Annotated in this window: 50 protein-coding genes, 2 tRNA genes and 1 pseudogene (1 of these 53 only partly in view); 32 read left to right on the forward strand and 21 right to left on the reverse strand. The window is 63.5% G+C overall.

Annotation, left to right across the window (positions count from 1 at the left end):
• Positions 1-386 precede the first annotated feature (386 nt).
• Positions 387-767 (forward strand): hypothetical protein, encoded by a 381-nt coding sequence (locus tag DYZ14_RS18390; RefSeq protein ID WP_154722038.1) that lies wholly within the window; start codon positions 387-389, stop codon positions 765-767.
• Between the two features lie 28 nt (positions 768-795).
• On the opposite strand, the gene DYZ14_RS18395 is transcribed toward DYZ14_RS18390, so the two are convergent.
• On the reverse strand, positions 796-1,842 hold the full coding sequence (locus tag DYZ14_RS18395) for a glycerophosphodiester phosphodiesterase family protein (protein WP_154722039.1): 1,047 nt from the start codon (positions 1,840-1,842) through the stop codon (positions 796-798).
• A 347-nt stretch (positions 1,843-2,189) separates the two neighbouring features.
• On the opposite strand from DYZ14_RS18395, the gene DYZ14_RS18400 reads away from it, so the two are divergent.
• Both DYZ14_RS18400 and DYZ14_RS18405 read left to right on the forward strand, forming a co-directional pair.
• The gene (locus tag DYZ14_RS18400; RefSeq protein ID WP_195950018.1) at positions 2,190-3,284 is read left to right on the forward strand and encodes an MBL fold metallo-hydrolase; all 1,095 of its coding nucleotides are present in this window, start codon (positions 2,190-2,192) and stop codon (positions 3,282-3,284) included.
• Between the two features lie 118 nt (positions 3,285-3,402).
• Positions 3,403-5,118, forward strand: coding sequence for a GH32 C-terminal domain-containing protein (locus tag DYZ14_RS18405; protein ID WP_154722087.1), 1,716 nt, complete (start codon positions 3,403-3,405; stop codon positions 5,116-5,118).
• Positions 5,119-5,127: 9 nt separating this feature from the next.
• Here the strand turns inward: DYZ14_RS18405 and DYZ14_RS18410 are convergent, their stop codons facing one another.
• Both DYZ14_RS18410 and DYZ14_RS18415 read right to left on the reverse strand, forming a co-directional pair.
• Positions 5,128-6,540 (reverse strand): serine/threonine protein kinase, encoded by a 1,413-nt coding sequence (locus tag DYZ14_RS18410; RefSeq protein WP_154722041.1) that lies wholly within the window; start codon positions 6,538-6,540, stop codon positions 5,128-5,130.
• Positions 6,541-6,556: 16 nt separating this feature from the next.
• Positions 6,557-7,297, reverse strand: a complete 741-nt coding sequence (locus DYZ14_RS18415; RefSeq protein WP_154722042.1) for a metallophosphoesterase family protein — start codon at positions 7,295-7,297, stop codon at positions 6,557-6,559.
• Between the two features lie 246 nt (positions 7,298-7,543).
• Here DYZ14_RS18415 and DYZ14_RS18420 point away from each other — a divergent pair, with 246 nt between their 5' ends.
• Entirely contained in the window at positions 7,544-9,034 is a 1,491-nt protein-coding gene (locus DYZ14_RS18420) for a pyruvate kinase (RefSeq protein WP_154722043.1), read from the forward strand.
• 213 nt (positions 9,035-9,247) lie between these two features.
• A complete protein-coding gene (locus DYZ14_RS18425; RefSeq protein WP_154722044.1) occupies positions 9,248-10,162 on the forward strand; it encodes a YiiX/YebB-like N1pC/P60 family cysteine hydrolase in 915 nt (304 codons plus the stop codon).
• Positions 10,163-10,281: 119 nt separating this feature from the next.
• Here the strand turns inward: DYZ14_RS18425 and DYZ14_RS18430 are convergent, their stop codons facing one another.
• Positions 10,282-13,791: a hybrid sensor histidine kinase/response regulator gene (locus DYZ14_RS18430; protein ID WP_154722045.1), complete on the reverse strand. Its 3,510-nt coding sequence runs from the start codon at positions 13,789-13,791 to the stop codon at positions 10,282-10,284.
• A 213-nt stretch (positions 13,792-14,004) separates the two neighbouring features.
• Between DYZ14_RS18430 and mscL the strand changes: the two genes are divergently transcribed.
• The 8 genes from mscL to DYZ14_RS18470 all read left to right on the forward strand — a co-directional run bounded on the left by mscL (position 14,005) and on the right by DYZ14_RS18470 (position 22,240).
• Entirely contained in the window at positions 14,005-14,430 is a 426-nt protein-coding gene (gene mscL / locus DYZ14_RS18435) for a large conductance mechanosensitive channel protein MscL (protein ID WP_154722046.1), read from the forward strand.
• A gap of 160 nt (positions 14,431-14,590) precedes the next feature.
• Positions 14,591-15,760, forward strand: coding sequence for a pyridoxal phosphate-dependent aminotransferase (locus tag DYZ14_RS18440; protein WP_154722047.1), 1,170 nt, complete (start codon positions 14,591-14,593; stop codon positions 15,758-15,760).
• A 189-nt stretch (positions 15,761-15,949) separates the two neighbouring features.
• Positions 15,950-16,984, forward strand: a complete 1,035-nt coding sequence (galE, locus tag DYZ14_RS18445) for a UDP-glucose 4-epimerase GalE (protein WP_154722048.1) — start codon at positions 15,950-15,952, stop codon at positions 16,982-16,984.
• A 194-nt stretch (positions 16,985-17,178) separates the two neighbouring features.
• A complete protein-coding gene (gene rfbF, locus DYZ14_RS18450; RefSeq protein ID WP_154722049.1) occupies positions 17,179-17,949 on the forward strand; it encodes a glucose-1-phosphate cytidylyltransferase in 771 nt (256 codons plus the stop codon).
• Positions 17,913-19,028, forward strand: a complete 1,116-nt coding sequence (gene rfbG, locus DYZ14_RS18455) for a CDP-glucose 4,6-dehydratase (RefSeq protein ID WP_232365584.1) — start codon at positions 17,913-17,915, stop codon at positions 19,026-19,028. Before rfbF ends, rfbG begins: the two co-directional genes overlap by 37 nt.
• Entirely contained in the window at positions 19,025-19,588 is a 564-nt protein-coding gene (locus tag DYZ14_RS18460; protein WP_154722050.1) for a dTDP-4-dehydrorhamnose 3,5-epimerase family protein, read from the forward strand. The genes rfbG and DYZ14_RS18460 overlap by 4 nt, the downstream gene beginning before the upstream one ends.
• Complete coding sequence (locus DYZ14_RS18465) at positions 19,585-20,814, forward strand: class I SAM-dependent methyltransferase (RefSeq protein WP_154722051.1); 1,230 nt, start codon at positions 19,585-19,587, stop codon at positions 20,812-20,814. The genes DYZ14_RS18460 and DYZ14_RS18465 overlap by 4 nt, the downstream gene beginning before the upstream one ends.
• Positions 20,815-20,962: 148 nt before the next feature.
• Positions 20,963-22,240 carry a glycosyltransferase family 2 protein gene (locus DYZ14_RS18470; protein WP_154722052.1) on the forward strand — a complete coding sequence of 426 codons (1,278 nt, stop codon included), beginning with the start codon at positions 20,963-20,965 and terminating at the stop codon, positions 22,238-22,240.
• Positions 22,241-22,328: 88 nt separating this feature from the next.
• On the opposite strand, the gene DYZ14_RS18475 is transcribed toward DYZ14_RS18470, so the two are convergent.
• Genes DYZ14_RS18475 through DYZ14_RS18485 form a run of 3 tightly spaced genes read right to left on the reverse strand, consistent with a single transcriptional unit; the run spans position 22,329 to position 25,493 of the window.
• Complete coding sequence (locus DYZ14_RS18475) at positions 22,329-23,141, reverse strand: cephalosporin hydroxylase family protein (protein ID WP_154722053.1); 813 nt, start codon at positions 23,139-23,141, stop codon at positions 22,329-22,331.
• 25 nt (positions 23,142-23,166) lie between these two features.
• Entirely contained in the window at positions 23,167-24,261 is a 1,095-nt protein-coding gene (locus tag DYZ14_RS18480) for an FkbM family methyltransferase (RefSeq protein ID WP_154722054.1), read from the reverse strand.
• Positions 24,258-25,493: an FkbM family methyltransferase gene (locus DYZ14_RS18485; RefSeq protein WP_154722055.1), complete on the reverse strand. Its 1,236-nt coding sequence runs from the start codon at positions 25,491-25,493 to the stop codon at positions 24,258-24,260. Before DYZ14_RS18485 ends, DYZ14_RS18480 begins: the two co-directional genes overlap by 4 nt.
• 117 nt (positions 25,494-25,610) lie before the next feature.
• On the opposite strand from DYZ14_RS18485, the gene DYZ14_RS18490 reads away from it, so the two are divergent.
• The 3 genes from DYZ14_RS18490 to DYZ14_RS18500 are packed head-to-tail and all read left to right on the forward strand — an operon-like array spanning position 25,611 to position 28,799.
• Positions 25,611-26,507 (forward strand): NAD-dependent epimerase/dehydratase family protein, encoded by an 897-nt coding sequence (locus DYZ14_RS18490; RefSeq protein WP_154722056.1) that lies wholly within the window; start codon positions 25,611-25,613, stop codon positions 26,505-26,507.
• Positions 26,470-27,549, forward strand: coding sequence for a radical SAM protein (locus tag DYZ14_RS18495; RefSeq protein ID WP_154722057.1), 1,080 nt, complete (start codon positions 26,470-26,472; stop codon positions 27,547-27,549). The genes DYZ14_RS18490 and DYZ14_RS18495 overlap by 38 nt, the downstream gene beginning before the upstream one ends.
• Complete coding sequence (locus DYZ14_RS18500; RefSeq protein ID WP_154722058.1) at positions 27,546-28,799, forward strand: glycosyltransferase; 1,254 nt, start codon at positions 27,546-27,548, stop codon at positions 28,797-28,799. Before DYZ14_RS18495 ends, DYZ14_RS18500 begins: the two co-directional genes overlap by 4 nt.
• A gap of 23 nt (positions 28,800-28,822) precedes the next feature.
• On the opposite strand, the gene DYZ14_RS18505 is transcribed toward DYZ14_RS18500, so the two are convergent.
• From DYZ14_RS18505 to DYZ14_RS18515, 3 genes are all read right to left on the reverse strand, one after another.
• A complete protein-coding gene (locus DYZ14_RS18505; protein WP_154722059.1) occupies positions 28,823-29,950 on the reverse strand; it encodes a glycosyltransferase family 2 protein in 1,128 nt (375 codons plus the stop codon).
• 164 nt (positions 29,951-30,114) lie between these two features.
• Positions 30,115-30,453 carry a beta-lactamase hydrolase domain-containing protein gene (locus DYZ14_RS18510; protein WP_154722060.1) on the reverse strand — a complete coding sequence of 113 codons (339 nt, stop codon included), beginning with the start codon at positions 30,451-30,453 and terminating at the stop codon, positions 30,115-30,117.
• A 124-nt stretch (positions 30,454-30,577) separates the two neighbouring features.
• Positions 30,578-31,402, reverse strand: coding sequence for a DUF6030 family protein (locus DYZ14_RS18515; RefSeq protein WP_154722061.1), 825 nt, complete (start codon positions 31,400-31,402; stop codon positions 30,578-30,580).
• A 334-nt stretch (positions 31,403-31,736) separates the two neighbouring features.
• On the opposite strand from DYZ14_RS18515, the gene DYZ14_RS18520 reads away from it, so the two are divergent.
• Positions 31,737-32,429, forward strand: coding sequence for an SH3 domain-containing protein (locus DYZ14_RS18520; protein ID WP_154722062.1), 693 nt, complete (start codon positions 31,737-31,739; stop codon positions 32,427-32,429).
• Between the two features lie 133 nt (positions 32,430-32,562).
• Here DYZ14_RS18520 and DYZ14_RS18525 read toward each other — a convergent pair.
• Positions 32,563-32,637: transfer RNA gene (locus DYZ14_RS18525), tRNA-Thr, on the reverse strand.
• 84 nt (positions 32,638-32,721) lie between these two features.
• Here DYZ14_RS18525 and DYZ14_RS24445 point away from each other — a divergent pair.
• The 10 genes from DYZ14_RS24445 to DYZ14_RS18575 all read left to right on the forward strand — a co-directional run bounded on the left by DYZ14_RS24445 (position 32,722) and on the right by DYZ14_RS18575 (position 38,849).
• Complete coding sequence (locus DYZ14_RS24445; RefSeq protein WP_232365585.1) at positions 32,722-33,042, forward strand: hypothetical protein; 321 nt, start codon at positions 32,722-32,724, stop codon at positions 33,040-33,042.
• 123 nt (positions 33,043-33,165) lie between these two features.
• Positions 33,166-34,458, forward strand: coding sequence for a UDP-N-acetylglucosamine 1-carboxyvinyltransferase (murA, locus tag DYZ14_RS18535; RefSeq protein ID WP_154722063.1), 1,293 nt, complete (start codon positions 33,166-33,168; stop codon positions 34,456-34,458).
• Positions 34,459-34,609: 151 nt separating this feature from the next.
• Positions 34,610-35,047 carry a DUF2948 family protein gene (locus DYZ14_RS18540; RefSeq protein WP_154722064.1) on the forward strand — a complete coding sequence of 146 codons (438 nt, stop codon included), beginning with the start codon at positions 34,610-34,612 and terminating at the stop codon, positions 35,045-35,047.
• 52 nt (positions 35,048-35,099) lie between these two features.
• Positions 35,100-36,398 (forward strand): histidinol dehydrogenase, encoded by a 1,299-nt coding sequence (gene hisD, locus DYZ14_RS18545; RefSeq protein WP_154722065.1) that lies wholly within the window; start codon positions 35,100-35,102, stop codon positions 36,396-36,398.
• A 3-nt stretch (positions 36,399-36,401) separates the two neighbouring features.
• The gene (locus DYZ14_RS18550; protein WP_115668487.1) at positions 36,402-36,875 is read left to right on the forward strand and encodes a UPF0262 family protein; all 474 of its coding nucleotides are present in this window, start codon (positions 36,402-36,404) and stop codon (positions 36,873-36,875) included.
• A gap of 4 nt (positions 36,876-36,879) precedes the next feature.
• Positions 36,880-37,359 (forward strand): arsenate-mycothiol transferase ArsC, encoded by a 480-nt coding sequence (locus DYZ14_RS18555; protein WP_154722066.1) that lies wholly within the window; start codon positions 36,880-36,882, stop codon positions 37,357-37,359.
• 121 nt (positions 37,360-37,480) lie between these two features.
• The gene (gene infA / locus DYZ14_RS18560) at positions 37,481-37,699 is read left to right on the forward strand and encodes a translation initiation factor IF-1 (protein ID WP_004435948.1); all 219 of its coding nucleotides are present in this window, start codon (positions 37,481-37,483) and stop codon (positions 37,697-37,699) included.
• A gap of 34 nt (positions 37,700-37,733) precedes the next feature.
• On the forward strand, positions 37,734-38,354 hold the full coding sequence (locus DYZ14_RS18565) for a Maf-like protein (RefSeq protein WP_154722067.1): 621 nt from the start codon (positions 37,734-37,736) through the stop codon (positions 38,352-38,354).
• 3 nt (positions 38,355-38,357) lie between these two features.
• Positions 38,358-38,573 (forward strand): DNA gyrase inhibitor YacG, encoded by a 216-nt coding sequence (gene yacG / locus DYZ14_RS18570; RefSeq protein WP_154722068.1) that lies wholly within the window; start codon positions 38,358-38,360, stop codon positions 38,571-38,573.
• Positions 38,574-38,773: 200 nt separating this feature from the next.
• A tRNA-Phe gene (locus DYZ14_RS18575) sits at positions 38,774-38,849 on the forward strand.
• A 70-nt stretch (positions 38,850-38,919) separates the two neighbouring features.
• On the opposite strand, the gene DYZ14_RS18580 is transcribed toward DYZ14_RS18575, so the two are convergent.
• The 8 genes from DYZ14_RS18580 to DYZ14_RS18615 form a co-directional block, all read right to left on the reverse strand.
• Complete coding sequence (locus DYZ14_RS18580; RefSeq protein WP_154722069.1) at positions 38,920-40,011, reverse strand: tyrosine-type recombinase/integrase; 1,092 nt, start codon at positions 40,009-40,011, stop codon at positions 38,920-38,922.
• The gene (locus DYZ14_RS18585; protein ID WP_232365586.1) at positions 40,008-40,244 is read right to left on the reverse strand and encodes a hypothetical protein; all 237 of its coding nucleotides are present in this window, start codon (positions 40,242-40,244) and stop codon (positions 40,008-40,010) included. The genes DYZ14_RS18580 and DYZ14_RS18585 overlap by 4 nt, the downstream gene beginning before the upstream one ends.
• A 356-nt stretch (positions 40,245-40,600) precedes the next feature.
• Positions 40,601-40,759, reverse strand: coding sequence for a hypothetical protein (locus DYZ14_RS18590; RefSeq protein WP_154722070.1), 159 nt, complete (start codon positions 40,757-40,759; stop codon positions 40,601-40,603).
• 71 nt (positions 40,760-40,830) lie between these two features.
• A complete protein-coding gene (gene tnpB / locus DYZ14_RS18595) occupies positions 40,831-41,187 on the reverse strand; it encodes an IS66 family insertion sequence element accessory protein TnpB (protein WP_154722071.1) in 357 nt (118 codons plus the stop codon).
• Entirely contained in the window at positions 41,184-41,669 is a 486-nt protein-coding gene (tnpA, locus tag DYZ14_RS18600) for an IS66-like element accessory protein TnpA (protein WP_210209306.1), read from the reverse strand. The genes tnpB and tnpA overlap by 4 nt, the downstream gene beginning before the upstream one ends.
• A 216-nt stretch (positions 41,670-41,885) precedes the next feature.
• A complete protein-coding gene (locus DYZ14_RS18605) occupies positions 41,886-43,172 on the reverse strand; it encodes an McrC family protein (RefSeq protein ID WP_154722072.1) in 1,287 nt (428 codons plus the stop codon).
• Positions 43,172-46,066, reverse strand: coding sequence for an AAA family ATPase (locus DYZ14_RS18610; protein WP_332308687.1), 2,895 nt, complete (start codon positions 46,064-46,066; stop codon positions 43,172-43,174). The genes DYZ14_RS18605 and DYZ14_RS18610 overlap by 1 nt, the downstream gene beginning before the upstream one ends.
• A 339-nt stretch (positions 46,067-46,405) precedes the next feature.
• Positions 46,406-49,669: a TM0106 family RecB-like putative nuclease gene (locus tag DYZ14_RS18615; protein WP_232365587.1), complete on the reverse strand. Its 3,264-nt coding sequence runs from the start codon at positions 49,667-49,669 to the stop codon at positions 46,406-46,408.
• Positions 49,670-49,817: 148 nt separating this feature from the next.
• Between DYZ14_RS18615 and DYZ14_RS18620 the strand changes: the two genes are divergently transcribed.
• From DYZ14_RS18620 to DYZ14_RS18640, 5 genes and pseudogenes are all read left to right on the forward strand, one after another.
• The gene (locus DYZ14_RS18620) at positions 49,818-50,801 is read left to right on the forward strand and encodes a helix-turn-helix transcriptional regulator (RefSeq protein ID WP_154722074.1); all 984 of its coding nucleotides are present in this window, start codon (positions 49,818-49,820) and stop codon (positions 50,799-50,801) included.
• 372 nt (positions 50,802-51,173) lie between these two features.
• The gene (locus DYZ14_RS18625; protein WP_154722075.1) at positions 51,174-51,884 is read left to right on the forward strand and encodes a toll/interleukin-1 receptor domain-containing protein; all 711 of its coding nucleotides are present in this window, start codon (positions 51,174-51,176) and stop codon (positions 51,882-51,884) included.
• 19 nt (positions 51,885-51,903) lie between these two features.
• Positions 51,904-52,164, forward strand: coding sequence for a hypothetical protein (locus DYZ14_RS24450; RefSeq protein ID WP_154722076.1), 261 nt, complete (start codon positions 51,904-51,906; stop codon positions 52,162-52,164).
• A gap of 100 nt (positions 52,165-52,264) precedes the next feature.
• Positions 52,265-53,244 (forward strand): annotated as a pseudogene (locus DYZ14_RS18635) (3'-5' exonuclease).
• A gap of 14 nt (positions 53,245-53,258) precedes the next feature.
• A complete protein-coding gene (locus DYZ14_RS18640; protein WP_154722077.1) occupies positions 53,259-54,080 on the forward strand; it encodes a DUF429 domain-containing protein in 822 nt (273 codons plus the stop codon).
• 384 nt (positions 54,081-54,464) lie between these two features.
• Here the strand turns inward: DYZ14_RS18640 and DYZ14_RS18645 are convergent, their stop codons facing one another.
• Together DYZ14_RS18645 and DYZ14_RS18650 are read right to left on the reverse strand one after the other, a co-directional pair.
• The gene (locus DYZ14_RS18645; protein WP_154722078.1) at positions 54,465-54,845 is read right to left on the reverse strand and encodes a DUF6883 domain-containing protein; all 381 of its coding nucleotides are present in this window, start codon (positions 54,843-54,845) and stop codon (positions 54,465-54,467) included.
• Positions 54,838-57,468 carry the 3' portion of a BPTD_3080 family restriction endonuclease gene (locus DYZ14_RS18650; RefSeq protein WP_154722079.1) on the reverse strand. It continues 336 nt past the right edge of the window, so the window shows 2,631 of its 2,967 coding nt (coding positions 337-2,967); the start codon falls outside the window, past its right edge; it ends in the stop codon at positions 54,838-54,840. Before DYZ14_RS18650 ends, DYZ14_RS18645 begins: the two co-directional genes overlap by 8 nt.

Genomic DNA, 57,468 nt, shown 5'->3' on the forward strand with positions numbered 1-57,468 from the left:
GCATAATCCGTCCTGCCTCCGTCGTCGGATGTGTCGCGAGACGTTGCGGCGCAGGCGGGGGCCGGCGCTTCGGGGTCGGTTGTAACGTGCAGCCGGCGTCGGAGAGGCGGTGAAGCGGGGCGGGCGCAAGCCCGCGCCTCAAGCTCCCCCCGGGCGAAAACCCGGTTTGGGTCGTCCATGCAAGGCCTTGAGCGAAAGTTTTCGGCCGCAGCGGAGCGAGCACGCCGTCTGAAAGGGGCGAAATCCCCTCGAGAACGCCGAAGGCCACGCAAGGGCGGTGCCTTATTCTAACTTATTGTGCGGTGCTGCCCTTGCGTGGGCCTCCGGACTGAAACGCAAACCCCGGGCGGAAACCGCGCCGGGCCGATGATCTGTGGGAAAAAGTCATGGCGGGACGAAAGACCAGGAAGAAGCGGCGCAAGGCGCGCCACGTTCAGACGCTCGAAGGCCTGCCACCCGACGAGTGGCGGCGTTATCATGAGGGCGATCTTCGCCATCTGTCGCTGATGGAGGCATCGATCCAGATCCGCTCCGAGGCCTTGCGCTGGATCTGGCTTGCCAGGAGTGCCGACCAGCTCGGCTATTGGCGGACCTGTCCCTTCCCGATCTGCCGTCGCCATCGCCGGTGCCGCGCCGAATATTGGCCGAAGGGCGAGCCGGTCCAGGCTCTTGTTCAGCGCCCGCCCTGCTGCCACCGCGACGAGAGCAAATATGAGCGCCTGACGGCGTTGATACGGCAAAAGGCGGCCGAGAAAGGACAAGGATGACGGCGCGACCCCGCCGTCGCCCGGACCCTCAGCTGTCGCCGCCGCCATAGTGCCGGCGATAGCCCTGCCGGTCGAGCCAGTCGATCAGCGCCTCCGGTTCGTCGGTCTGGATGATGGTCGCGCCGCGCTCGATCCAGAAGCCGTAGACCGCCTCGGGCTGCCCTTGCGCAAAGGCCAGCCCGTCCCCGCGCCCGCCGGCCACCATGCCCTCCGGCCGGTCGGTGATCGGATAGGTGTTGATCCACATGTGGAAATTGCCGCGCACCGAAACGGCACGGGCGCGCGGCGAAAACAGCGGCCCCCCGGCCTCGGTCAGCGGCTCGGCGGCGCTGCGGCGCCAGTGGATCATCTCGGCGGCCTGCGGCGAGAATGCCTGCGCCACCCTGTCGACAAAGGCGGCGTCCCGCACCGCGTCGTCGGCGAGGATCGGCATGAAGGCGACGTCCGGGCCGATCGTGTCGATCACGGCGCGGGCGCGGTCCAGCCGCTCGTCGTTCCAGATCGCCGTCTTGATCAGGATGCCGTCGGCCATGTCGAGCCCTCGTGCCGTCTCGACGATCTCGGCGAGGTCCTCCGGCTCGAGCTTGTTGTCGATGTTGACGAGGATCCGGCCGCGGGCATGGATCAGCATGTCGGCAAGCGTCGGCACCGCCTCGTCGGTGACGATCCCTGTCCCCTCGACGATCAGCCGGCAGGCCTTGAGCGCCGCAAGGGTCAGATCCGCAACCTTGCCGCGGCAGGTCGTGGTCCGATTGAGCGTTTCGTCGTGCATGACGACCAGCACGCCGTCCCTCGAGCGGCGCACGTCGAGCTCGACCATTTCAACCCCGATCGCCGCCGCATGGTCGATCGCCGCCTTCGAATTCTCCGCCCGCACCACCTGGCCGCTTTCCTTCCACCCGGCCCGATGCGCCACCACCATGACATGATCGCGAAAGCGGTTGGCATTGGCCAGCCGCTCGCGGATCAAGCCGGCATGATCGCGCTGCGGAATGGACGCATCGGAAGGCAAAAGCGGAAACAGAGCGAGAAACGTGGCCAGAAACACGGCAGGGATCGGGGCGGTCAGGCGCATGGCGGCTCCAGGTCCGGGATTGATGTCCTGAGCGTCGCGATAGAGTGCGTCGGTCACAGGCCGATGAAGAAACGGTGACGGTTCGGTGACGAACGGCAGACGGAGGACGGGGACGGGGACGTGAGAAGGGAGACGAAAGGGGAGGAGGCCGATCGGTGATGCCGCTTGCAAAGCTTCGACCGATGCGGCTCAATGGCCACGGGGCATACCCTGGCAAAAAACCGGGTTTTTTTGGGGGTTGAATGGGCAAGGGGCCGGAGCGTGCAGACGCGGACGAGGGGGCGGACGCCCGGCCGGGCGCCGTCGCGTGGCGTCCGTGGCTTCGTTCGTTTCATTGGCGGATGCAGGTGCGGACCTGGCCCCGCCTGCAGTCACGGCTTGGTCGCGCGCCGCCGTCGGTTTCGGGCCGCGTCGCCCGGCGCCCTTGGTGCGTCCTGCGCCGCCTGATGACGGCCGCACTGTTCGGCCCGGCGCTCGCCGGCTGCCACGCGGTGACGACGGACGGCCCGCATCACCCCGCCCTTCTGCCGCCCGGCCTGCGCTCGGCCGGCCTGGCGCTGCACCATCTGAACATTGCCTCCGGCCTCTATGTCCGCCGGGCGGAGGCGGGCGACGGCCTGGTCATGTCGCGGCAAGAGGCGCTGGCCGGCCTCACCACCCGCGGCGACAGCCTCACCTGGCTCGGCCATTCCACCGTGCTGCTGCGGCTTGGCGGCGTCACCATCCTGACCGACCCGGTCTTCCCCGTCGGCTTCTCGCTCGAAAGCCCGCTGCCGCACCGCCATGCCTTGGCCCCGATTGGCCTGGATGACCTGCCGCCGATCGATGTCGTTCTCCTGTCGCATGGCGATTACGACCATCTGCACAGCCCGACGCTGAAGGCGCTGGCGACCCGCTTCCCCAAGGCCCGGATCGTCCTGCCGGACGGCCTCGAAAGCCATGGCGAAAAGGCTGGCTTCACGACCGTCGAGCATCCGCCGGTCGGCGAAACGGTCGTCGCCGGCGGCGCCCGGATCACCGCCTTTCCGGCGGTCCACGGCACGCGCCGCAACCTCTTGGCCAAGCTCGACGGCGAGGCCTATGTCTGGGATATCCGGACGGCCGCTCGTGCGGCGCTGTTCGTCGGCGACAGTGCCCATGGCCCGATCTTCGGCGAGATCGGCAGGAGGGGCGGTCCCTATGATCTGGCGCTGGTGCCGATCGGCGCCTTCGAGCCCTCGCCGCTGGTGGCCGATATGCATTCGACGCCGGAAGACGCCGCCCTTATTCTCGCCGAATTGCGCGCTACGCTCGGCATCGGCATTCACTGGGGCACCTTTGCGCTGTCGCCGGAACCGCTGCGGGATCCGGCCGACCGCTTCCTCGCCGCAAGCGACGGCAACCGCCGGGCGCGGGTCTTGAAGATCGGCGAGACTCTGAGGCTCGAACCTCGGGGGAACTGACCCAGTGGTCCCCCCGTTGTCGAAGGGAAAAATGAGGACGGAAGGACGACAGCCCATGGCGGCGGACAAGGGCGATGCCCCGGAACGGAGCGAAAACGCGGCGCCGGACAGCGGGCCGATGCCGCAGGGGCGGTCGGAAAGGCAAGGTGTCAGTGAAACCCTGCGCATCATTTCCGCCGACCTCCCGGTCAACACCACCCTGCATCTGTGGCTGAAGGCCGTTCATCCGGACCGGCCCGGATCGGTCTCGCTTCACAGCGCCAACGGCAAGTTCGGCGAGGTCCAGGCGGTCAATGCCGAGGAAAATTCCTTCCGCATCTACCACGTGTTCGGCGGCGGCCGCATCGAGCTTCGCTATGACAGTGCAGACACCTCGGTGTCGGTCGCCTACTGGTTCACCGCCGCCGACGTGCTGGAAACCGGGATAACCGTGTTGCACACCAATCCCGTCAATGCCCCGCCGGACCTTCCCGCCTCCTACCATTTCCGCCCGCCCTTCGGCTGGATGAACGACCCGAACGGTTTCGGCCGTTTTGGCGGCCGGCCGCACCTGTTCTACCAGCATTATTCGCATGGCCGGATGTGGAACAACATGCACTGGGGCCATGCCGTCTCGTCCGACTATCTGCGCTGGCGTCATCTGCCGGTGTTCCTGTTTCCCTCGGAGGAACTCTCGGCCCGTCCCGACAAGCGCGGCGGCGCCTTTTCCGGCTCGGCCATTCCGCTGCCGAACGGTCCGGGCATCCGGGTGTTCTTCACCGAGAAGGTCAGCGACCGCCAGCCGGAACAGGAGATCCAGATGTCGGCCGTCTCGGCCGATCTGTTCTCCGCCGGCGAGGCCACCGTCATCCTGCCGCATCGCCCGGAAGGTGAGGGCTTGACCCTCGATTTCCGCGATCCTTACGTCTTCAAGGGGCCGGACGGTCGCTGGAAGATGCTGCTCGGCAGTCAGAGCGACGAAGGCGGCGTGATCCTGCTCTACGAGACGGAGGATGTTCAGGCGGCCGGCGGCTGGACCTATCTCGGCAAGCTGCTGGTCGAGACCCGTCACCGGACGACGGCGATCGAATGTCCGTGCCTGCTGCCGCTCGACGGCGAGGCGACCGACCCCGCGACGCGCTGGGCCCTGATCTACGGCCTGATGAACGGCAAGGACGAGCGGACCGGGCGCCGCAACCTGACCATGGTCGATGTCGGCTGGTTCGACGGCCGGACCTTTTCCCGCGAGTTCAGCCGCGAGCTCGATTTCATCACCGACAACTATGCCTTCCAGGCCTTCATGGACGGCGCGACGCCGGTCGGGATCGGCTGGCTCGGCAATTGGGCCGATACCGGCCCGACTATCGACTTTCCCTCGGCCATGACCCTGCCGCGCACGCTGAGGCTGGAGGACGGGCAGCTGCTCACGCCACCGATCGGTGCGGCGGAGAGCCTGCGCAGCCACATCATCGACCGCACCCGCCTGGCGGCCGGCGAGACGGTTTTGTTCCCCAACGGCGCGGTCGAGTTCCTGCTCGAGCTTGCCGAAGCCGGGCTGCCGTTCGACCTCGCCTTCGATCATCCGGGCGTCACCTTGGGCCTGGTCCAGGACGAAACGGGATTGTGGCTGCGTCATGAGAACGGGGGCGGGGAGAGCCCTCGCTACATCGTCGAGGGCGCGCGGGTGCGCCGGCTGCGCATCTTCCTCGACTATGGGTCGATCGAGGTTTTCGCCGATGACGGCCGGATCGCCGGCACCAAGCGGATCGCCGGCTTCGAGCCGGTGCGCTCGGCACGCCTCCGGGCGCCGGCCGACGGCGTGCGTCACGCCACGGTCTGGGCCTTGCGTCTCTGAGGGCCGGTCCTACGCGGCGGCATCGGCCGGTGGCCGCACGCGCACCACCGTGACGGTGCAGGGGGCGGTGGCGGCCACTTCGCCGGATACACTGCCGAGCAGCGAACGCATGGCTGAATTGGCGCGCGCGCCCATCACGATGTGATCGACGATATTCTGGCGGGCAAAGTCGAGGATCGCCGCGGCCGGCGAGATCGCCTCGATCACATGGTAGGTGATCGTTCCCTCCGGCGCCTTCAACGGCTCGGCCCAGTGCTTGAGCTGCACGAGCCGCGCCACATGCTTGTTGTTGCCCTCCGCGTCGAGGTCGCTTTCAAGGCTGATGCGGGCGATCTTCAGGACATTCAGGCAGGCGATGCGGGCATTGGGCGTCTTCTCGATGATGCGGCTGACGGTCAGGCGCAAAGCGTCGGCCAGGTCTTCCGAGCCGTCCGAGAGATCGATCGCCACCATGACGATCGGCGCATTCGAGGACGTCTCCGCAGCCCCCTGCGGGCGCAGCAACTCGATCGGATCGGGATTGAACCGCCGCTTGATGACGGCGCCCCAGCCGTCGCGTTCGAGTTTTTCCGCGCGTGCCGTGAGCGTGACCTTGGAGAGATCCTGAAGGTCCATCATCAACTGGGCGGCCGTCGGGTAGCGGCGGGCCGGGTTGACCTCGAGGCAGCGCAGGATGACTTCCTGCAGCGCCTTGGGAAGGTCCGGCGCAAGCGCCCGCGGCGGTACCGGGTCGCGCCACAGCCGTTTCTTCAGACCCTTCATCCGCTGCGGGTCGCCGAACGGGCGTTTCGCCGTCGCGAAAAAATACAGAAGGACGCCCAGCGCGAAGATGTCGCTGCGAAAGTCGCTGCGCACGCCGAGAATCTGCTCCGGCGCCATATAGGGTGCCGTGCCATAAGGCAGACGAAATTCCTCGTCCATCAGGTCCGGCAGATGCAGATGCCGGGCAAGGCCGTAGTCGACCAGCACCGCCTCTCCGGTCTCACGAAACAGGATGTTCGACGGCTTGATGTCGAGATGAACGACGTTCTGCCGGTGCAGGTCCGCGAGCGCCATGGCGATCCGGCATCCGAGCGCAACCACTTCCTCGGCCGGCCTCGGCAGGTCGTCCAGCATCGGATAGAGCGACTTGCCGGACAGCCGCTCGAAGACGATGTAAGGCTGGGTGGCGAAGTCGCCATTGGCGACGAAGCGTGGCACATGCCGGCCGGAGAGCCGGGGCAGGATCATCTGCTCCATCTCGAAGCCGACGATCATGGCCGGGTCCGTGCCGGCCCCCATCTCCGGCACCTTCATCAGCATTGGAAAATCATAGTCCGGATGGGTGACGCTGAAGAGTTGCGCCATGCCGCCCCGATGCGCGAGTTCGCCGATCGTGAAGCCGTCGATCACGTCGCCTGGGTGTATTCTGGTTTTAGGCATTCCCCCGTCCCCTCGGTCATTTCCCCCGGAAGAGCCTCAACGCCAGTGCGTCGGGAAGCCCCACGGCCCTGATCCTAGCGGCTGCTCCCTCTATGTCATAGCCGACGCGGTGGAATTCGATCTCTCCACGGTCGGTATCGAGAATGCCGAAGGCCGCAGCCGGATTGCCATCGCGGGGTTGCCCCACCGCGCCCATGACGGCGAGCCAGCGACGCTGCGCAAGCAGTGGAATGCCCTGCGCCGATGTCGGCGTGAAGGCCGTGGTCTTGCCGTTCGGCCCGAGACCATAGAGCGCCGGACGGTGGACATGGCCGCAGAAGCTGATGCGGGCGCGGCAGGCCTGAAGATGCGCGGCGGCGGTTTCCGCATCGGTGACGTAATGATAGCGGGCCGGGGCCGACGCGTCGGCATGGACATAGAGGCGTTCGCCATCCTCGACCTCCAGAGGCAGCCGGGCGAGGAAGGCCTTCTGTTCGTCGTTCAACTGGGTGCGCGTCCAGTCGATCGCCGCCCGTGCCACCTCGTTCATCGACACCGACGGATCGGCCACGCCCTGGTCATGATTGCCACGAATGACGATCGCGCCCTCCGCCGCCAATGCCATCGTCTTGTCTAAGCACCACACCGGATCGCCGCCGTATCCGACAATGTCCCCGAGGATCACATGGCGTTCCGCTCCGCGCTCTGCGGCGGCGGTGAGGACGGCCTGGAAAGCCTGGCGATTGCCGTGGATATCCGACATTAAAGCGATCCGCATGACCCCTCCCTGGCGACGAATGCTCGGACTGCCAATGTAGGGAGGATTGCGGTGAGGCGCTATTGGCCGGAAGGAGGGGTGCGGGGCCCATCCTGACGTCCGCGGCCCGTGGCGATACCGTCACATATCGGTCAAGTGCGAGGACTAGAACTGGATGCAGTTCGCCTCCAGAATGGCCTGCCGGCTACCGCGCATCCAGCGCTCGTATCCTGCCGAGACATGGCGAGGCCATAGGGGATGTGGTGCATGAACAGCCAGGATTTTCATCAAGAGACGTTGCAGGCCTCGGCCCTGCTCGAGGATATGCTGGCCCTGCGCGCCACGGTCATCGACGCGTCGACGGCATTGATCGAGGGTTTCACCGGCAGCGGTGCAGCGCCGGTCGATCCGGCCCTTGTCAATCTGGCCCATTATCTCTGCCTGCGCCATCACGACATCCGCCCGCTCCAGCGGCGGCTGATGCGCCTCGGACTCTCCTCGCTCGGTCGCCTTGAAGGTCGTGTCGTGCCGACGCTGGACGCCGTCATCGCTGCGTTGGCCGCTCTCGCCGGCCGCCAGAGCCCTGTTGCCATGCCGCTGGAGGAGGAGTTCTTCCGCGGCGAGGCGCGGCTCGAAGAGGCGTCGGCGGCCCTGTTCGGCCGGCCGCCGGTCAACCGGCGCACGAGGATCATGGTGACGCTGCCGAGCGAGGCGGCGGCAGGCCCGGACTTCATCCTCGACCTGGCCCGGCGCGGCATGGACGTGGCGCGGATCAACTGCGCGCATGACGGCCCCGAGGCCTGGCGCGCAATGGCCGGATTTGCCCGCGCCGCCGGTGCCGCAACGGGCCGCGACATCACCGTGCTGATGGACATTGCCGGCCCGAAGATCCGCACGGCTGCCGTGCAGATGCCCGACAAGAAATCGCGGCTCCAGCCAGGGGACAGGATCCGCCTCGTGGCCTCGGGTCTGCCCAGAACCTGTGCCGAGGTGCTCTATTCGGCGGGTGTCTCGCTTCCCGAAATGGTGACGCGCCTCTCGATCGGAGACCGTGTCCGTTATGACGATGGCAAGCTGGAAGCGGTGGTGGAAAGCTTAGGTGACGGCGAGGCGGTGATCCGGGTCGAGAAGACCAAGGCGCGCGGGACCAAGCTGAAGCCGGAAAAGGGCATCAACCTGCCCGATACGGCACTCGGGCTGTCACCGCTTACCGCCAAGGACGAGACCGACCTCGTCACCGTGATCGAATGCGCCGACATGATCGGCTATTCCTTCGTCAGCCGCCCGGAAGACATTGATCTGCTCGACAGCATGCTGGCCCGTCACGGCATGGCCGACCGCACCCTCGGCCTGATCGCCAAGATCGAGCAGCCCGAGGCCGTGCGCAACCTGCCGGCCCTGATTGCCCGGGCACGGCGGCGCGGCCCCTTCGGCGTGATGATCGCGCGCGGCGACCTCGCGGCCGAAATCGGTTTCGAACGGCTGGCGGAAATGCAGGAGGAGATCCTGTGGATCAGCGAGGCGGCCTCCGTTCCCGCGGTCTGGGCGACGCAGGTGCTCGAGGACCTGGTGCGGGAAGGCATTCCGACCCGTGGCGAGATGACCGACGCGGCCATGGCGGCGCGAGCGGAATGCGTCATGCTCAACAAGGGGCCGGCCGTCGGCCAGGCTGTCGAATTGCTCGACCGCCTGCTCGCCCGCATGGACGAGCACATGTTCAAGAAGACGCCGACGCTCAGGGCGCTCAAATCCTGGTGATCCCTTTCGTCTCGAGCCTTCGTCGCTTGCCATAGCGTCTCTCGGCGATTGATTTGCCGCGCCCCCCGGATTAGTTATCTTCGTCGGATCGAATGAACGGTGCCGGCGCACGGAGTGGGGTCTGTGCGCGGAGGGGGGACGGGCCTGGTTTCTGCATGATGATGATGTTTTCGCGCCGCTTCACCATGCGCGCCGCTTGCCGCAGGCTGGACCATGGCGTTTGACAGAATTGCGCTCCGTCGCTGGGCGTCCCGTGCCCTCGTGGTCGGGCTGATGCTCTTCGTTTCGGCCTGCACGACGGTGCCGAAGCCCGCTCAGGCCCCGTTGCCCGCCGATGCCCCGCTGGGCGATTGCTGCCAGAAGCCCGAACGCTATCCCAAGGGCCTCGTCGCCCTGGCCGAGCCTTTCGCCCCGACGATCGGCCGGATGGTCGCGGCCGTCGTCTGGCGCAAGGGTGACCTGCTGCGCCATGACGCCGCGATCGACCGTCTGCTCGCCGATCTCCGGCCGTTGGATGTGGTCGCGGTCAGCAACAAGGGACGCCTCTCCGGCCATGCGATCCCCGGCCATTTCGGTCATGTGGCGATCTATGTCGGGACGGAAGCGCAACTGCGCCGCGCCGGCGCCTGGGACCATCCCGCGGTCCGCAAGCACCACGCGGCGATCCGCGACGGCGCCCTGTTCATCGAGGCCGACAACAAGGGTGTCCACCTTTCCACGGCGCCTGCCGCGCTGGATGCCGATGCCATTGCCCTCCTGCGGCCCGCCGGCCTTGGCGCTATGCGGCGGCGGCAGGCACTGACAGGCTTCTACCAGCGCGTCGGCATGCCCTTCGACTATTATTTCGACCTCGACGCGACCTCCTGCACCTTCTGCACGGAACTGGTGAACACCGTGCTGCCGGAGATGCGGCTGCCCACCCGTCTCGTTTACGGCCGGCGTCTCATCCTGCCGGACGAAGTGGTCGCCGCCACCACCCGGGGCCGGACCGGCTTTACCTTCCTGCGCTATGTCCGGGCCGGTCGCGACGGATGGGAGACGCTGGGTCGGGTCAAGGTGGAGGAGGAGCTTCTCGCCGAATGGTCGAAGCCCGAGCGCCCGCCACAGGTGGCTTCGCTGGAACGCTGATCGACCGAACTCGCGGGAGATAGCGAGGGTCGCGCGGGCGCATATCGAGCCCGTCCGGTTCATCCGCCTGGATCGTGCAACCGCTGAGGCTCAAGCCCATTCGGTTTCGGTGGAACGACCTATTCGGCGGCGGCCCGCTTGCCTCCGGAAACCTGGGTGATGAAGGCGCGAAGGGCTGCGGGACGGACCGGCTTGTGCTGCAGGGTGATGTTCTGCCGTTCGGCTTCCGCCCTGACCTCGGCCGTCCGGTCGGCGGTGATCAGAAGAGCGGGAATGTCGCTCTCGTAGAGCGCCCGAAGGCGCAGGATCGCGCCGATGCCGCTGCCGTCGCCGAGATGGTAGTCGGCGATGATGACGTCCGGCGGGCTCTGGTTCGCCGCAACGATCGCGTCGAGCGCCTCGATCGAGCCGGCCAAGGTAACGGCGCAGCCCCAGCCGGACAAGAGGAGGTCCATGCCTTCGAGAATCTTCGGTTCGTTGTCGATGCAAAGAACCCGCAAACCTTCGAGCGGAATGGCAGCCTTTCCGCCCACGGGCAGGTCGGTCACCGCGGCCGCCACCGGAACCGACTTGTCCAGTGGCATCACGACGCGAAAGGTCGTGCCCTTGCCCTGCTTGGACGAAAGCTGCACCGGATGGTTCAGAACGCGGGCGATGCGATCGACGATCGACAGGCCGAGCCCGAGGCCCGATGCCGTGCGCATGCCCTCCTCGAGCCGGGCGAACTCCTTGAACACGGTGCGGAACTTCGACGACGGAATACCGATGCCGCTGTCCATCACCTGGATGACGACCTCGTTGCCGTGCCGCCGGGCACCGACCAGAACCCGTCCCGAAGGCGTGTACTTGATGGCATTGGAGACGAGGTTCTGGACCAGTCTGCGCAAGAGATTGGGGTCGGAGCGGACGGTGAGCGAGGTCGGCATGACGACAAGCTTGAGATCCTTTTCCCGCGCGATGGGCGCGAAGTCGGTTTCGATGCGCTCCAGCAGCCCCTGCAATGGCACGGGCGCCAGCCGCGGTTTCATCGCGCCGGTGTCGAGCCTTGATATGTCGAGCACGGCGCCGAGAATGATCTCGACCGATTCCAGGGCGGAATCGATGTTGCGGACCATGCTGCTATTGTCCGAATCGCCTAGCCGCTCGACCAGTGACGAGGAATAGAGCCGGGCGGCATTGAGCGGTTGCAGGATGTCGTGGCCGGCCGCGGCGAAAAACCGGGTCTTGCCTATATTCGCCTCGTCGGCGGCCGCGCGCGCCTCGGCCAGCGCATGATTGACCCGGGTCAGCTCGGCGGTTCGCTCGCCGACCCGCTGTTCCAACGTCTCGTTGGCCTGTTTCAGCGCCTTGTCGGCCGCCACCTGGCTGGTGATGTCGGTGAAGGTCGCGACGAAGCCCTTGTCCGGCATCGGATTGCAGCGCGCCTCGATGATGCGCTCGCCGGCGGCCGTGACCAGCCGGAACGGCTTGTCGAACTGGTGGAAGCGCTTGACCAGCTGGGCCTGATCGCCGGCGGCGACGTCGCCGCGTTGCGCGAGGATCGCCACCATCTCGCTCAAGGGGAAGCCGACCTGGCCGACATGTTCCGGCAGGTCGAGCAGGCTGCGGAATCTTCGGTTCCAGATCGTCAGGCGGTTGCTCGCGTCGAAGACCGCGATGCCCTGGTCCATCTGCGAAAGCGCCGTCTGCAGCATGTCCTGGTTATACTGCAGGGCTTCGCTGGCCTGGTCGAGCAGCCAGGCCGTGTCGGCCGAGGTGTCCTCGGCCTTCTGCAGGATCAGCGACAGCACGAGCCTTGCCGAGGACGAGCCGATCGCGCTGCCGAGCAATTGCTCGGAGAAATGGATGAAGGCCATGTCGGCCGGGCTGTCGTCGTCGAGCCGCCGGCCGGCTGCCTGTTCATACGAGCGGAAGGAGCGCGTCATGCGCTCGTCGCCGAGATAGCGGGCGATGGCGGCCTTCAGGTCGCCGACGGTGACCCGCGTCTTCCAGCCGCGCGTGGCAAACTGCGAGCGCGGATGGCGCTTGACGAAAATGCCCGACTGGATCCGCTCGACGGGACGCGGATTGCGGCTGAGCGAACCAATGATGAAGGCCGCCGTGTTGATCAGCAGGCTGAGCAGCGTCGAATTGACCAGCGGGTCGGCATTTTCCGGACTGAACATGCCGACGCCGGGAAAGAGGAAGCCGAGAATGGACGTGGCGATCTGCGAATTGTCCTCCGCTCCGAGGCTCGGCAGGAAGGACAGATAGGCCCAGACGAAGATGCCGGAAGACAGGCCGGCGATGGCGCCGCGGGCATTGGCTCGTCGCCACATCAGTCCGCCGAACAGGGAAGGGGCGATCTGCGCGATCGCGGCAAAGGCCAGCAGCCCGATCGAGGCAAGCCCGGTCGTGTTGTCGGCCGAGCGGTAATAGACATAGCCGAGCAGCATGACGGCGAAGATCGCCGAGCGGCGGATGTGCAGCAGCGTCTTGGCGAAGTCGTCGCGATGGCTCGGGCGGGTGAGAAGCTTCTGCCTCAGGAAGATCGGCAGGATCATGTCGTTCGAAACCATGATCGCAAGCGCCACGGAGGCGACGATGACCATGGCGGTCGCAGCGGAAAAACCGCCGAGGAAGGTGATCAGCGAAACGGCCGCCATCTCGTTGTGCAGCGGCAGGGACAAAACATAGAGGTCGGCATCGCCGCCGCCGGAAAACGTCATGATCCCGCCGATCGCCGCGGGCAGGACGAAGATGTTGATGGCGACGAGATAGAGCGGCATCAGGATGCCGGCGAGCTTCAGCTCGCGGCTGGTGCGGTTTTCCACCACGGTGACGTGGAACTGGCGCGGCAGCATGATGATGGCAAAGGCCGACAGTGCGATCAGTAGCAGCCACCGGCTGAGCGGCGTCTGATACGACAGCGCCGTCATCACGGCCTCGTTCTCGGTCGCCTTTTGCCACAGGTCGGTCGGTCCGTCGAACAGGAAGAACACGACGTAGATACCGAGCGTCCAGAAGGCCACGAGCTTGACCACCGATTCCATCGCGATGGCGAGGATCAGACCGTCCTGGTGTTCGGTGGCGTCGGTGTGGCGCGTGCCGAAGACCACGGCAAAGCAGGCGAGCACGAAGGCGACCACCAGCGGCAGGTCGATGAAATAGAGGTTGCCCGTGCCGATGCCGTACGCCGTCGGATCGACCATGGCGGCGACGGAGCTCGATACCGCTTTCAGCTGCAGGGCGATATAGGGAATGGTCCCGACCAGGCAGATGATCGTGACCAGCATGCCGACGATCGGGTTCTTGCCATAGCGCGCGGCGATGAAGTCGGCGCCCGAGGTCAGCTTCTCCGCCTTGGCGAGATCGATGATCCGCCGGACGATCGGCATGCCGATGGTGAACATCAGGATCGGGCCGATATAGATGGCAGTGAATTCGAGGCCGTGTTCGGCAGCGAGGCCCACCCCGCCGAAATAGGTCCAGGAGGTGCAATAGACGGCGAGACTGAGCGCATAGACGATCGGTCGGCCGTTCTCGGGCACGCCATGGGCGCGGCTCTTGCGGTCACCGTAACTGGCCACCGCGAAGAGCAGCAGCAGATAGGCGAAGGCCGAGGCAAAGATGACCCATCCCGGAAGCACGCTTCCTCCTCATCGTCGGCGTTCCATCGAGCGAGACCTTAGGGGAAGTCACCGCCGTTTGAAATCGCTTCAATCTCGATCTTAAGTCGAACGCTGACCGCGCCGGCTAGAATTTCACTGTTTCCGAATGATCGTACTTTCGATATTCCTTGTCGAGGCAGGACGCCACGCCAGGGACGAGCGTGGCTTGTCGAACGATCAAAGGAGATGGGTATGCTGAACGAGTTCAAGACCTTTATCGCGCGCGGCAATGTCATGGACCTTGCCGTCGGTGTGATCATCGGCGGTGCTTTCGGCCTGATCGTCAATTCGCTTGTCCAGGACATCGTCATGCCGCTGGTCGGCGTGGTCTTCGGCGGCTTCGATTTCTCCAACTATTTCCTGCCGCTGAGCGCGAACGTGACGGCAAACTCGCTCGAGGCCGCCCGCGAGCAGGGCGCCGTCTTCGCCTATGGCAATTTCATCACCGTCATCATCAACTTCCTGATCCTCGCCTGGATCATCTTCCTGATGGTCAAGGGCGTGAACACGCTGCGCGCCTCGCTCGAGAAGCAGGAAAAGAAGGATGCGGAAGCCGCCCCGCCGCCGGCCGACATCCAGCTTCTGACCGAGATCCGCGACCTGCTGAAGAAACGCTGACGCGGTATCGGTCGCGGGCAGGGCCGGGCGCAATCCCGGGCCACCCGTTCCGCATCCATCACCGAAATCGATTCTGCCCTCACGGATTGTCATGGGATTTTCCCGGCGCAATCCGTTAGACCTCTGGTTCGCGAACAGACGTCGAACCGGAGAGCTTGCCATGTCGCTTGTGAAGGATCTCAGCCCGCGCGCCCTTGCCGCGCCGGAAAGCGGGATCGTCGAGATCATCAATTATGCCCGTGGACGCGAGGGTCTCCTGCCGCTCTGGGCCGGGGAAGGCGACCTGCCGAGCCCGGATTTCATCAATCGCGCGGCAAGCGACGCGCTTCTCGGCGGTGAGACCTTCTACACCTGGCAGCGCGGCATTCCCGAACTGCGCGAAGCGCTTTCGCGCTACTATGCCCGCCATTTCGGCGTCGAGCTTTCGCCCGAGCACTTCTATGTCACGGCCTCCGGCATGCAGGCGATCGCGCTTGGCGTCCAGGCGATCACCGAACCGGGCGACGAGATGATCTACCTGTCGCCGGCCTGGCCGAACATCATCTCGGCGATCGACATCGCCGGCGGCCGCTCCGTCGGCGTGCCGCTGACCTTTGCCAATGGCCGCTGGTCGCTCGACATGGATAGGCTCGAACAGGCGATCACGCGGAAGACGCGCGGCCTGTTCATCAACACGCCGTCCAATCCCACCGGCTGGACAGCGACGCATGCTGACCTCAAGGCCATTCTCGAACTGGCGCGCCGCCACGGCCTGTGGATCCTCGCCGACGAGATTTATGCGCTCTATTACTACGGCGGCGGACACCGCGCGCCGTCCTTCCTGGACGTCATGGTCGAAGGCGACCGGGTGATCTTCGCCAACTCCTTCTCCAAGAACTGGTCGATGACCGGCTGGCGCGTCGGCTGGATCGTCGCGCCGCCGGAAACGGGGCAGGTTTTCGAGAACCTGATCCAGTATTCCACCTCCGGCGTCGCCCAGTTCATGCAGCGTGGCGCGGTTGCCGCGCTCGATCAGGGTGACGGTTTCGTTCGCGAGAACTTCGAACGCGCGAAGAAATCGCGCGATCTGCTGTGCGATGCGCTGATCGCCACCAACCGGGTCGAAACCCTGAAGCCCGAAGGGGCACTCTATGCCTTCCTGAAGATCGACGGCATCACCGACAGCCGGCAGGCCGCACTCGACATCGTCGATCAAACCGGCGTGGCGCTGGCGCCGGGATCGGCCTTCGGCATGGGCGGCGAGGGTTTCCTGCGGGCCTGCTTCCTGCGCGACCCGAAACAGATCGAGGAAGCGGCCGACCGGCTGTGCCGCTATATCCTGGCGCTTTGATCCCGCGACGGCGCGGGGTTCCCATGCTCCGCGCCGCGATCGATAAAATTCTAGCGAAATTTGCAATATTACGTTTTCTATACTTGAAACTAAACTGTATCAATACTGAGCAAAGCCGAGAATTGTAAGCAAAGTTAAAGGCTGCATTGCCTAGGTTCATCCCGTCAAAGAATTGCGGGATGGACAAACATGGCGATCTTGGTAACGGGTGGGGCCGGTTATATCGGTAGTCACATGGTCTGGGCGCTGCTGGATGCAGGCGAAGACGTGGTGGTGATCGACCGCCTTTCGACAGGCTTCCGCTGGGCCGTCGCGCCGCAGGCGCGGTTCTACCTCGGCGACATCGGCGATGCGGATCTGCTGCGGCAGGTCTTCTTCGAGAACGAGATCGAGGCGATCATCCATTTCGCCGGTTCGATCGTCGTGCCGGAATCGGTGTCCGATCCGCTTGGCTATTACGAGAACAATACCGGCAACACGCGGGTGCTGGCTTCGGCGGCGGTCGAGGCCGGGATCGACAAGCTGATCTTCTCGTCGACGGCTGCCGTCTATGGCACGCCGGCAAGCGCCGAGCCGGTCAAGGAAACCGCGCCGCTCCTGCCGGAAAATCCCTATGGCCAGTCCAAGCTGATGAGCGAGATCATGCTGCGCGACACCGCCCGCGCCCATGACTTCCGCTATGTGGCACTGCGCTATTTCAACGTGGCCGGCGCCGATCCGAAGGGCCGGACAGGCCAGTCGACCGACCGTGCGACCCATCTGATCAAGGTGGCCTGCGAGGCGGCGCTTGGCAAGCGCCGTTCGGTCGCGGTCTATGGCTCGGACTATCCGACCCCCGACGGCACCGGCGTGCGCGACTATATCCATGTGGCGGATCTGGTTCAGGCGCATCTGCGGGCCCTTGCCTATCTGCGCCGCGGTGAGGCCTCCCTGGTCGCCAATTGCGGCTATGGCTCCGGCTATTCCGTGCTCAACGTGCTGGCCGCGGTTGCCCGCGTCTCCGGCCGCCCGTTTGCCGTCGAATACTGTCCGCGCCGCGCCGGCGATGCCGCCTTCGTCGTCGCCGACTCGACCCTGGCGCGCGAAAAGCTCGCCTGGGTGCCGCGCCTTGCCGACCTCGACTTGATCGTCGAAACGGCACTCGCCTGGGAAGAGCGCCTGGAGCAGGATGCGACCCCCGATATCGGCGCGCTGCGGCGTCGCCTGGCCGCCGGCGGCTTCTGAGCGGACGGCGGCGCCCAGCCGCCGCCGATCCTACCGGCCCTTTCGCCCCTCAAGTTTGACGACAGTTTCGTCGGCTAGCCTCTTCCCACGATGGAATGTTCGTGGGGCGTGGGACGAATCATGGCTTTTGCTGCGGGTTACGATGAGCGGGGCACCGGCACGCCGGTATCCCGTGTGGCGGACGGGCGTTCGCGATGAAGGCCGTCATCCTTGCCGGTGGTCTCGGCTCGCGCATCGCCGAGGAAACCCATCTGAAGCCCAAGCCGATGATCGAGATCGGCGGGCGTCCGATCCTCTGGCACATCATGAAGCTCTATCACGGACACGGCATCCGTGACTTCATCATCTGCTGCGGCTTTCGCGGTTATGTCATCAAGGAATACTTCGCCAATTACGGCCTGCACATGTCGGACATCACCTTCGACCTGGCCGAGAACCGCCTGCAGTTCCATCGCAAGAGCGCCGAGAACTGGCGGGTGACGCTGGTCGACACCGGCGAGAACTCGATGACCGGCGGGCGCCTCCGGCGTGTCGCCGACTATCTCAAGGACGAGGAAGCCTTCTGCTTCACCTATGGCGACGGCCTGTGCGACGTCGACATCGGCGCGACGGTCCGTTTCCACAAGAGCCACGGCCGGCAGGCGACGGTGACGGCGGTTCGCCCGCCCGCCCGCTTCGGTGCGCTGAAGCTCGACGGCGATACGGTCGAGGGTTTCGTCGAAAAGCCCGAGGGCGAGGGCGGCTTCATCAACGGCGGCTTCTTCGTGCTCGACCCGAAATGCATCGACCGCATCGCCGACGATTCGACCAGCTGGGAAGCGGAACCGTTGTCCAGCCTGGCCGAGGACGGCCAGCTCAAGGCCTTCTTCCACACCGGTTTCTGGCAGCCGATGGATACGCTGCGCGACAAGGTCCATCTGGAGAGCCTGTGGAACAGCGGCAACCCGCCGTGGAAGTCGTGGTGAGCATGGCCAATCCCGCATTCTGGAAAGGCAAGCGCGTTCTTCTGACCGGGCATACCGGCTTCAAGGGAAGCTGGCTCACGCTCTGGCTGGCGGAAATGGGTGCCAGGGTGACCGGCCTGTCCTTAGTGCCCGAAACAGAGCCATCGCTGTTCAATCTTCTCAACGGCAAGCCGGCGGCGGCGGAAATCTGCGATTTGCGCGATCGCCATGCGGTGGCGGCCCGCGTCATGCTGGCCAAGCCGGAGATCGTCCTGCATCTCGGCGCCCAGGCACTGGTGCGCGCCGGCTACCGCGATCCGATCGGCACCTATGAGACCAACGTGCAGGGAACCGCCCATCTGCTCGATGCGCTGCGCATCGCCCCCGATGTCCGCTCGATCGTCGTCGTCACTACCGACAAGGTCTACGAGAATCCGGAGACGGCGCTTGCCTTCGTCGAAACCGATCCGCTCGGCGGCCACGATCCCTACAGCGCCAGCAAGGCGGCCGCCGAGATCGTCACCGCCAGCTATCGCGCCTCCTTCTTTGCCGCCCGTGGCATCGGCCTTGCAACGGCCCGCGCCGGCAATGTGATCGGCGGCGGCGACTGGGCGGAGGATCGCCTCATCCCCGACGCCGTCAAGGCCTGGGGCGGCGGCCGATCGCTGATGGTGCGCCGTCCGCAAGCCGTCCGCCCCTGGCAGCATGTGCTGGAGCCGCTCAACGGCTATCTGATGATGGCGGAACGCCTGTGGGACAATCCCCACTTTGCCCCGAGCCTCAATTTCGGCCCCGACCACCAGGCGGCGGAAACGGTGGCGAGCGTGCTCGACAGGGCATCGATGGCCTTTGGCGGCGGAGAGGTCGCTTACGGCGACGGCTCGGAAGGGCCGCACGAGGCCGGCTACCTGATGCTCGATTCCACGCGCGCCCGCGACACGCTCGGCTACAGTCCTATCTGGAACCTCGACGAAACCGTGACGCGCACCATGGCCTGGTATCGGGGGCTTGCGGCGGGCCAATCGGCGGCAGACCTTTGCCTCGCCGACATCGGCGCCTTCGAGGCGGTCCCTGCGCTACCCATGAGGGCCGCCGTATGACCGCGCGCTTCGACGTTGAAACGACCCCGATCGAAGGCCTGCTGATCCTCAAGCGTCGGCGCATCGCCGACGAGCGGGGACATATCTCGCGCCTGTTCTGTGCCGAGGAGCTGGCCGAAATCGGCTGGCGCGGGCCGGTCGCCCAGGTCAACGAGAGCGCCTCGCGCTTTGCCGGTACCGTTCGCGGCATGCACTTCCAGACCCCACCCTTCGGCGAGGTCAAGCTCGTGACCTGCCTTGCCGGCCGCATCCTGGACGTTGCGGTCGACCTGAGACACGGCTCGCCGACTTTTCTCGAACATGTCGCGGTGGAACTCTCGGCCGACAATGCCGGCTCCTTCTTCATCCCCGAGGGATTCGCCCATGGCTTCCAGGCGCTGAGCGACGATGTGCGGATGATCTACGCCCATTCCGCCCCCTATCGCGCCGAGGCGGAGGGGGGCTTGAGCCCGACCGATCCGCGGCTCGCCATCGCCTGGCCCTTGCCTGTCGCGCACCTGTCGCCGCGCGACGCGGGCCATCCGCTACTTGGCGCCGACTACCGAGGACTTGCCGCATGAAGTGTCGCCACTGCCAGTCGCAGGACATGGGTCCCTTCCTCGACCTCGGCACGGCGCCGCCGTCGAATTCCTATGTGCGAAAGGCGGATCTGGGGAAGCCGGAACTCTGGTATCCGCTGGTGATCCGGGTCTGCAACGAATGCCTGCTGGTGCAGACCGAGGACTTCGCATCGCGCGAAACCTTCTTTTCCGAGAGCTACGCTTATTTCAGTTCGTTCTCGACCTCCTGGCTCGGCCATGCCGAAGCCTATGTCGCGGCCATGGCGGAGCGCTTCGGGCTGGATGCCTCATCCCGCGTCGTCGAAATCGCCGCCAATGACGGCTATCTGCTGCAATATGTGAAGGCCCGCGGCATTCCCTGCCTCGGCGTCGAGCCGACCGCGAGCACCGCGGCTGCGGCGCGCGAAAAGGGTATCGAGATCGTCGAGGACTTCTTCGGCGTCGAACTCGCCGCCCGCCTTGCATCCGACGGCTGGGGTGCCGACCTGATGGCGGCCAACAACGTGCTTGCCCATGTGCCCGACATCAACGATTTCGTCGCCGGCTTTGCCCGGCTGCTGAAGCCGGCAGGCGTTGCCACCTTCGAATTTCCCCATCTGCTCAACATGGTCACGGAAGCGCAGTTCGACACCGCCTATCACGAGCACTACTCCTACCTCTCGCTTATCGCCGTCGAGCGGATCTTTGCCGCAAACGGCCTGCGCGTCTTCGATGTCGATACCACGCCCTGGCATGGCGGGAGCCTGAGGGTCTTTGCCGACCGCGCCGATACGGCAGCCCACCCGTTAAGCGAAAGCGTTGCGGCCATGCTTGCCACGGAGACGGCAGCCGGCATGCGCGACGAGGCCTTCTATGCCGGCTTCCAGGCGACCGCCCAGCGCGTGCGCAACGACTTCGTGGAATTCCTGATCGACTGCCAGCGCCAGGGCCTCAAGGTCGCCGCCTATGGGGCGGCGGCCAAGGGCAACACGCTTTTGAACTTTGCCGGCGTGAAGCCGGATCTGCTTTCCTTTGTCGTCGACAAGAACCCGGCCAAGCAGGGAACCTTCCTGCCGGGCAGCCGGATCCCGATCGTCTCCGAGGACGTCCTGAAATCGGAAAAGCCTGAAAGGGTAGTGATACTGCCATGGAATCTTCAGACAGAAATCAAGCGACAGCTTTCGTATATCACCGGCTGGGATGGGAAGTTCGTGACGGCGGTGCCGAACCTGACGGTGCATCCCTAGACGCGCCGCAGCCGAAGCGCGATGCCCCGACGATAGCGGTAGCAACCCCGCCCTTGCGCGGGCCGCTTCGCCCGGAGTGAAAAGCCCGGAGTTGCAAACCCGGCGGTCAACAAGCGGAGCCGCGGAAGCACCCGAAGCGGAGAAGACTATGGCTCGAAACATGCGTCTGTCGATCTGCGTCCCCTCGCGCAATCGCCAATATTACTTCCAGAAGACCATCGAAGGCCTGCTGCGCAGCAAGCGCGACGACCTGGAATTCGTGCTTGTCGACAATTCCGACGATCCGTCGGTGATGAACGACTACATGCGCGCCCATGAAGGCGACCCGCGCATCGTCTACCTGCCGTCCGCCGAGCGCACCCTGCCGATGATCGAGAACTGGGAACGCACGCTCGCCGCCGCGACCGGCGACTGGGTGACCGTGATCGGTGACGACGACTTCATCGATCCGGACGTCATGACGGTGCTGAAGAAGGTGGTTGCGGTCAATCCGGAAACCGAGGCCTTTGCCTGGAGCGTCGTGGCCTATAGCTGGCCTTCGCCGGACCAGAAGAGCACCAGCATACACGTGCCGTTCAATTCCTTCGTTGTGAAGGTGCCGCGCGAACAGCTGTTGAAGCGCATGTTCGGCTGGTATGAGGCGACCACCGTTCCGACCTCGGGCTATTCGATCTACCATTCGGCGGTGTCCCGCGATCTGCTCGACCGGATCCGGCGGAAATACGGCGGACGTTATTTCGAGCATCCGGTCATCGACTACGACATGGCGATGAAGGTGATGGTCGAGGGCAAGCACTTCGCCTTCTGCCAGCGGACCTTTTCCGTCATGGGAAGCTGTCCGGAGAGCAATTCCTATTCGATCGGCAAGCTCGCCGACATCAAGAGGAAGGTCGACATCTTCATGGCCGAGCTCGGCCGCAATTTCGACGACGATCCTCTTTTGAAGGACTTTCCGTTCCAGAGTATATTGGGCGTGACGGCATCGATCGGGATCTGCCAGCAATGGTTCCGCGCCAAGTACAAGCTGACCTATGACGGCTGGGAAAAGAACTTCGCCAGATCGTGCGCCTTCAACACCGAGATGTTCCGCGACGAGGAATCGTTCAACATCGTCCGCGACGGCTACAGGACAGCATTCAAGAACTGGCGCCGGGGAAAGTTCCTCGAACATTTCCAGCCGGTGTTCAAGGATGCGCGCTATGGCCTGCAACTCAGCGGCTCGAATGTGACGGGGACCTTCATCCGCTCCGACATCGCCGGTGTGACGACACCGGTGGAATTGCTCGACGTCATCAACGGCATGATCCGCCCGGCCGATCAGGTCGAGGTACGTCCGGACGGCCTGCGTTTTCCCTGGGAAGAGGAAATGCTGACGCCGGTCGGCGAGAAGCGGCCGATCCAGACGATGCAGAAGCGCGTCGCCTGAAGACAGGCAGCGGGTTTCTTTCCGGATACGACAAGGCCGCGGTCACGACCGCGGCCTTGTCGTTTGTAAACTCCGCAGTTGCGAAGGCTCAGACGCGCTTCAGGAAGCCGTCCGGCGAGGCCGTGATGGTGATCTTGTTCTCGATCGTCTTGTCATAGGCGAATTTCAGCGGCTCGCCGTCGCGTGCCGTGCGGCCTTCGCTCTCCAGCCGCTTCATGTATTCCCACACCGCGGTCTTCGGATTGTCGCCCTTGCCCCAGGGGCGGTCGGCGCACATGTCGGCCGGCAGGTCCTCGACGCCGGTGTCCCAGACGACGCAATAGGAGCCCTTCGAGGTGAGCGGCGCATAGAGCTCGAGTTCGGCGAGCACGTGTTCGTGCGTGTGGTTGGAATCGAGGAAGACCATGACCCGGTCATAACCTTCGGCATGCGCCTTGACCTGGGCAAAGACGTCGTCGGCGACCGAGGAGCCCTGGATGGTGTGGATCTTGTGGGTCAGCGGATGGGCTTCGATCGCGGCGCGATTGTGCGCGCGGATGTCGATGTCGACGCCCACCACCTTGCGGCGGCTGGCCTTCGGATCGAGCACGGTTCCCGCCTGCACGGCGTCGCAATAATCGAGCATGGCCAGCATCGATGCGCTCATCACCAGCGAGCCGCCATGGGCGATGCCGGTCTCGATGACGAGGTCGGGACGGCAGGTCCAGATCAGTTCCTGGATCGCATAGGTATCCTGCGGGACCTGGATGATCGGCCGACCGAGCCAGGTGAAGTTCTGCGCATAACGGTGGCGGATCGATTCCCGCACCCAGATGTTCGACAGGCCGATGAAATCCCGGTCCTCGCCGATTTCCCGGATATTGTTGGCGACGTAGTCGCGGAAGTGTTCGACAGGATCCATGGGTAACTCCTCTTGAATGGCCGCTTCACTCTGCCCAGGCGTAAAGCACGGTTTCCATGAGTTGCGGGGAATGGTGGCGCAGGGCGAACCGGTAGTCCGGCACCAGCGATTTCAGATAGCTCGAGATTTGCGGTATGTCGGACGGATAGTGATAGACGCAGATGGCAAGCTTCGGCCGATAGCGCGCGATCGTCTGAGCCGCCCCCTTGAGCAAGGCCATCTCCATGCCTTCGACATCCGCCTTGATGAATGTGGCCGGTGCGCCGTCCAGGTAGCGGTCGAGCGAGGTCACGCTGACGGCGCCCACGTCCGCGCCCGCGGCCGTGCCGAGTGCCAGGCTCTGCAACTGTCCGCTCTGGCTGGCGCTCGCCATTTGCGCCTCGCCGGCGCCAAGGCCGCTGCGGTTGATGACGATCGCCTCCGGATCGAGCGCCCATTCCTCGACGAGCCGGTCGGTCCTCGTCTTCAGCGCGCGATGCTGGCGCGCACCGGGCTCGAAGGCATGGATCTTGGCGAACACGCCGTAGTGGGTCCAGATGAAGCGCTCGACGCTGTCGCCGACATAGGCGCCGGCATCGATGAAGACCTCCTTCTCCACGCCGCAAAAGCGCGGCAGGCAGAAATACTGGTCCTTCTCGAACACCGCCTCGCAATAGGATTTCTCGCCCGTCAGCATGGCCGCCAGGACGGCGCGCAGCACGTCGCGTGAGCGCGTGTCGTCCAGAAGCTCGTGGACCGCCGCGAAGGCCTCGAAATGCAGCGCGGCGTAGAACGCGTCGAAGGACAGGCCGGGAAAGCCGAGCGTTTCGAGCCTGGCGCTGACCGGGCCGATCGCATGGCGCGCGGTGATGAGCGTCAGTTCAGGAGCTATCTCCCCGATCGCTTCCGGGGCATGGACGGGCAGGTCCTGGAACTGGGAGCCCGCGCGGTCGGGATTGCCGTCGAAGCAGGCGACGAGGTCGAAGCCGTTGTCCTTCAGCCAGGAACAGGCCCAGGCGCCGAGGAAGCCGGTGCCGTAGATCGCCGTTTTCGGACGCTGCGGATTGGGCAACGACAGCGCGAAGGCGCGGATGTCGGCTGAGGTGCGGGCAAGCTGGTCGAGGCTCGGAATGATGGTCATTGCCGTTCTTCCGGTATGGCGTAGACGACGGCGCCGGTGCCGCACCAGCTGTGCAGCCTAAACAGGAAACGGTAGCCGTCGAGATTGTCCATTAGCCAGGCGGGCGTCGCCTGAATGCCGTCCGCATCATGATAGACCGTTGCGGCAATGATCGGGCGATATTTGCGCAAGGTGGCGATCCCGCCCTTGAGAGCGGCGAGTTCACCGCCTTCGAGATGCAGCTTGACGAAGCTTGGGGCAGCGCCAAGCGCGTCGAGCGTCTGGGTCGCGCGCTCGTTCGTTCCGGTGGGCGATATCTGCGAGGCATAGCCGAGGCCTTGGTGGAAGCGGACCGTGCGGCGCTCGCTGTCGAGCAGCGCATCGCGGATGGTGATGCGGTTTCGCTCATCCGGGGCGAAGTCGCCGATCGTTCGCTCGAGCACGGCACGGCTCTCGTCGTCCGGCTCGATGGCGAGAATGAAAGCAAATTTCCCGGCGGTTTCCGCGATGAAGCGCGTGACGACACTGCCGTGATGGGCGCCGGCATCGAGGAAGCGTTCGTCCGGCCGAAGCACTTCGAGGATCGGCGGAATGAAGAAACGGTTGTCGATCGTCACCGGCGCGCCGTCGAAGCTCCATTCCTGCCGAAGGCGTCGCCAGGCGATGAACTGCAGATGGTGCGCGCGCGACAGGTCGTCGTCCCAGACCGAGAGGACCGCACCGATGGACTGGACGTCATCGTCGCAGAAGGGTTCGGCGAACCAGCCGTTCGACAGCGGGTGGCGGTCGCGGAAGCTCTCGGCGATGTCGTAGAAGGGCACGATGTCGCGCCAGCCGGCAGCCGCAAGGGCGGCCTGGAGCGGCACATAGGGGCTGGTGACGATGCTGACCGCGAGCATGGCCCGCCTCTTGGTGTCCATATCGACGGCGTCGGGATGGACGAGCCGGGTGCCGGTCCATTCGCCACTGGCCGCGAGGGCCTCGGCATTGCGGTCGACGACCAGGTCGAAATCCTCGCCCACGGCGCGCAGATGGTCGCGCGCCAGCCGCCCGAGATTGCCGGCCCCATAGAGCGCCAGCGGCTGGCGCGGGATGACAGGTCGCGGCGCGGATGGATCGTCAGCGATGTCGCGGAGAAGGGTAAGCGACGCAGACCGGTCGGGCAGGGAGCCGAAGGCACGGGCGATCACCGCCGGTCGATCCGGCGATGCCGCGACCGGCGTCTGCGCCCCTGTCTGCTTGGCTTCGATCATTTCCGTCCGCAATCCGCCCGGCTCGTCTAAACTGCCATCCCGGATGATTCGAACAACCTGCCGGTCCGCCTGTCTTTAAAGTCATCTATCAGGGCGTGACCTTTCCCGGAGCTTGTCATGACAAGGATCGTGTTGACCGGTGCCACCGGTTTCGTCGGCCGCCAGATTCATCGCCGGCTCGCCGAAGCCGGCCACGACGTCGTTCCGGTGCTCCGCCCCGGCAGCGCGGCGCGCCTGCTGGAGGGCGCCAGGGCCGAGCATGCCATCCTGACGAATGATGTCTTTGCCGAGACCGCCGACTGGTGGGCGGAACGGCTGGAGGGCGCCGATGCGGTCATCCACGCCGCCTGGTATGTCGAGCCGGGCAAATATCTCGATTCCCCGCTCAATCTCGATTGCGTCACGGGGACCCTGGCGCTCGCCCGTGGCGCCACGGAGGCCGGGATTCGTCATTTCATCGGCGTCGGCACCTGCATGGAATATCGCCTGCCGTCGGAGCGGCTGACGATCGACGCCCCGCTCGAGCCGGCGACACTCTATGCCGCGTGTAAACTTTCCGTTTACCATATGCTGACACAGTATTTCGCGAAGACGGACGCGTCCTTCTCCTGGTGCAGGCTTTTCTACCTGTACGGCGAGGGGGAGTATCCGGCCCGTCTCGTGCCTTATATCCGCGAACGGCTTGGTCGCGGCGAAGTCGCAAGACTTTCCGCGGGAACGCAGCTTCGGGACTTTCTCGACGTGCGGCAGGCTGGGGCGATGATCGCCGATGTGGTTGAGACAGGTCAGCCTGGCGCAATCAACATTTGTTCTGGTATCCCGACGACGATACGCCAGTTGGCGGAACGGATCGCCGACGACTACGGCAGGCGCGACCTGCTGGAATTCGGAACGGCCGCGATCCATCCCTCCGATCCGGCCGCTGTCGTCGGCCTATGCAATGCGATCACTCCTACCCGAATGCCGGAGACGCTGAATGAAAGCCCAGTTGAAGCCGCGGATCAATCTCGATGACCGGACCGCTCTCGAGACCGTCATCCCGCTCGAGACGCCCTTCATCGTCTTCATCGATCCGGCCAGCTCCTGCAATTTCAAGTGCACCTTCTGCCCGACCGGCCATCGCCAGCTGATCGCCGACACAGGCCGCTATCAGGGCGCGATGAAATATGACGTCTTCACCAAGGCGATCGACGACCTGGGCGCTTTCGGCAAGCCGATCAAGGTGCTTCGCATGTACAAGGACGGCGAGCCCTTCCTCAACAAGCGCCTCGCCGACATGATCGCTTATGCCAAGAAGAGCGGTTACGTCGACTATATCGACACCACCACCAACGGCACCTTCCTGACGCCGGAGCGCCTCGCGCCGGTGATCGAGGCCGGCCTCGACAAGATCAACATCTCCGTCGACGGCATGACCCGTGAAACCTACCAGGAGTTCACCGGCTTCGACTTCGACTTCGACAAGTTCGTCGAGGGCGTGAAGTGGCTGGACGCCAACAAGGGCGACATGGAAGTGTCGATCAAGATCCCCGGCGAACTCATTACAGAGGCGCAGCGGCAGGAATTCTTCGACACCTTCGGCGATTATTGCGACCGCATCTTCATCGAGAATTTCGCGCCCTGCTGGCCCGAATTCGACGTCGAGGAGCGCTCGGGCATCAAGATCGGTGACGTCGGCATCTATCAGCAGGCACTGAAGCCCACCGATACCTGTCCCTATATCTTCTACGCCATGAGCGTGAACGCCGACGGCCTCGTCTCGTCCTGCTTCCTCGACTGGGGCCGCAAGCTGATCATCGGCGACGTGCGCACCACACCGCTCAGCCAGATCTGGAACTCCGATGCGATGAACGCGCTGCGCCTGCAGCACCTCGAAGGGCGTCGTTGCGAGAACAAGGTCTGCGGCAGCTGCGGCCAGCTGACCCACTGCCTGCCGGACAACATCGACGACCACCGCGAAATGCTGCTCGAGCGGTTCCGCGAGAAGGTGACGATCAACCCGGCCGTCAAGGCGCCGGGCGGTCTCAAGCCGATGGCTCCCATCGCCGCCGAATGAAGATCCTGCACATCACGCCGCATCTCGGCGGCGGTGTCGGAAAGGCCCATGCGGCCATCCAGGGCGCGACCGGCTCGTCTGTCGAGCGCGCCTATTATCTTCTCGAAGAACCCCGCGACCGGCGCTATGCAGACCTGGTCGAGCAGGCGGGAGGCCGCCTCCATCATGCCAGCCAGGGCGTTTCGCTCGCGGACCTGATCGACGACGCCGACATCGTCCAGATCGAATGGTGGAACCATCCGCGCCTCTACCATCTTCTGGCCGCATCAGACCTGCCGCCGATGCGCAGCCTGTTCTGGGCGCATGTGTCAGGGCTTTTCGCGCCATACATTCCGACCGGCCTGTTCGCCGCCGCCGGACGGTTTCTCTTCACCTCTCCCTGTTCGCTGCAGGCGCCGGAGATCGTCGCGCTACCGGACGACGTGCGCGCACGTCTCGGCGTCGTCGGTTCGGGTTTCGGCTTCGAGGATGAACCCGCCGCGGATGCGACACAGGGGGGCGGGACTTCGGCAGCGGTCGCCTATCTCGGCACGGTCGATTTCGTCAAGATGCACCCCGCCTTCTTCGACATCATCGACGCGGTGGACAATCCCGATATTCGCGTCTCGGTGTGGGGCGGTTTCGATCCTCAAGGCGAGCCGGCGGCCCGTACCCGCGCCATGCGCCATCCCGAGCGGGTCCGGCTGGAAGGCCAGACGACGGATCCCCGCGCTGCTCTTCAGGCCGCCGGCATCTTCCTCTATCCGCTCCGCGAGGATCACTACGGCACGGCGGAGAATGCCCTGATCGAGGCGATGTCGCTGGGGCTGGTGCCGGTGGTGCTGGCCAATCCGGCCGAGTGCGCGATCGTCACCGGCGGCGTGGACGGCGTGGTCGCGGTCGACCCGGCGGACATGGCGGCAAGGGTCGGGCGCCTGCTGGCAGAGCCGGAAGAGCGGGCGCGCCTGTCCGGGGCGGCAAAGGCGACGGCGCACGAGCGATATCAGCCGCGCCGTTCCGCGGACCTGCTCGAAGAGCACTATCGCGCCCTGAGGGCTGAGCCGAAGATGAAAACCGATTTTGTCTCACTGCTCGGCGCAGGGCCGGCCGACTGGTTCCTCTCGACCCAGCAACGCGATGGTTCAGGCGGGCAGGCGCGGATGTTCGCCTCCGGCGGCGCCCTGTCGAAGGGCAGCATCGACCATTTCCTCGCGACCTTTCCGGACGATCCCGGACTGCTGGTGCTGTCGGGCGCGACCCCGGTCGGCTGATCGTGGGCCCGCGCTGGCGCGGCTCAATCGTCCTTGATCGGCACGAAATCGGTGATGACGAAGACCGGGGCGAGGATCGATTCCACCACGTCGAAAAACGCCTGGGCCGTCTGCGCATTGCCGATGAAGCGGTCGACCAGCAGCATTTGCGCATGTAGGCCGCGTCTCTTGTCCTCGGGCGGCTCGGGGAAATATTGGGGGCGGAAACGCTCGGCCAGCGCGGAGCCGCCGGGCATGCGGTGGATCGCCTCGAAATAGCCCTGGCCGCGGCGCTCGAAGGCAGCCTCATCATGTTCTCGCATGCAGTCGATGGTGCAGGCCTTGACGAAATCCGCGTTGAAGCCCGCCCAATTGGCGCCCAGTTCGTGCAGGACGCGTGCCTGGACTTCGGCGATGGCGGCCGTCAGGCCGATGCGCGCATCGAAGGGAAAGCCCTCGAGCGCCGAGGGCACCGGCACGGGGCGGAACGGCGTGGCGCTGATGGCGGAGAGCGGGCGGTGGGAGAGCACGAGCCCCTGCGAGAAAACCAGCACGCGGGCCGCCCATTCCCAACGTGGCAGGGGGGTGAGCCAGCTGAGGCGACCGGTGGATGAAAGGATGGTCTCGACGAGCGGGCGCCGTACGGCCCCGTGATAGAGGCCGAAGGGCATGCGCGGCGTATTCTGGCTTCCGGCCCATTGGAAGAAGGCTTCCAGCATCCGGGCCTTGTCGATCTCGGCTATATGGTGGACGATCGGCACGGCGACCGTCGTGGCTATCCGGCGCGGAGCATCGGGATCGATGGCGAACGCATTCCAGCCGAGCGCGTCGGCCTCGGGATGCGTTTCCTCGACATGGGCGAGGAGACGGGGCAGGTCGGCCTGGAGCATGTCCTCCGGTGAGACGAGCGAGACCCAGTCGCCGGTGGCGGCGGCGAGCGTACCGATCCACAGGTTTGCGGCGGAAAGGCCTTCCGGCGCCGGGGGAAGAATCCGCAGGCGGGAATCGGCCGCCGCACGGGCCTCGAGATATGGCCAGGCGCCCTTCGGCGTGCCGCAGGCGGCGACAATCACTTCCACACTGGAGTCGGGTGCCTCGAGAAGCCGGTTGACGAGATGCGTCGGCGCCGGCTGTCCGGGTTCGACGGGAATGCAGACGGATAGTTTCGGCATGCGGCCTCGCAGGAATGCCCCTTACGCGGGACGCTGCGTCAAGGGGCGAAACAGGTACTCGCGGCGCCACGATGTCGAAACGAATCGTCGCGGACCTCGGTTGTCCGTCTCTTAAGCGCCCGAACTGGCGCGAGGCTTAGCTGGGGAAGTGTGGACCGCCGCGCTCAGCCGCCGATCTGTTCGGCCATCTGGTAAAGCCCGGCGCAGCGCGCACCCGACGCGCAGAAGGCGAGGATCGGACCTTCGGTTTCCTTGAGCAGACCGCGCAGCTTGCGCGCCTGCTCCATCGGCACGGCGGAGCCGCCGACCGGCAGATAATAGGCCTTCAGATTGGCGGCCTTGGCCGCGTCCTCGATCGCCTGGAATTTCGGCTGTCCCCATCCTTCGCCGTCCGGCCGCATGCAGATGACCGCCGCATAGCCGGCTTCGGCGACCTTGCCGAGGTCCGCCGGCTTCAGCTGTCCGGTGACGTGATAATTGTGCGTGACGGGGCGGATGTGCATCGATGAGTTCCTTTGTTCGACGGGCGGTTGCGACCTGCAATCGCGACGGGGCGGCCGCTTCGCAAGTGATTTCTCGTCGATACATAATGAGAACTATATATATGTTCAAGCTTTGACGCCGACGTCACGGTATGGACGGCATCGGGGCGGTGGCGATGACATGTGCCAGGAGGAAATCCGGCATCCGGGCAATGACGGAGGGAAGCGCCAGCCATTGGGCAGTGTCGAAATAGGCGCGGCTGCGCTTGACGGCCGGATCCCTGGAGGTCGGCAGGATGATGAGATTATAGCTCCGCGCCGCGGAAAATTCCTGCGTGAAGCGGAAGGACAGGCCGAAGCGCACTGCGGTGAATTCGGTCAGGGCCTCGGCGTTGGCGATGGCGGGGGCGAGATCCAGCCATCGGGCCTGTTCGATCAGTTGCTCGAGCGCCTTGACCAGCAGCCGATGCACGGTCTCGCCGTCCTCGGTCTCCGGCGCGACCAGCTTCATGCGGATCGAGCCGACCTCGCCCTCCGGCGTGCCCTTGGCGATGAAGAAGAAGGAAGCGTTCTGCGCGCCTTCCTCCTTCGCCGGCAGCACCGTCTCCGACAGGCATTCGAACGTCTTGCGGTCGAACTGGCTTTGTTGCCAGCCCTGATTGTCCACGCCGGCGGCCTTGAAGGCGGCACACAGCTCGAAGCCGCTGGCCCGCACCTCCCGCACGAAGGTGCCAAGGGCGGTATCCTCCGGTGCGGCGAAGAAGCGTGCGGGAATGGATATCGGAACCGCCGCCAGCCGCCGTCCCCGCAAAGCCCGCGTCCCGGCGGGCTGGCGCGGCGTCTCAGCAAGCAACCAGTGAAGATCGTAGTGATCAAGCAAGGCACGCAGGTTGCGCCGGTCATTGGCCAGAAGCAGCGTGGCGATGATGGCAAGGGCAAAGGCCACGAGCAGGACCGCGAAGAGAAGCATCGCGCTCCTCCTCGGCGGCGCGGGCTTGGGCGGTGTGCCGCGCAGCCCGCTCGTATCCTTGTCGTCGCCCTTCGGCATGGAGACCTTTATTGCAGTGCGGTTGTGACGTGCTTATGCCACGAATTCGTTGGGGACACGTATACTTATCCTGCAACTTTGTAGCATTGCGCCGAGGCCTGTCGTCACCTTGCGGCGGCAGCGCCGCGGGCAGGGGGAATTCGCGGAAGCGTCCAATTCTGGGCACGCTGTGGGAGTGGCGGTGTCGAAGATTGACGCGGGGCCGGCCGGTTCCTTAGCTGGCCGCATTTCACCCCCGACCGGAGGATGCCCGCCCATGTTGAAGATCGATGCCCGCAAAGGACTGCTTGTCGCCGCCACGCTGCTGGTGGCGCTACCGGTCCACTCCGCCGAGCCGGAGATCTGGACGATGACCACGCCCCAGGGAAGCTGCCGGCTGTCGTTCGAGAAGGATCCGGTCGCGGAAGGGGTGCTCTCGACGCTCTTCCATGACGGTTCGTGCTTCGACTTCGCCAACCCGGTCACCGGCTATTCGATGAACAACGGCGATCACACGATCATCCTCTATTCGACGAAGGACGGCCTGACGATGGTCGGCCGTGCCGACATGGAGGAGCCGGGACATTATGTCGGCGTCATCGGCGACGGCGAGGAACTGACGCTGGTCCAGGAGGGAAGCAAGCCCGCGCCGCGCCCGGTCGCCACGCCCGCGGGCCCTTGCCCGACCTATGTCGACGGCGGCTGCGCCCAGCCGAGCGATGTCGGCTCCCCGGACGTCGCCGGCGGCGTCACCTCGGTCCAGGCGCTTACCCGCATGAACATCCGCGCCATGCCCGACCGCTCGGGCGCCGTGCTCGGCAAGCTCGACAAGGACCAGTGCGTCACCGTCATCGGCTGCGTCGAGCAGAACGGCACCACCATCTGGTGCGAGATCGAGATGGGAACCTATCGCGGCTGGGTGCTGAAACGCGAAGCCGGCAAGATCTATAGCCGCAACGCCTGCGGCTGAGGCGCGGCAATCCACTGATTCGAGAAGAGCATCACGGCTCGGGCATATCGCCCGGGCCGTCTGTTCGTCAGGCGTGCGCGAACGCCCGCCGGGGCGGCTTCAACGATGATTTTCATGCGGAATTGGGAAGGAGTGGTGCTGCTAGAGAGACTCGAACTCTCGACCTCTCCCTTACCAAGGGAGTGCTCTACCACTGAGCTATAGCAGCTTGCGAGGCTCGGCGCGTCTGCGCCGTCTCAAGCGAGCCGCCTATTGCCACAGCTTCGGGGGGGATGCAAGCCGCAAAACGAACTTGCCCGAAGAAATGCGCATCCTGCTGAGAACACTTCCGGACATCGGGGATTTCGGCTATCACCGCCGCATGAACGAAAAGCGCAACGAATTCGGCCAGACGGACCAGGTGGGCGAGGGGACGGACGATTCAGGCATCGGCAATCCCGCCGGGCGCCTGCGTCATGCGGATGTGGCGGCAGCTCAGCGCAAGGCGCGCGCGGCGATGAAGCTGAGGGAGAATCTGATGCGGCGCAAGCAGCAGCAGCGCTCGCGCCGACAAGGCGAGGCTGACGATACCGAAGGCCTGCCTGCCGCAAAATCGCCGGATCGCGATGATTAACCCTTGCTGAACGGGTGAATTGAACCCGTCTTGCTTTTCGTCTAAAGAGCCCACCCGGCCGGGTGGCGGTTTTTTCCACCCTTGATCAGGAAAGGCGGGTCTTTACCCGTAGCGTAGGCTTACATGGATCGTATCAGGATTGTCGGCGGCAACGAGCTCAATGGGGTAATCCCGATCTCCGGCGCCAAGAATGCCGCACTGCCCCTGATGATCGCCTCGCTGCTCACCAGCGACACGCTGACGCTTGAAAACGTGCCTCATCTGGCCGACGTCGAGCTTCTGCTGCGCATCCTCGGCAATCACGGCGTCGACGTCTCGGTCAACGGCCGGCGCGAGCGCCAGGACGAGGGCTATTCGCGCACCATCCATTTCACCTGCCGCACCATCGTCGACACGACCGCACCCTACGAGCTGGTCTCCAAGATGCGCGCCAGCTTCTGGGTCATCGGGCCTCTGCTGGCCCGTGAGGGCAGGGCCCGCGTCTCGCTGCCGGGCGGCTGCGCCATCGGCACGCGTCCGGTCGACCTCTTCATCGAGGGCCTGACCGCGCTCGGCGCGACGATGGAAATCGACGGCGGTTATATCAATGCCACGGCGCCCAAGGGCGGCCTGATCGGCGGCACTTATACCTTCCCCAAGGTTTCGGTTGGCGCGACCCATGTCATGCTGATGGCGGCCTCGCTGGCGCGAGGCACGACGGTCATCAACAATGCGGCGCGCGAACCGGAAGTGGTCGACCTTGCCAACTGCCTGAACGCCATGGGTGCGAAGATATCCGGCGCCGGCACCTCCACCATCACCATCGAGGGCGTGCACAGCCTGTCGGGCGCCCGCCACCGCGTCCTGCCGGATCGCATCGAGACCGGCACCTATGCCATGGCGGTCGCCATGACCGGCGGCGACGTGACGCTGGAGGGCACCGATTTTGCCCTGCTCGACACCGCGCTGGAAGCCGTTCGCCGCGCCGGCGCCGAGATCACCGTGACGCCGTCGGGCCTGCGCGTCGTCGGCCACGGCAACGCCATTCGCCCGGTCGACGTGGTGACCGAGCCCTATCCCGGTTTCCCGACCGATCTCCAGGCCCAGTTCATGGGCCTGATGACGCGCGCGAACGGCGTTTCCCACGTCACCGAGACGATCTTCGAAAATCGCTTCATGCATGTGCAGGAACTCGCCCGGCTGGGCGCGCGCATCACGCTGTCGGGTCAGACGGCGCGGATCGAGGGCGTGAGCCGCCTGCGCGGTGCGCCGGTCATGGCGACCGACCTGCGCGCCTCGGTGTCGCTGGTGATCGCCGGTCTTGCCGCCGAAGGCGAGACCACCGTGTCGCGCGTCTATCATCTCGATCGCGGTTTCGAGCGGCTGGAAGAGAAGCTGACGCGCTGCGGCGCTGTGGTCGAACGCATCACCGACTGAGTTTCCTGGCGGCTTGAGGGCCTGCGACCGGTTGCCTCTTGCATTGCAGCGACCTATGTCGAAAGGATGATGCGTGATCGGTGCGGGGCGGGCCTCAGCCTCTTCTCCTGCCGGTCGCGCGTGATCTGCTGGCCAATCGGACAATGATGACATGACAAGCCTGAAGCTCCTCGCTCTCGACACCGACGACCTCGCGGTCGTGTCCGCCCACATGCAGGACGCAGTATTCAAGGTCTCTGACATCACTTTCCAGGCGCGGCCGGGCCTGTTGGCCCTTGCCGTCAACCGCTTCGTCTGGGAAGGGGCCGGCAAGAAGCGCAAGAGCTACGAGCGCCGCCGTGCCATGCTGTCTTTCAAGCGCGTGAGCGCGGTCCGCTCGATCGGTTTCGATCGCCGCAAGGGCGATGACGTGCTCTCGCTGCTTGCCATCCGTTTTCGCGTCGAGGGCGAGGGGCCGGAAGGCGTCATCGAACTCGTCCTTTCGGGCGGCGGCATGATCGCGCTCGATGTCGAATGTATAGAAGCACAGCTTGCAGATACCGGCGGAGCATGGGAAACCAGCCTCAAGCCCGCTCATCCGGGCAATTGACCGGCTCGGCCGGCAAAGTGCGTGAAGGCGGGGCAGGAAGGATATAGGGGACGTGGCGATCTGGTTGGATCAGGCAGCGGAAGGTTTTGGCGAGACGTTTGCCGCCTTCCTGACGACGAAGCGCGAAGTGTCGGACGACGTCAATGACGTGGTGAAGGCGATCATCGCCGACGTCCGCGCACGCGGCGACGCGGCGCTCGCCGATTATTCGCTGCGTTTCGACGGTATTGATTTTTCAGACGTGCCGATGCGCGTCACGTCCGCCGAAATCGACGAAGCGGCGGCCAAGGTCGCGCCCGAGGTGATGGATGCCCTGCGGCTTGCCGCCGAACGCATCGAAAAGCACCATGCCCGTCAGATGCCGAAGGACGATATCTACGAGGATGCGCTTGGCGTCGGTCTTGGCTCGCGCTGGACGGCGATCGAGGCGGTCGGTCTCTATGTGCCGGGCGGCACGGCGAGCTATCCGAGTTCGGTGCTGATGAATGCCGTGCCGGCCAGGGTCGCCGGGGTGGAGCGCATCGTCATGGTCGTTCCCGCCTCCGGCGGCGTGATCAATCCGACGGTTCTGGCGGCCGCCAAGATCGCCGGGGTCGAGGAAATCTACCGGATCGGTGGCGCCCAGGCGGTGGCGGCCCTCGCCTACGGCACGGAAACGATCGCACCGGTCGCCAAGATCGTCGGTCCCGGCAATGCCTATGTCGCAGCGGCCAAGCGCCATGTCTTCGGCACGGTCGGCATCGACATGATCGCCGGGCCGTCGGAAGTGCTGGTGATTGCCGACGCCAACAACAATCCCGACTGGCTGGCCGCCGACCTCTTGGCCCAGGCCGAGCATGACGCGGGCGCCCAGTCGATCCTGATCACCGACAATGCCGAGCTGGGCCACGCGGTCATGGCTGCCGTCGAGCGGCAGTTGAAATCGCTCAGTCGCTCCGAGACGGCGGCTGCCAGCTGGCGCGATTTCGGCGCCGTCATCCTGGTCAAGTCGCTCGCCGATGCCATCCCGCTCGCCAACCGCATTGCCGCCGAGCATCTGGAGCTTGCCGTCGATGATCCCGATGCACTGATGGCCGGCGTGCGCAATGCCGGCGCTATCTTCGTCGGGCGCCACACGCCCGAAGTGATCGGCGACTATGTCGGCGGCTCCAACCATGTGCTGCCCACCGCGCGTTCGGCGCGCTTCTCCTCCGGTCTCTCGGTGCTCGATTTCGTCAAGCGCACCTCTATCCTGAGGCTCGGACCCGACCAGCTGCGGGCACTTGCGCCGGCGGCGATCGCGCTGGCGCAGAGCGAGGGGCTCGATGCCCATGCGCGCTCCGTCGCCATCCGGTTGAACCTCGAAGGCTGACCGATGGCGAAGGGCGACTTCCGGCTCTGCGATGTTGTGCTGGACGAGACGATCGGCCGCTCGACGCCGGACGTCGAGCACGAGCGCGCCGTCGCCATCTTCGACCTGATCGAGGAAAACACCTTCGAACCGGTCGGCCATGCGGGCGGCCCCTACAAGCTTCTGCTGTCGCTGGTCGACAGCAAGCTGGTCTTCTCGATCAGGACCGAGAGCGACGAGGCTGTCGCCACGCATATCCTGTCGCTGACGCCCTTTCGCCGGATCATCAAGGACTACTTCATGATCTGCGAGAGCTATTACGAGGCGATCCGCTCCTCGACGCCGTCGCAGATCGAGGCAATCGACATGGGACGACGCGGCATCCACAATGAGGGGTCGCAGACGCTGATGGATCGGCTGTCGGGCAAGATCAAGCTCGATTTCGACACGGCCCGCCGGCTCTTCACCCTGGTCTGCGTCCTCTATTGGCGCGGGTAGCCTGATGGCCGCGGGCGAGGATCTAGACACCCATGGGCGTCTGCCGGGGGCGATCCTGTTCGTCTGCGGCATGAACGCGATCCGCTCGCCGATGGCCGAAGCGATTGCCCGAACGATCTTGCCGGCCGGCACCTATCTGGCCTCCGCCGGGGTCAGGGCCGGCGAGCGCGATCCCTTCGTCGATGCGGTGCTCGACGAGATCGGCCTGACGCTCGGCAGGCGCCAGCCGCAGACGCTGGACGAGCTCGAGGACGACTATTTCGACATGGTTGTGACGCTGGCGCCGGAGGCGCATCATGCGGCGCTGGAACTGACCCGCTCCTCGGCCGTCGAGGTGGTCTACTGGCCGATGCCCGATCCGACGGTTGCGACCGGCACGCGCGAGCAGATCCTCGGCGCCTATCGCGAGGTGCGCGACCGGCTGAAACGGCTGATCGAGGAGCGCCTCGCCTCCCGTGAAAGCCCCTCGCAGGCGGGCGTTTGAAACAAATTTGAAAAGCCCGATCTACAAGGTTCACAAAACCGCAGTGATTGTGTAGTTTCCGCCCACATTTTCGGGCCCCCGACCGGCGTCCCGACCAAACCTCAAGAAAGACAAGCGTTCAATGGCTAAAGAAGAAGTCCTCGAATTTCCCGGCGTCGTCACCGAATTGCTGCCCAATGCGACGTTCCGGGTGAAGCTGGAAAACGAGCACGAGATCATCGCCCACACCGCGGGCCGCATGCGCAAGAACCGCATCCGCGTGCTCGCCGGCGACAAGGTCCTGGTGGAGATGACCCCCTACGACCTGACCAAGGGCCGCATCACCTATCGATTCAAGTAGTCGCCGGCTGCCGGGGAAGGCTGCGAGAGGGTCGATGGAACTGAGACAGAAGCTGATACTGGCCTCCGGGTCGCCGCGCCGCCTCGACCTCTTGAAGCAGGTCGGGATCGAGCCCGTGCGCCTGATGCCGATGGACCTCGACGAAACGCCGAAGAAGTCGGAACATCCGCGCTCGCTGGCGCGCCGCCTGTCGACCGACAAGGCCAGGGCCGCCTATGACGAGATCCGCCGCGATCCGGTGTGGAACGACAGCTATATCGTCGCCGCCGATACCGTGGTCGCCGTCGGCCGCCGTATCCTGCCCAAGGCGGAATATCTGGAAGAAGCCTCGTCGGCGCTGCATCTCCTGTCGGGCCGCAGCCACTGGGTGTTTACCGGCGTCTGCCTGATCACGCCCTCGGGCACCGTGCGCCAGAAGATCGTCGAGACCAAGGTGCGCTTCAAGCGCCTGTCGGGGCTCGATATCGAAAGCTACCTCGCCTCGGGTGAATGGCGCGGCAAGGCCGGCGGCTATGCCGTACAGGGCATTGCCGGCTGCTTCGTGCAGAAACTCGTCGGCTCCTACACCAATGTCGTCGGCCTGCCGCTGTTCGAGACCTTGCAGATGCTCTCCGGCGAAGGCTTTGCCGTGCAGTCCGGCTGGACGGAGGGCTGAGCCATGGCCGGGACCGAAAACACCGGCCGCTCCGCCAAGGTGGAGCCGCTGCGCAAGGCGCGTCCGTGCCCGGAATGCCGCCGTCCCTCGCAGCGCGAGCACTATCCCTTCTGTTCCGACCGCTGCCGCAATCTCGACCTGTCGCGCTGGCTGAAAGGCTCCTACGCCATTCCCGTGGTCGACGACGAATCCAAGGCCGATGACGACGAGGGCTACTGAGGAGATCGCGACCCGGTCCGGCGATTGTCCGGGAAGCCGTTCAATTGATTGGCTTTTCCGGCATCTTCGCAAAGCTGTCAAAAAAGTGCCGAAAGGCGCTGGACATGCCGAAACAAGATGCTATAACGCCCTCGCTTCCGGGGGAAACTCTCCCCCGCCGGTCGGAACCATCCGCCGGATGGCTTGTCAAAAGGCCTGATGCCCGGATAGCTCAGTTGGTAGAGCAGCGGATTGAAAATCCGCGTGTCGGTGGTTCAAATCCGCCTCCGGGCACCATTCTAAGCCCTTGATGTGTCTGCGCTTTTCGGACATTTCTGATCTCCTTGATTTCTCTCGTTTGACAGTTTCAACCACCCGGTTTGACAACTCTCGTTTTCCTTTCGTTCAGCTCGGCCCCGAAATCCGCCACGGCTGATGTCGCTTGACGCCGCATGTCGGCACGTCTCGAATAGTGCTTTGCCATGGCCTCGGTCGCGTGTCCGAGCACCAGCGCGATCGTGCCGTGGTCCCTTCCCATCTCGGCCAGGATGGTCGCGACAGTATGCCTGAGCCCTTTTAAGGTCAGGCCTGGCTGGATTGCACCCTCCGCTTCGAGTTTGCCCTTCAGCTTGATCCAGTTCGTACTGAAGCCGTGATAGGTCCAGGGCAGGCCTCGGCTGTTCGCGCAGAGCGTGACTGCGTCGTGCCTGGGGGCTGTCGCGATCGCGTCCGCGACAGGCTCGAACAGTGGGAGATAGATTGGTTGGCCCGTCTTGTTGCGGCGTGTATCGAGGCCCGCCTCCGAGATCGCGGAGCGGGGGAGAGAAAGCGCATCCTGCGGATCGAGCGCGTAGAACATCATCAACGCGATCGGCAGCTTCATGTGGGGGGCAAGCGCCGCAAGTACCGTTTCGCGCTCAGCGTCCGTCCACGGCCTGTTGGCGTCGGGTAGGAACTTGGGTCGTCGGGCGGGTTTGACGCGTGAAGCCGGGTTGTCCTTCGTATAGCCATACTCGATACCCCAATCGAAGATCACGGACAGCACCGAGCGCACATAATTCGCGAAACGGAACTTGCGCTGTTCGAGGGCCTTGTCACGGATCTTGGCGATCAGAGGCGGGTTGAAGCGGTCAAGCGGCGTGTCCTCGATCGCCTGCAGGTAGTCGAAGCAGTTCTGGTAGTCAGCGCGCGTTCTCGGTGCGAGTTCCGATCTGAAGCGCACGCTATCCCGGTAGCGCGTGATCAGCATGCCGAGCGTACCAGGCTTTGCCTGCTTCTCTGCCAGAAGCTCGTTGATCCTGTGGAGCTCCATGTCGAAGGACAAAGTGTAGGGTTCGAACTTTCGGCAGTCCACCTTGTGGCGAGACTTGCGGTGGTAGCATCGCCAGTTGCCGTCCTTGTCGCGGAAGATCTGCCAGCCCTTGTATTTGTTGGTGCGTCTTTCTCTCGTCGCCGTCATCCGAGCCGCCCCACGATTTCATCGTCGGGATCGGGATGGCCCTGCTTCAGGTAATCAAGCCACTGATCGAGGTCCCGGATGTCGTAGCGTTCGTCGCCCTCGGACAAGGCAACGGGCCTTACAGAGCAGATGCGGTTGAAGCGCTTGAGGGGGATGCCGATGTAATCGGCGGCCTGCCGTATCGACATCATGCGGGGCTGGACGACTTTTATGTTCAACATGGTGTTTGTCATCTGGCAGTCTCCGATTCTAGTCCTGGTGTCTCAATGGCGGACTGCGTGAGCCGCCGGCTCGGATTCGTATTCAGCGCAGAACTGATCATTGATTTGACGGGCTGTGAACTATCAAATTTGTCAGCAGCGTTTGATTACAGACGATGCGGTGTCGCGCTGTTTTGCTTGGGTTTTCGCCGGAGATAGGCCTGCCTCTCGGATTTCGGTAAGTGTAAACCTTATTGGCGGGTGGCGCGGCGTTGCGCGCGATAAAGGAACTTGCGACGCGCTGGTGAACATCTTCGTAAAATATGGAAAATAGAAAATTGATATTTAGGGCGTGTTTTTCGGATTTATAAGCGCTTATAGGATAGGCTTCAGAATATATCGGGAAGAGTCTCGGCCCGGCGGCCGAAGCGATGACGCTGCAATTCCTTGATGATCTGGCGAAGGCGGGCATTCTCTGCCTCGCGCGAAAGCACCATGGCTTTCAGCGCGTTGAGGTCATCCGGAAGCTCGTCTGCCGTCATCGTCATGGATCGAGAACAGCATATTTTACCGCTCGGATCGAGAGGCTGGACAGCGCTGATTCAATTGGTCGCGGCCGCTATCCAGCCTTTACCGGGATGCGCGTTTCGCTCGGCGCATGCACCCGTTTCCAGTCCAATCCCTCGAACAAAGCCGAGAACTGGACAGCGGTCAGATGCATCGCGCCGTCCTGCATTCGAGGCCAATGGAACTCGCCATCCTCAAGTCGCTTGGCGACAAGGCACACGCCGCTGCCGTCCCAGAAGATCAGTTTGATCCGGTCCGTGCGCTTGGCCCGGAACACGTAGATCGTGCCGGAGAATGGATCGGCACCCATCTCAGCTTTTACCAGCGCCGCCAATCCTTCCGCTCCTTTGCGGAAGTCGACAGGCTTGGTGGCGATCATCACTTTTACCGCATCGGACGGGCCAATCACGATTGAGCCTTCAACGCCTGGATCACGGCGGCAATGGTTGCGGCATCGGTGCCCGAGGCAATGCGCAGCGTGGCTCCATCAATCTGCAATTCAATAGCCGCCTCCGGAGAAGTTCTTCTTGGCAAACGTGCCTGCCGCGCCTTCTTCGGCTCCGACTTCTCGGGTGACACGATGACCGCTGGTGCAAACATCGGCTCCTCTACCGGCACAGAAAGAACCTCACCTGACTTTCGGGCGAGCCGTCGCCATGTGAACAATTGCTGTGGCGTCAACCCATGACGCCGCGCCACAGAGCATACCGTCACGCCAGGTTCGCAACTCTCCGCAATGATCTGCGCCTTCTGATCGTCGCTCCATTCGCGACGACGGCCATTGCCAGTGAACACCTCGAACCGGCGCACCGGCTCATCCCTGGATTTAAGCGTAAGCTCTGAAATCGACATATGTCCAAGCCCTCTTTCGAGCTCAACATCGACAATCACACGCTGATCCGGAAGGTGGGGTCAGGACAGCGCTTACTTCCCGGGTGCCTGACGCTCCGAACAACGGGGTGGAAAGTTCACATCCGCGCAACAAAACAGGAAGAACCATTTTGCCTTCACAGTGACACGAGCGGCCACACCCGTCTTCTCTCCCATGGCACCGAGGGATTTATTTCTGGCACTAATGACGTTTAGAGGAAGGCTCGTGGGGCGATGCTAACCTAAGACCAGGCTTCGAAGCGAAGTCAGCATATTGGAATTACTGGACAAGTGGATGCTGGCGGTTTCAAGGGTGGCCTCATGACCAATAATACGGTGGCGCGCCTGAACCGCATCTTTCTTACCAAGACCGGGGTGGTGTGGATAAAGCAGTGTCAGACGCGGGGCCTTATAGAGCTGTGAATAGGCCATCATCTGATAAACATCCGCCTGCGAAACACCCTGTGTGGGATCATCGATCCGCGCCGATATCCGCTTCCACTTGGTGTCGATGACATGGACGACCCTGCGGCCCTGGCGGATCAGGATATCGGGCCGGGTCTGGAACAGGGCGCGTCCGCTGTCCTGCGCGCTCAGGCAAAACAGCCGTCCGCCCTGCAACGAAACAGTGAGCCCGGTTCCTGCCAAGGCGCGGGCGATCAAGCGCCCGACATATTCCTCGAACAACGCGTTCATCTCGAACAGCATGGCGGTGCCCTCGCCGGCGCCGCCGGTGGTTGTCTGGTAGCGGTCCTGCAAAAAGAGCCGGGCCATGGCGAAGAGCTCCTGCCAGGATCGGTTGGTGCGGTCGATCACAACCTGATCCCAGCGCAGCGCGGACACCGGTACCTCGGTAATATCGGCATAGACGAAGGCCAGCTCGCGCAGACGCTGCTGGTTGGCGGGCCGGCGCGAGAGGTGCGCCAGGCGCTGCACGGCCGCTTTAATGATCCGGTTAAACGGCGTATCTTCGGACAGGAGATCGAAGCGGCAGGCAAGGCGCGATGGATTGACCGCATGACGGGTGAACTGGCGGGTGATGTCGAGCTGGCCGCGCAAAGTCGGCAGATCGTCTTGGCAAGTGATATAGCGGCGCGGCATGCCCTTGCGCAGCGCTTCGGTCAGCTTGTCGCAAAAGATGCGGATCAGGATTTCGAGCAGGGTCTCGCGCTGCCAGGCAAGATCGGTGATGACGCCCAGGTCAATTTTCAGATCCAGCGCGACGGCCAGCATATGCACCAGCCGCTTACGGATCGCTGCGTTCTGGTGATCGGTTGTTTCACCGGGCGCCACATCGATCTTGGGCAGGATCTCCAGGCTCGCATCGCCCGCCGCCAGAATTCCGACCACGCCGCGCGCGCGCAAAGCATGCCGACCATGTTCGAGCACGCCGCTGCCGCCGCGTCCGGCAAAGGCCGAGCGAGCCGCCAGTGCCGCCAGCTTACCGGCATAACCGTCGGGAATCTGCCCCGCGCCTTCGCCGTAGGCGAGCTTGTCCCATTCCCGAACCGTAAAGGCGGGCATCAGGCGGCAAAGTCCAAAAAATCGAAGCGCGCCTTGACGCTCCAGCGCAACTTGTCGCCGCCCAGCTCATCATCGGCAAAACCAGCCGGCGCCGTCAGCCGCCGCGCTTCGAGGAAATGGGAGTCATTGGTGCCGTCGCCATCGCCCAGCACCGCGGCGACCTTTGACCAATCCTCGTAGAAATACTCCGTCAAGAGCGGGATGACCTTATGGCGCATGACATCCTCGACATCGGCGCGGCTACGGCAGCCAGTGAAATAGGCGTGGCCGATCTGGTGTTCGCGATCGAAGAGATATTCGATCCGCTCGTTGATAGTGTGCAGCAGCTTGCACAGATCGATCCCCTCGAGATTTGCGGCATCAAGCCCTTTGGCCGCCAGCGCCCGGCGCAGTTCCTCGATATCGGGCATCAGCTCGCGGAAGGTGAAGCGGCGGCGCAGAGCGGTGTCGAGCAGCGCGATCGACCGGTCCGCGGTGTTCATCGTGCCGATAATGTGCAGGTTGGCCGGCACGCCGAAACTCGTCCCCGAATAGGGAAGCTGCACGCGGACCTCGTTTTCACACCCGAGTCGCTTGTCGGTTTCGAGCAGCGTGATCAGCTCGCCGAACACCTTGGAGATATTGGCCCTGTTGATCTCGTCGATAATCAGGACATGCGGCCGCGCGCCGGCCACTGGCCGCTCGGCATTGGGATCCATCACCACCGCTTCGAGCGCATCCCAGTCAATCCGGTCCGGATCAAGCCGGTAGGCTGACTGGCGGCGGAAATTACGAGCATAGAATGGCGCGCGCTCCGCGCCATTATCATCGCGCCAGATCCATTCTACACTGCGCCGGTGTGGATGGAAATCGGCGTCGGCATCGAAATAATACTCGCTGCTCACCCGGCCAAAGGCACGGTAGCTGTCACGGCCATCGGAGATGACGACATAGTCCCCGACCTGCAGGCCGGAGCGAAAGGCGTAGAGCATCTCGATATTGGGGTCCTTGCCGGATGCGCCGGGATCCTTCTGATCGTTCCACGTCTTCCGGATTTCTTCGAAATCATCGAAGCGCTCGTCGGACCAGTCGATATCGCCGCCCCAGCCAAGATGGATCAGCCCGCCATCAAGCCCTTCGCGGATTCGGTCTTCCTGGCTGCCGCGCTGACCGAGCGCGATCTTGTAGATCGGGCGCGAGCGGTCGAGCCGCTTGGCCGGCGCATCGCCGGTGTCGAGCCGCGCTCTCTCGCTGATGATCTTGAACACGCCGCCATGGGGTTTGAGACTAAAGCCACCCGAAGTGCTGGCAGCCTCATCGTCGCCTTCCTGTTCGACGCCTGTCGTCGGTCGCAGCCCCTCGACGAAATCTTCGTAGGCGAATGACTGGTGAAAGGTGACGAATTCGATCCGTCCCTCACCGGCAAGACGGCGATACTCGGCCATCAGAGCATCGCGGTCATCGCGCAGTGGTTCGGCTGCGGCTTCGCCCAGGCAAAGCCGCACGGCCTCCCAGGCGGTGGCATAGGTCTTGCCGGTCCCCGGCGGGCCGTAAAGGATGAGATTGGTGGTCGCGGGCATCGCGGTCATCGGTTCAAAGGTCATTGTTTGGTGCCCTTCCGCTGAGGCGAGCTGGTAGGTGAAAACGGTAGAACTGCTAGGATTTGGCAGCGTGTGCGAGGGCGCCGGCACATTGGCGAGCTTCTGAAATTTCTCGCCGCCGAGCGCGCTGCAGATCGCCGGGAACGCGTTGGATAGCCCCATGTCGCGGCCAAGATCACCGGCGCGAATTGCAATGTCTGCCGCGCCGTTCTCACGGGCAGGTTCGACATAATAGTTTCGCGCACAGAGCCGGATGCGATCTGCGTCGCGGATCAGATGCTCGTAGCGCTCCGGCGGGGTGACCGGTGCGTCATCGGCATCGACGATGATGTAACCCGCATTGTGGAGCTGGGCGGCAGCATCGGCCTTCTGTCCCCACCCGCCATTGAGCTGCGTCTTGCCGCGCAGGAAGCCAACGATCGGCTTGGACGGATAGACGCGACCCGGCCGCGCGCGTGTCGAGCGCACCCAATGGTCACGCGGCTCGCCAAAGGCCTCGAAGATGGCGGCGTGTTCGCCCGACTGGCGGTAGCTATCATAGGCGTCCATCGCCGCCTCGATCGCTTCTCGCGTAAAGATAGCCACATCTTCTTCCTTGTAATTGTGGACGATCCACAGCGCGCTTTGCACATCGATCATGTCGCGCGGCGCCAGACCCCGGTCCGCAAAAGCGGTGCGCACGGCCTGCATGAAGCGCCATTCGTCGCGATAGGTGTCGGTCATCGACGCATGATCGGGAAAGCGGCTGCCAACCGCTTCGAGCCAGAGGTCCTGGCGCACAGAGTGGCGGATATAAATGCCCTCGTCCGGAGCGAGATGGAGGAACAGGAATTCGGCGATCTGGCGCGCCGGATCGGGCTTGCCGTCCGGGACGGCCCCGATCCACGCGTCAACGAAGGCCTTCAGCGCCGAGGCGTGACCGTCCGCTGCGCCAAGCGCGGCGTCGACAAGCGCGCGCAAGGCCGGCCAGAGCAGCTCGCGATCGGCTTCTCCCTTGGACGACATGGGCAAATATACGCGCCAATCTACCAGATTGCTTTTTGAAAGCGCGCTGTGAACGGCATCGGCCAATTCTTTATCCGACCCAGCTTTCGCGATCGCCGTCTTGAGCTCGGCGGCAATCGCCAGCTTGTAGGTCCGCTCTGCCTCCTCGAAATGCGGATCGGGCGGGTCGAACCGGTCAAAGGCGGGAAAGAATCGGCGTAGCCGTTCGATCCAGCGCGTGATCGCAGCCGGGTTAAGCACTAGCGCGTCGCCAGACCGCAACAGCACCGCGATCAGCCGGCGTAAGGCATCGTCGCTCTCGATTGGCACGACAAGACAAGGACCATTCTCAAATGCCCAACTGCTATTGAGCCCAGTGTGCCGGCCTCCCCCAGCGCCCTTGTTTGGATCGAAGGGCTTCTTTTCGCAGTCGAAGCTCTCCCCCTTCAGAAGGGGCTCCCATTTGGGATGGAGATAAAAGTTTCGTGCCGAACCCTCGATGCCCCACAGCAGCAGCTCGCCAGCGCCAAATTTGAAGGGCAGCATCTTCTTCGCGTGACCATCTCCGGGGCGCAACCCCGCGCCACGGATCAACCCAAGATACGCGTGACGCTGCACGGCATACCTTGGATCATTCTCATCGAGGCGCGCCTCGAACTTCTCCCACATCTAAACGTCTCCAAATTCAGGCAGTGCGCATAGCGTATTGACGAGGCGCATCTGTTCAACGGTGTTGCATTTTGCTTCGCGCAACCGCGGCGCCCCGAAGACGAGCGCCAGGCCTTTGGCGCGCGAGACAGCGACATTGATGCGGTTGAGCGACAACAGGAAATCCATGCCGCGCGGTGTTTCCTCGACTGAGGAGGCGGTCATGGACACCAGACAGACGGGTGCTTCCTGCCCTTGGAACTTGTCGACCGTGCCGACACGAATGCCAGCGGGCAAAGCGTCTTGCAGGGTATTGACCTGCGCGTTGTAGGGCGCAACGACGATCATATCGGCGGGCTCAAGGGCGCGCGTTGTCCCATCCTTATCGGTCCAGCTTCCCGAGAGCAGATCGTCGATCGCAGCCTGAATGGCAGCGACTTCCTCGGCTGCGATCTGGGCATTGCCCTCATGGACGACCGGCACCCAGAAAGCACCAGCTTCAGGAAAGCCCGTCCCGCGGACTGCCTGGACGGCTGTATCGGGCGCGCTAACGAGCCTGCCTTCATAGACCTGCCGCGAAATAAACCCGCAGACATCGGGATGCATACGGCGCGAGACCGGCAGAAAGATGCCGCGATCGGGCGGGATGGTGGCGTGCTCGCCCAGCATCCACTCAAGACAGGAAAGGTTGGCCGGATCGGGATGGGCACCCTGGATGACCTGCGGCAATTGCCGGGGATCGCCGACCAAAACAATGTTGCGCGCGCAGCGCCCCATGGCGACCATATTGGCCAGCCCCACTTGCCCGGCTTCATCGATGAAGAGCCAGTCGAGCGCCTGCTCGTGCTCGGATCGGGCAAAAAAGAAGGCGGTGCCGCCGACCACATGGGCGCGGCTCCAGAGGGAATCGTCATTGGCCGTCGAGCGGATGACGCCGGTACAGTCGTCCGGATAACCGTCTTCGCCGCTGCTGACCTTGTGCCCGATGCGCAGGCCCGGGACAGGATCGCCATCAACTTGCGCGGCAAGGCACCCCATCAGCACATTGCGGATCGCCTCATGGCTGTTCGAGGCCACGCCAACACGGTGCCCCTGGCGCACTAGCGCAAGGATTGCTCGTGCGGTCACATAGGTCTTGCCGGTTCCCGGCGGCCCCTGGATTGGCAGCACGGTGCCATCCATGGCAGCGATCGCCGCGATCGTGCCGGTCAGTGGATCGGCGCCATCAAGCAGATCGGCGCGCGGTCCCGTCACCAGACGTGGAGCCGTGCGCGCAAGCAAATCATCGAGCGCGGTCAGGCGGCGCGCACCGCACTGATCTTCGATCACATCGCGCAGGGCCGCTGCAATGACGTCCGTATTGAGCGGCCAGTCCGGGTGGAGCGTCAAGCGATCGGTCAATAGATGCGCCTTGGCCGCCCCCGCCTTGACCGCGATGATCCGCTCACTGCGGTCGAGCTCTTCGATGCTGACCGTGGCCGGCGGTCCGTCAATGACTGGGACCGTCGCTTTGCGGCCGGCCCGCAGCTTGGTCTCTTGGAGCGGAAAGCGATAGCGGCGCAGCACCGAGCGTTTGACGGGTTCTGCCGCATCAATGGCTTCCAGACCGGCCAACGCATCGAGATCGTCGATCAGCTCGTCCTCGTCCTTGCCAGCGCTGTCGAAAACCGCCCATTGCGCCGGCTTGGCCTCGCGCTTGTGAAACAGGCCGAGGTTGAACAACATGTCTTGCCGCTCTTGCGGCAGACCGGATGTGGCAAGCTTCGCGCGCAGGGACTGCGTATCGGCGTCCTCCTCGACTTCCTTGTCGCCGGCATCCACCGCAAGCACCGGCCAGGGCGCGGCGGGACGGATACTCACCAACCAGTCGCGCAGCTCCTCGGTCGAAATACAGTCGATGCGGTTATAGTCTTCGATCTCGTCGAGGATCGTTTGTTCGCCGGTTTCGCGCCAGCGCTCATAGGCCACGACCGAGCCGCCGGCGGTTTTGACCTCACCTTCGCGCACCCGGCCATAGAAGGCTTCCATCGACTTGATCGAGTAATTGGCTTCCGAGCCGATCAGCGCGCCGCGCACCACCGCGAAAAGATCGACAAAGCGCCGCTCGCGCAGCAGGCGATCGAGAAAGGCCTCGCCGGTTCCATACTGTGCGGTCAGCCGCCGTAAGGCGGTGATCTCATAGGGCGCATAGTGATAGATGCGGGCCTCGGGATAGGCTGTGAGCCTTTGCCGAAAAAATTCCAGAAGGTCTGCCAAGGCCCGGGCTTCGGCGCCGTGATCATGCGCCCAGAAAGCCTTGAACTGGCCGTCGAACCAGACGCCGTGGAGATATTCGAGCCCGCCTTCGTAATGCGGATCGCCCTCGATATCGTAGAAAAGATCGCCCGGCTGCGGCGCGGGCAAAAGATCAAAGCCCTTGCCGGGTTCGGCCTCACGCAACTCGAAGGCCGGCGTCCCGGTCTTGCGGGAGTGCTGCAGGCGCGCCTGTGTCACCAGCCGCGCCCGGGTGGTCTCTGCCATGCCGCGGATGGGATGATCGAGCCCGGCCAGCCGCTCCATGGTGGTGATACCAGCCGCCTCGAGCTTCTTGACCTGGATCCGGGTAATATTGGCAACGTTGAACAGGCTGTCTTCGGCCTGCCACTGGCTTTCGCAGTGATCGCCCCAGCGGCAAAGCCCACAATCGGCACAGGGGATCGGCCGGGTCGGCGCCGGGTTACCCAGGAAAGCCTCGAGCCGCTGACGCGCCATACGTGCATAGGCCCGATAGTCCGCGAGCCGCAGTTGCGTCCGGCTACCATCACCGAGTTCAACATGGGCAAATTCCGGGGCGACGCCTTGAATGTCGGTCAGCAAATCCGAGTAGAGTACCAGCTGCAGCACATGTTTGGGATGGGGGCGCCGCTTGAGCTTGGTGTCGGTGACTTCGTAGCTGAAGGGGCCGAGATCGGACGGGCGCTCGACGCGCTCGAAAAAGTCGGACCAACCGCCCCAATTGTCGCCCAGCAGCGCCCCTTGGAAGACGACCTGAGGACCGCGTGCCAAAGCCGCCCGGGTTGTCTGCGCATTCTCGGCAAGGTCGGAGCGATCGATCTCGATCACCGTCACACCTGACGCTTTGAGTGTGGCCAGGTGAGCCGCTTCGTGGGCATCGCCCTGTTTCTGGAGCAGCGCCGCATCCTCGGTATCTTCGCGCGGCACTGGCCCCTTGCCATGCATATAGGCGAGATCGAGCGCGGTTGCGTGAGCGCAGCCCATGAACCGCATCAGATCCGATGCGGACAAGAGTATCCGATCCCCCTCAATAGTTCGCATTGTTGCCCCCTGGTCGAATGCAATCCGCGGCAAGACTTGCATCTCGACAGATTGCACGTTCAGCCATAGCGTGCGTGGGTGTCAATATCTGACATAGTCTTTGACCAGGATTAGGATCATGTCGTTCGCCAAGGCTCAGGACTTGATCAGGTTGGCGCGTCTGGCCGCCATGCGGCGGACGGGGATCGGCCTCGACGAGATCTGCGAGGAATTCGGGGTTTCTCATCGCACGGCGCAGCGCATGACCGACGCGCTGGAGACAGTACTCGCTAACGTCGAGGTGGTAGATGGCCCCGACCGTCGACGGCGCTGGCGCGTCATCGATCCTGCTCTCGACAGGCTCCAGCCTCGCCAGGAGACTGCGATTGAGGCGTTGGAGATTGCCAGCCGGACGGCGCGAAGCGACGGCCGAGTACGGCACGCTGCTGCGCTAGATGATCTGCGCGACGGCTTGCTGGCGCGTCTAACACCCAAGGACGCCATGCGCACAGAAGCCGATGTTGAAGCGGTCCTTTTGGCGATGGGGTCGGTCACTCGACCCGGGCCGCGCGTTAACCTGGCGCCGGCGGTGCTGGATGCAGTGATCGAGGGTCTGCGTGGCCCATTCCTCCTGCGCATACGTTATGGAACAGAGGATGCTTCTGAACGGGTCATTGAACCACATGGCCTGCTGCTGGGCCACCGCAGTTATCTGGTGGCGCGCCAACCAGAGCGGGGTGATGCTATGCGGAATTTTCGCATGGACCGAATCCTCAGCGCTCAGACCTTGGACCAGAGCTTCAGCTTCGCGCCCGGCTTCTCGCTGCAGGAGTATGCGGCCCGTTCATTCGGCGTATATCAAGACCAAAGAGAGTACGGCGAAATCATCTGGCGTTTCGCTCCGCACGCCGCTGCGAGGGCGGCCGGATTTTGCTTTCACCCCGATCAAACCACCGAGCTGCAAACGGATGGTAGCCTAATCGTCCGCTTTCATGCCTCAGGTTGGCTGGAGATGGCGTGGCATCTCTATCAATGGGGAGACGCAGTAGAGGTTATCGCCCCCGAGGGGCTCCGCAGGATGGTTGAAGATCATCGTCGCTCCGATTTCGCCGCCTTCCCATAAGGCCGATGCTCAAGCCGAGACAGCATCCGAGTGCTTAGGCGGCCATTGAGGGTGACATGATCTGACACCCTCGCGTTGTAACTTTGGAATCGCCCGACTTAGCGGGTCTCTAAAGGAGCAAGCAGATGGCGAAAGGCAAAGGAGGCGGAAGCAACTTCCGCAGCGCAATCACTGGTCGGTTTGTAACCGCCAAACATGGATCAGCTAGCCAGCGGACGACGGTGCGGGAAGCTAAGGGTGGCGGGAGCACTGGCGGCACCCACCGGAGCGCCATCTCTGGAAGGTTCGTGACCACGAAGTACGGCAAGGCCAACCCGCGTACGACGATCAAGGACAGCTAACCCCAATATTAGATTAAAGGGAGATTTTCCCATGGCTCAATGCACAGCACCGAAAAAAGGCCACCGCTCAGCGAGTGCCGCAGCGAATTGCCCGGCATGCCGTGGCGGCAGACGGTATGGTGGCTACATCAGTTACAGCAGTTATGGCAGCGGCTATGGGTCTGACTCGTCCTTCCCATCGCCTTCTACCTACTCGTCAGGTAGTAGCGGAAGCGGTTCCGGACGCGTACGAGCGAAATGGTCGAAAGCCGGTTCGTCCATATTATATACTCCTACCGAGGTGCGAGCTCTCACGCCAGTCCGTCAGACTGCCGAAACCCGAGCGGAGCTACCCGATCTTCGTGATGTCTTCCTCTGCCATGCTTGGGACGACCGGCAGGGGGATGCAAAGGCGCTGCATGATCTGTTGGAAGCGCGTGGAGTATCGGTCTGGTTTAGCGAAAAAGACGTTGCTCTGGGATCGTCACTGCTTCGAGAAATCGATAAGGGGCTGGCAAAGTCCCGGGTTGGCGTCGTGCTGGTTACACCTGCGCTGCTTCGTCGTCTTCCAGCAGCGGGTGTTGCCGACAAGGAGCTCTCGGCACTGTTAGCAACCGAGCAGCTCGTACCCATTGTCCACAACACGACGTATGAGGCTCTTCGCAACGTTAGCCCCCTACTGGCATCGCGGAGTGGTCTGAGTACCGAAGATGATACTATGACCGTGGTGGCAGACAAGCTCGCTGAGCTCGTTACCATTTAGCTTCAGTTGGAACTCGGCGATGCTGAAAACCGATACCCGTCAGGCAAACTGGCGACGAGCGAATCGCGCCAAATATGACGCTCATCTTGCCGTGCAGCGGGCGATGAAAGCAGGTAAACTGGAAAAGCAGACATGTGAAGTGTGTGGGGCTCAGGCAGTAGATGCTCATCACGACCGATATGACGAGCCCCTGAGGGTACGTTGGCTATGCCGTCTACACCATACCCGTCTACACCACCGCGGCGAAGACATGTTTCCGATTCGACGCCGAGATGATTGATAGATGGAACAAGCGAGTATTCCACCTATAGGGCTATCGTTGCCTATCTTCAGCCTGGCACGTAGGGTGCCGTCCACCGGTGCATTCTGATTGGAGCATGATGGTTTCACAACTCGATTTCTTCGCCTCCGCCGTTGCACCGACGGCTGCAAAGGCAGCCAGGGCACGCGTCGGTGTCAGGGGAGGGCAGGCGGAGACCGACCTGGATGAGGAAGCGATGGCCCGTCACCTGGAAGCGACCGGTAGCTACCGAGTCTTGCGAAAGCTTTGCCGCGAGAAATTGTAAAGGATGCTCGGCCCGGGTTTCCGCGGCAGGCCATCATCCTCGACTCCGAAACCACTGGCCTCAACCGCCGATCTGACGAGATCATCGAAATCGGCGTACTTGCCTTCACCTTTGACGACGCAGGCGAAATCGGCGATGTCACGGGTGTCTATGGCGGGCTTCAGCAGCCGACTGCTCCCATCCCGGCCGAAATCACACGCCTGACCGGGATCACCAATGAAATGGTGGCTGGGCAGGCGATCGACATGGCGCGGCTCACACCCCTCATTGATTCAGCCGATCTGGTCATTGCCCACAACGCCGGCTTCGACAGACCTTCCTGCGAAGCATTTTCTCCGATCTTTTGCAACAAAGCATGGGCCTGCTCCGTATCAGAGGTCGACTGGTCGGCGCGTGGGTTTGAGGGGAGTAAGCTCGGATATTTGATCGGACAGTCGGGCTATTTCCACGATGGTCACCGGGCTGTCGATGACTGTTTCGCACTGCTCGAAGGGCTCGGGCAGACGCGGCCCCGCTCCACCGCGACTCCATTTGCGGAACTCCATCAGGCCAGCCAGCGATCACGGGTGCGCATCTATGCTGAGAACAGCCCATTCGACATGAAAGACCAGCTCAAGGCGCGCGGTTACCGGTGGTCGGATGGTTCCGATGGCCGTCCGAAATCCTGGTGGGTTGAGCTGCCGGAAGAGAAGCACGACGAGGAACTGCATTTTCTGCGGACAGAGATCTATTGCTGGGATGCCGACCCGCCGGTCAAGTATCTGACGGCGTTTGATCGCTTCCGCGCTACTTGAATGTTCCGAATGCAATGACGACCGTTCTGGGAATTGATGCAGCTTGGACGGCGACACAACCGAGTGGTGTCGCTTTGGTTTCCTCCATGGGTGGCGTTTGGCGCCTGATCTTCGCTGGAGCGTCCTATAGTCACCTCTTGATCTATGCCGATGAAGGCGTGATCTCCACGTCCCGCCCTTCTGGCTCGGTCGCAGAACCCGCGGCTCGCCTTGCGGCCTCAGGAAAAATTGCTGGAGCACCTGTCGATCTCGTGGCCGTGGATATGCCCCTATCTCGCGAGCCGATTGCAGCGCGGCGCGTGTCGGACAATCTTGTTTCGGCAGCTTACGGCGCTCGTCACTGCAGCACCTACACACCAAGCGCGATCAGGCCCGGAAGGATCAGCGATGATCTCAGGAGAGGTTTCGAGCACTGCGTATATGGCCTGCTGACGAGGAAGATCAGCGGGCCTGGCCTGTTGGAAGTCTACCCGCATCCAGCCCTGGTCGAACTGATGCGCGCCGACAAGAGGCTGCCTTACAAGCAGGCGAAGACGCGCAACTATTGGCCAACGGAGGCCCCTATCAATCGGCGCCGTAGACTTTTGGATGCCTGGCGTATGATCGTCACCAGCCTTGACCTAGAAATAAAAGGCGTTTCCGCTGCATTGCAGCTACCTCCGCTCGAGGCTTCATCATGGCAGTTGAAGGCGTGTGAGGACATACTCAACGCGGTCATCTGCGCTTGGGTCGGCATATGCGTTTACGAGGGATGCGCCCTGCCGTTTGGCGGCGACACTTCTGCAATTTGGATACCTCACCCGGAGCTTCTGGAATCTCGGCCAAACCGATCATGATCGCATTGGGGAAGGCCGGTGACCGCTGAACGCTTTGTTGGTGATCCTAGGAAAATGAACTATCCAGCACATTCAAGCGGTTGGGTGATCCAATAGATGTGGCGTTGGTTCGATTCCTTTCAAGGCGGAAAACTACCGCTTTGCGCCTCCATTGCGGTCCTTCGGGTGCCTGGTCCCCAATTCTAAGAAAAGCCGTTCGTTTCAGTAATCTCTGTTTGTTTCTATAGGTTCATTACGCCCATATGCTTCCGTCAGTGGATGGCAGTTTGTTCAGCCAGATGGAACCCTTGAGGTCCCACCTAGTCATTGGTCTCCATTGCGCACTCGTTTCGAGTCACCCAGCGTGGATGTTGGTTTGACTCCTCGTCCCGAAATAGCGCCTGCTTAGGCTGAATCGATTGGATGCGCGGTAATCAAAATAGGTGGTAGGCCGTCTCCGTGATCATTCCAAACCGTCCTAATGCAATAACTGCGGCCATTAGGCATTCCGACAAAGCAGTCAACGACCAGCTTCATTCCGAAGGCATGTTTCTCTACTGAAGCGACAGGATTGCAAGCAGCGTGCTCTCGCATCGTTTCCTTAAAGGACTCAATGTCTTCACGTTTGTGGCCAACGCCTTCAAAAAATTTGGCCTTCGCTGCTCCTATTGAATGGTTGCTGTTGAGAAGGTAGTCAGCGACCTTATTGTCGGCAATGCGAAGGTCTTGGGGGTTCTCAATCCACGATTGCTGGCCTAGTGGCTGCCAAGGCGGGGTGTCATGCATCGATCGGCTCCAGATCACTCCCGAAGACCGTTACTGTCAAAGCCGGGGCAAGCGAAACCTCAACCTCGTATGCATCTCGCGACGGATAGCTATCGACGATGACTCCTTCTGTGCCTGCGGGAATATCGATTCTCGCGGCCGTGAAGGCACGCCGCAGCCTGACTAGGGAATGTGCGGCAAACCGATGGCCCGCTCTTCTCCGGATAATGTCCTCAATCTGATGGGGCGCGAACGCTACGTCCCAATCCCAGCGACCGAAGCCACCTGAAGTATTGATTGCCCCGATCCACTCGTCGAGCGCGAGCCTTTTTGCCTTGTCCTGAGGGCTGTCAGTGCCCTTGACTTCCAGCGCCAGCATCGTCCCACCTGTGAGGCGCACAAGGAAGTCCGGAACATAGCGTCGCCGTGAACCCGCCCACATGTAGTAGATCTGGAAGCCGAGATGATCGTTCTTGGCATAGGCGATGACGTCGTCGCGCTTCTCGAAGATGTTCGCTGCATGTCCCTCCCAGGATGAATCCCCAACCAGGTGGCTGATATGCGACTTGGTTGTCGGAAAGCATGGCTTGGTGGTGTACCAGGTCCGCATCTGGCCGGTGGCGCCGATCGGGTTTTCCTCGTCGAACACCGGCGTCAGACGTTCCGTGTTCTGCTCGGTCACGTTGCTCAGCACATGCTGAACGACGAGGTCGATGTTGAGTGCGATCAGAATCCGCCGCCGAAGCGGGTCGGAGTGGAACAGCGACGGGATATCGAGGCGGTCGGAGTTGAGGAACGCCTCAACGATCCTGACCAGCTGCGCTGCGAGATACTCGTAGTTACCCGAAAAACCGTGGCTGAGTTCGGCGAAGGCCTTCCGTGCTGCCTGAAAGACGAGACGTTGCAGACGAAAGCCGTCAGGCAGTTTCTCGAGGTCGATGGCTGTCACCTTGCCCATGTCGGTCGCGCCGCCGAGCGCGGGGGCCAATTCCGCGCTGATTGGCGTGCTGGCAGGGTCGAGCACGAGCGGTGTTACCTTGCCCCAGTCCATGGCAAGTTTTGGTCTCACGACCGTTTCAACCCGCAGCACGTTCGGCCAGCGAAGTTCCAGGTGGGCCCGCTCGGGCAGGACTTCGATCTGAGTGGTCGGTTTCGGAGGCGGTGGAGCTTCCCCGCCTTCGCCTGTTTCCGAAATGGAAAGCGGCACGCCGAAAACGTTGACGTATTCGGGCAGGAACAGGCCATTCTCGTCCGTGTCATAGGACACCCGACGCAATCCGCGCCCGACGACCTGTTCGCAGAGCAGCTGCGAGGTGAAGGCCCGGAGACCCATGATGTGCGTGACGTTCTTGGCGTCCCATCCCTCCGACAGCATCGCAACCGATATGACGTTCTGCAGATCCTGTCCGGCCGCACCCCGCTTTCCGACGTTGTCCACGATCTCACGCAGCAGTTCTTCCTTCTTCAGGGCGCGTAACTGCTGGCGGCGGGTCTCGGGGATGGTCGCAGCGTCGATGATTGCCTTCAGCCGCGCCTCGTAATCCTTGTCGGAGGTCGCGGTCTCGCCGATCTCAGCCTTCTCCAGCACCTTGGAATCGACCCGGAGCGTTCGGGTCGGTGCGTGCAATTCCGGCCAGTGCGCATCGCCCTTGTTGAAATAGGTCTCGATGCGGGCTGCGGTTTCGGTGCGGTTGCAGACCGTCAGCATGACCGGCGGGGAATGATGCCCGGCCTCCTGCCATTGCGCCCGAGTTTCCCGCCAGTCGGCGCCGAGCAGCGTATAGGCGTCCTGGACCAGCTTCGGCAGCGCTTCATGCGCTTCGGCCTTGCGGTTCAGATCTTCGGAAACGGTCGGGTCGCGGTAAATGTGGTAGAGTTTCGAGCGCAGCGTCTTAGCATCCGGAACCGCATCGTCCCTGACCACCACGCGCGGAGTCTTCACCAGCCCGGCCTCGATCGCGTCGTTTAGGCCGAAATCCGAGATGATCCAGTCGAACAGCGCAGTATCGGTGCTCTTCTTACCCGTCGGCGCGAAGGGCGTTGCCGACAGGTCGAAGCAGCGCTGGATGCGCCGGGTCTTGTGGATGCGGTCGAGCCCCTCGATCCAGCGCGTTGCCTCGTCGAGGTCGATGCCATGCTCCTCGGCATGCTTCTTGCTGATCTTCACCTCGGGCGGCTTGCGATAGGCGTGGTGTGCCTCGTCGTTGATGACGATGATGTCCTTGTGCGCCGCCAGCTTGCCCAGCACGCGCCGTGTGAAGGCTTCGTCGGATTCGCGCCCCTTCTTCACCACCGAGCGGTCCGCTTCCTTCAGCGGCATTAGCGTGTGCCAGTTCTCGATCATCACCTCCGCCTGGTTCAGTTTCTGGCGCAGGGCCTCGGACGGGCACAGGTTGAACTCGTCGTAATAGCTGCCCTCGCTGGGCAATAGCACCTGCAGCCGTTCCTTCACGGTCAGGCCGGGCGCCACGATGAACACAGCGCGGCTGAAGTCCTTGTTCCGCTTCGGATAGGTCAGCGCGTTCAGCACCTGCCAGGTGATGATCATCGCCATCACCGTGGTCTTGCCCGCGCCCGTGGCCATCTTGTTGCAGAGCCGCTCCCACGCGCCGCCATCGCCGGGGATCGCGATGCCCTGCTTGTA

The organism is Ciceribacter sp. T2.26MG-112.2 (assembly GCF_900492205.1).
In the GTDB taxonomy this organism is placed as follows: Bacteria; Pseudomonadota; Alphaproteobacteria; order Rhizobiales; family Rhizobiaceae; genus Allorhizobium; species Allorhizobium naphthalenivorans_A.

Coding starts and splice junctions, on each gene's coding strand:
- DYZ14_RS18390 (WP_154722038.1), top strand. CDS start 387: ATGGCGGGACGAAAGACCAGGAAGAAGCGGCGCAAGGCGCGCCACGTT.
- DYZ14_RS18395 (WP_154722039.1), bottom strand. CDS start 1,842: ATGCGCCTGACCGCCCCGATCCCTGCCGTGTTTCTGGCCACGTTTCTC.
- DYZ14_RS18405 (WP_154722087.1), top strand. CDS start 3,403: ATGCCGCAGGGGCGGTCGGAAAGGCAAGGTGTCAGTGAAACCCTGCGC.
- DYZ14_RS18410 (WP_154722041.1), bottom strand. CDS start 6,540: ATGCCTAAAACCAGAATACACCCAGGCGACGTGATCGACGGCTTCACG.
- DYZ14_RS18415 (WP_154722042.1), bottom strand. CDS start 7,297: ATGCGGATCGCTTTAATGTCGGATATCCACGGCAATCGCCAGGCTTTC.
- DYZ14_RS18420 (WP_154722043.1), top strand. CDS start 7,544: ATGAACAGCCAGGATTTTCATCAAGAGACGTTGCAGGCCTCGGCCCTG.
- DYZ14_RS18425 (WP_154722044.1), top strand. CDS start 9,248: ATGGCGTTTGACAGAATTGCGCTCCGTCGCTGGGCGTCCCGTGCCCTC.
- mscL (WP_154722046.1), top strand. CDS start 14,005: ATGCTGAACGAGTTCAAGACCTTTATCGCGCGCGGCAATGTCATGGAC.
- DYZ14_RS18440 (WP_154722047.1), top strand. CDS start 14,591: ATGTCGCTTGTGAAGGATCTCAGCCCGCGCGCCCTTGCCGCGCCGGAA.
- galE (WP_154722048.1), top strand. CDS start 15,950: ATGGCGATCTTGGTAACGGGTGGGGCCGGTTATATCGGTAGTCACATG.
- rfbF (WP_154722049.1), top strand. CDS start 17,179: ATGAAGGCCGTCATCCTTGCCGGTGGTCTCGGCTCGCGCATCGCCGAG.
- DYZ14_RS18460 (WP_154722050.1), top strand. CDS start 19,025: ATGACCGCGCGCTTCGACGTTGAAACGACCCCGATCGAAGGCCTGCTG.
- DYZ14_RS18465 (WP_154722051.1), top strand. CDS start 19,585: ATGAAGTGTCGCCACTGCCAGTCGCAGGACATGGGTCCCTTCCTCGAC.
- DYZ14_RS18470 (WP_154722052.1), top strand. CDS start 20,963: ATGGCTCGAAACATGCGTCTGTCGATCTGCGTCCCCTCGCGCAATCGC.
- DYZ14_RS18475 (WP_154722053.1), bottom strand. CDS start 23,141: ATGGATCCTGTCGAACACTTCCGCGACTACGTCGCCAACAATATCCGG.
- DYZ14_RS18480 (WP_154722054.1), bottom strand. CDS start 24,261: ATGACCATCATTCCGAGCCTCGACCAGCTTGCCCGCACCTCAGCCGAC.
- DYZ14_RS18485 (WP_154722055.1), bottom strand. CDS start 25,493: ATGATCGAAGCCAAGCAGACAGGGGCGCAGACGCCGGTCGCGGCATCG.
- DYZ14_RS18490 (WP_154722056.1), top strand. CDS start 25,611: ATGACAAGGATCGTGTTGACCGGTGCCACCGGTTTCGTCGGCCGCCAG.
- DYZ14_RS18495 (WP_154722057.1), top strand. CDS start 26,470: ATGAAAGCCCAGTTGAAGCCGCGGATCAATCTCGATGACCGGACCGCT.
- DYZ14_RS18500 (WP_154722058.1), top strand. CDS start 27,546: ATGAAGATCCTGCACATCACGCCGCATCTCGGCGGCGGTGTCGGAAAG.
- DYZ14_RS18505 (WP_154722059.1), bottom strand. CDS start 29,950: ATGCCGAAACTATCCGTCTGCATTCCCGTCGAACCCGGACAGCCGGCG.
- DYZ14_RS18510 (WP_154722060.1), bottom strand. CDS start 30,453: ATGCACATCCGCCCCGTCACGCACAATTATCACGTCACCGGACAGCTG.
- DYZ14_RS18515 (WP_154722061.1), bottom strand. CDS start 31,402: ATGCTTCTCTTCGCGGTCCTGCTCGTGGCCTTTGCCCTTGCCATCATC.
- DYZ14_RS18520 (WP_154722062.1), top strand. CDS start 31,737: ATGTTGAAGATCGATGCCCGCAAAGGACTGCTTGTCGCCGCCACGCTG.
- murA (WP_154722063.1), top strand. CDS start 33,166: ATGGATCGTATCAGGATTGTCGGCGGCAACGAGCTCAATGGGGTAATC.
- DYZ14_RS18540 (WP_154722064.1), top strand. CDS start 34,610: ATGACAAGCCTGAAGCTCCTCGCTCTCGACACCGACGACCTCGCGGTC.
- DYZ14_RS18550 (WP_115668487.1), top strand. CDS start 36,402: ATGGCGAAGGGCGACTTCCGGCTCTGCGATGTTGTGCTGGACGAGACG.
- DYZ14_RS18555 (WP_154722066.1), top strand. CDS start 36,880: ATGGCCGCGGGCGAGGATCTAGACACCCATGGGCGTCTGCCGGGGGCG.
- infA (WP_004435948.1), top strand. CDS start 37,481: ATGGCTAAAGAAGAAGTCCTCGAATTTCCCGGCGTCGTCACCGAATTG.
- DYZ14_RS18565 (WP_154722067.1), top strand. CDS start 37,734: ATGGAACTGAGACAGAAGCTGATACTGGCCTCCGGGTCGCCGCGCCGC.
- yacG (WP_154722068.1), top strand. CDS start 38,358: ATGGCCGGGACCGAAAACACCGGCCGCTCCGCCAAGGTGGAGCCGCTG.
- DYZ14_RS18580 (WP_154722069.1), bottom strand. CDS start 40,011: ATGACGGCGACGAGAGAAAGACGCACCAACAAATACAAGGGCTGGCAG.
- DYZ14_RS18585 (WP_232365586.1), bottom strand. CDS start 40,244: ATGACAAACACCATGTTGAACATAAAAGTCGTCCAGCCCCGCATGATG.
- DYZ14_RS18590 (WP_154722070.1), bottom strand. CDS start 40,759: ATGACGATGACGGCAGACGAGCTTCCGGATGACCTCAACGCGCTGAAA.
- DYZ14_RS18605 (WP_154722072.1), bottom strand. CDS start 43,172: ATGCCCGCCTTTACGGTTCGGGAATGGGACAAGCTCGCCTACGGCGAA.
- DYZ14_RS18620 (WP_154722074.1), top strand. CDS start 49,818: ATGTCGTTCGCCAAGGCTCAGGACTTGATCAGGTTGGCGCGTCTGGCC.
- DYZ14_RS18625 (WP_154722075.1), top strand. CDS start 51,174: ATGGCTCAATGCACAGCACCGAAAAAAGGCCACCGCTCAGCGAGTGCC.
- DYZ14_RS24450 (WP_154722076.1), top strand. CDS start 51,904: ATGCTGAAAACCGATACCCGTCAGGCAAACTGGCGACGAGCGAATCGC.
- DYZ14_RS18640 (WP_154722077.1), top strand. CDS start 53,259: ATGACGACCGTTCTGGGAATTGATGCAGCTTGGACGGCGACACAACCG.
- DYZ14_RS18645 (WP_154722078.1), bottom strand. CDS start 54,845: ATGCATGACACCCCGCCTTGGCAGCCACTAGGCCAGCAATCGTGGATT.